Consider the following 57,671-nt stretch of genomic DNA (forward strand, 5'->3'; position numbering starts at 1 on the left):
CCAACCCCAGTAGTAACGCCAACTCCAGTGGTAACCCCAACTCCAGTAGTAACCCCAACTCCAACGCCAGAACCAACACAGACAGAGCCAGGTATTTTACTTGTTGGAAGATTTGATACAAGTGATGCGGCTGGACCAAAGTTTGCATGGAGTAATTCCACTATAAAAGCGAATTTTCAGGGGACTGGAATTAGCGTGAATTTATTATCTGAGGGTGATAATTGGTTTAATGTAATTATTGATGGTACTGTGATGACACCAATTAATGTATCTAAAACAACTACAACTCCAATTACCTTAGCATCTGGTTTAGAAAATGGTGTACATACCATTGAATTAGTAAAAAGAACAGAAGCTTCAATAGGAGCGGTTCAATTTTTAGGATTTACCATTACAGATGGAGAATTATTGGCTCCACCAGCTGCTTCTTCCAGACGTATCCTATTCATAGGTGATTCCATTACTTGTGGATATGGAAATGAAGGAGCCAGCCAAAATGAATCCTTTACGACTAAAAATGAAAATGCTTATTTAGCTTATGGTGCAGTAGCTTCCAGACTTTTAGGAGCAGATCAGATGACAATCAGCTGGTCAGGTAAAGGTGTAGCACAAAATTATGGAGGAGATACTACAGATACAATGCCTGAAATATATCAGAGGGTATTGCCTTATAATTCAAGCCTTATATGGGATTCTAATCAGTGGACGCCACAGATAGTGGTGATTAACCTTGGTACAAATGATTTTAGTACAGGGGTACCAGACAAAACAACTTTTATGACTGCTTATGGGGATTTGGTAGATAGTATTCGAAGCCAATATCCTAATGCAGATATTTATTGTGCAATAGGACCTATGTTATATGGAGATACTTTAAGTAGTGCAAGAAGTTACATTAATGGAACGGTTACAGAAAGAAAAGCATCTGGCGATTCCAAAATCCACTATATTGAGTTTCCAACTCAGGATATGTCAAACGGTTTGGGGGAAGACTGGCATCCAAGCTTAAAAACTCATCAGCTTATGGCAAATCAGCTTGTTAAACAAATTCAGTCAGATTTGAACTGGTAAGTTTCCCTACTTTTGATAGATAAGAACCAGGCAGTATGATGTGGCTATCATATCTGCCTGGTTTTGCTATTTTCGACAATAATGTTGTAAAATAAAATTGACAATAAAATAAGGACAAGTGTATAATAACTTTATATATTTGAAATAACTAGATTTATCAAGAAACTTTTACTGAAGAGGTGAGAAAACATGATTACATATGCATTTCCTGGGCAAGGCTCACAGTTTGTTGGTATGGGTGAAGAATTATTTGATTTATTCCCAGATATAGTTGAAAAGGCGGATGCTATTTTAGGTTACTCAATTAGAAGTCTCTGTCTTGAGGATCAGCTAAATGTTCTTGGGAATACGCAATTTACTCAGCCAGCATTATTTGTAGTGAATGCCTTAACTTATTTGAAGGAGATTAGAGCTGGAAATAATGAACCAGATTATGTACTTGGGCATAGTCTTGGTGAATATAATGCATTGTTTGCAGCAGGAGTTTTTGATTTTGAAACGGGTTTGAAGCTGGTAAAATTAAGAGGCCAGCTAATGTCAAAGGTCCAAGGGGGAGCGATGGCGGCTGTTTTAAATTTTCCTGAAGATAAAATAGAGCAGATGTTGGAGCAAGAAGGGGTAAGTGACAGGGTATCAATTGCTAATTACAATACACCGTCGCAGATTGTAATAGCTGGCCCGATAATAGAAATTAATAATTTGAAAGAAAAGATGGAGGCGGCGGGCGCAAAATACAGTATATTAAAAGTAAGTGGAGCATTTCACTCGAGGCACATGAAGGCCATACAAAGTCAATTTGCAGATTATATTCAAAATATGGAATTTAGAGAACCTAAAATACCCATAATAAGTAATTATACTGCAAGAGAATATGAGCCAGGTAATATACAAGAACTACTGCTGGAACAATTGGTTAAACCTGTTAAATGGACAGAGAGTATTCGATATTTAATGGGTAAAGGTAATATGGAATTTAAGCAGATAGGTCCAGGGTTTGTGATAAAAAGATTAATTGAAGCGATTCAGAAAAATTCAGAACCATTAATTGTACATAACTTTAAGAGTAATCTGGGCATAGAAGCCTTTAGAAAAGAATTTTTTACATATTGTAACTATGTTGTTGGTGGAATGGGTAATGGAATATCATCAGAGCAATTAGTTACGAAATTAGGAGAAAGCAAAATCATAGGATTTTTGGGGACATACGGAAGAGATATCGAGAAAGTAGAACGAGAATTATCTAAAATTAAAATGAAGTTATCTTCCTTTCAAACTGTGGGAATGAATCTTGTCTATAATATGTCAGAACCAGAAAAGATGCGAGATTATTTTGAATTGTTATACAAATACGATTTAAAATTAATTGAAATTTCATCTTATCTAAATATAACCCCAAATGTAGTTGAATATCGGTTAAAAGGATTATCCAAAACTAGTGATAATGCTATACATACAAAGCATCATATATTTGTCAAAGTATCTAGAATAGAAGTTGCTGAACTTTTTATGAGTCCTCCTCCAGAAAAGCTGATTCAAAAATTATTAGAAGAAAATAGAATTACAAAAGAAGAAGCAGAATTAGGAAGGAATATTTCTGTATGCAGCTGCTTATGCATTGAATCTGGAAAAGATATGGATATTGGAATGGGACAATTGCTTATTGAATCAATGAAAAAGCGAAGAGATTTGGTTCGTGAAAAATATAAGATAACAAATCAAATTTATATCGGGTTAGCTGGCGGAATAGGAACCCCTGTAATGGCTGCTAATGCATTTGAGTTAGGGGCAGAGTATATTACAACTGGTTCTATTAATCAATGTACAGTAGAAGCTGGAACAAGTGAAAAAGTTAAAAATATTTTAAGTGAAATTAATCTATTTGATACAACCTATGTGCCTTCTAAAATATTGTTTGAATGGGGTGGAAAGTGTTCTGTTGTAAAAAAGGGAACTTTCTTTCCGTATCGAGCAAATAAGCTTTATGAATTATACAGTCAATTTGATAATTTAAGTGAAATAGATGAAGACACAAAGAACCAATTAGAACGGAAATATTTCAACAAGTCATTTTTGGAAATATGTAGTGAGATATACAAAACGCAGGGAAATGCAGAAGAATTGCTAAAAGATAGAAATACAATGATTTCTGTGTTTAAATGGTATTTTGATTATGCAGTTATGGAAGCAATAAAAGGTAATTCTGAAAGTCAGACAAGTTTTCTAATATATTCAACACCAGCAATGGGAAGCTTTAACGAATGGGTTAAGGGGAGTGAATGGGAAGACTGGAGGAATAGACATGTTGATGAAATTGCAATGAAAATTATGAGTGAAGCGGAAGAAATTATTAAGAATAAATATAGAGCAGCTGATGTATAGATGCTGCTGTTTTGCGAATGAAGAAATCTTAATAATATAAGAAGGTGTAAAATCATGGTTAATATATTTGAAGAGTATGAATCAAATGTAAGATCGTATTGTCGAGTTTTTAATAATACTTTAAAATATGCTAAAAATTCAACAATTTATGCGGAAGATGGAACAAACTATATTGATTTTTTCGCAGGAGCAGGAGCTTTGAATTATGGGCATAATAATGAATTTATAAAGAGCAGAATTATTGATTACATTACATCAGATGGAATTATACATGGATTGGACATGTATACAGTAGCTAAAAAGGAATTTATAGATAGTTTTGTTGAAATGATCTTGAAGCCAAGAGATTTAAATTATAAATTTCAATTTTGTGGATCTACAGGTACAAATGCTGTCGAGGCTGCACTTAAGCTTGCTAGAAAGGTAAAGGGAAGAACAGGTATTTTTGCATTTATGGGAGGCTTCCATGGTATGTCCCTTGGGAGTCTGGCGGCTACTGGAAATAAAGAATGCCGAGAAGGAGCTGGACAGACATTACCAAATGTAACCTTTATGCCCTATCCATATGGATACATGGAAAATATCGATAGCATTGAATATATAGACAATGTTCTATTAGACAGTAATTCTGGAATCGAAAGACCTGCTGCCATTATTCTGGAAACAATACAAGCAGAAGCAGGAATCGTTGTTGCACCAGAAGAATGGTTAAGAAGGCTGGCTGCATTATGTGAAAAGCATGATATTTTATTGATTTGTGACGATATTCAGGTTGGTTGTGGAAGAACAGGAGATTTCTTTTCTTTTGAAAGAGCAGGAATTAAGCCAGACATGGTTACTCTCTCTAAGTCAATAAGTGGATATGGACTGCCAATGTCTCTGTTACTTTTAAAGCCTGAGCTGGATATATGGAAACCAGGCGAACATAACGGAACTTTTCGAGGAAATCAATTGGCTTTTGTTGGTGCAAAGGCAGCAATTGAGTACAGAGATTTATATTGTTTGGGAGAAAAAACCAGACAGAAGGCAAAAGTGATAGAAGAATTTTTACATAATGAAATAGAACAATTAGATAAAAAAATTCATATCAGGGGCTATGGCATGATATGGGGTATAGATTTTATGGAGTTTGATAATTTAGAAATAACCAAAAAAATTGTTAGCAATTGTTTTGAAAACGGATTAATTATTGAACGTGCTGGAAGAATGGATACAGTCGTAAAGATACTTCCACCATTAACAATTGAATTAAGTACATTAAATGAAGGTCTTAATATTTTAAGAAATTCTATATTGCAAGTATTATAAAACTTGAAAGAGAGGTTAAGTAATGTCGGGCAAGAATAAAAAAAAAATTATTTGCAATAGAACGATTAAGGATAAGACAGAGTATAACTTTAAACAATCCTTGTACCAGATGTTTCAGCAGAAGGTACAAAAACAGCCAGATTCTGTTGCAGTAATATATGAAACAGGAGATAAAGAAATAGTACTCACGTATAAACAAGTAGATTATCTGGTAGATCAAGTTGCAGAGATAATTTATAGCACATTGTCAGGTGTGTCTAACTATATCGGAGTTTATGTGGAAAGATCGCCATACACATTATTAGCATTATTAGCAGTCTGGAAAACAGGCAATATATATGTGCCAATTGATATGGCTTTTCCAACAGAATATATCGATTACATAATAAAAGATGCAGACATTAATTTGGTTTTAACACAGGTTCAATATGCATCTGTTTTTCAAGAAAAAAATGTTTTGGTAAAAAATATTGATTTTATTGATTTGGAGCAAATTGTAATGAATCAAGAAATACAATATCAGCATACAGATAAAAGTAGTCCGGAAAAAATTTCGTTTATTATGTATACATCAGGAACGACTGGCCATCCCAAAGGAGTGAAGCATAGACAAATACAACTGATTAATCGGTTCAACTGGGTTTGGAGCCACTATCCTTTCCGAGAAGGAGATATCTTTAGTCAGAGAACAAATGTAAACTTTATGCCCTCTATGTGGGAATTTCTAGGTGGATTGCTACGTGGAATTCCAACGGTGATTTTTGCTGATGGGGTTGTAAAGGATGCATATCAACTAGCAGATGCAATTGAAAAGCAAAAAGTGACCGTAATATTATTTGTACCATCGTTATTAAAAAGACTAATGGAAATGCCCAATGGGGTAGAAAAACTTGCTTCATTAAGATTTTGCACCACTTGTGGAGAACCGTTAACTTATGAATTATATAAAATGTTCAATGTAATGCTGCCAAATAGAATTCTGTTAAATGACTATGGCTCAACAGAGATGAATGGAGTTTTATATCTGGACAACTTAAATTATTCTGATGAAGAAGAAAAACTCCCTGACTTTAAAGTTATTTCCAATATTAACGCTTATATTTTAAATTCAGAGTTACATATATGCCAAGAAGGAGAGCCAGGCATTCTATTTATTGGGGGAGTATCACTTGCAACAGGTTATGTAAATCTGCCCCAGGAAAATAGGGACAAATTTGTTGTGATTTCCTTAAATAAAAGGAAAAAGGAAAGGCTGTATAAAACAGGAGATTTAGCAATTTACACCAAAGAAGGTGGGATACGAATTATTGGCCGTTCAGATCATCAGGTTAAAATCAGAGGAATACGAATAGAACTTACTGCTGTTGAAAGTGCAATCAATCAATGTGAATATATCAGTGAATGTTGTGTAGTTGCAAAAGAAATACAGGAGGGAGTTAAGGTTTTAATTGCATATGTGGTGCTCAAAGAGGATTCCTATATAGCGGATAATGAATTAAAAGAATGGATAAAAACGTATCTTCCAGAATACATGGTACCATCGCAAATTGTTCAACTAAATGCATTACCACACACTCCTAATGGAAAAATCAAAAGAGTAGATTTAGAGGAAATGAGTAATCAAATAAAGCTGGAGAAGGAAAAATTAAGTAGTACGGATGATTTGTTATACAATCTTACAAAGATAGCGGCTGATGTGTTAGGAAGAAATAGTACAGAACTCATCAGTACAGAGACTTTTAAAAATATCGGATTTGATTCACTTACACTGGTTGATTTCTTAAATAGAATAAATAATCTTTATCATATACATATCGCATTAAGTGAATTGTTTGATCATGCTTCTATTGAAGCAATGGCAGACCATATTGCAAATAAGCTGAAAAATGAGAGAGTTAATCCTGAAAAAAAGAAAAATACGGATGAGTACGGTAACGCCCATAAAGAGGTTGCAATTATTGGCATGTCAGGCAGATTTCCTGGTGCAGAAAATGTTGATGAATTGTGGGAGAACATGCTTCAAGGAATCGTTTCTATCAGCAAGGTGCCAGACACAAGATGGGATGCAGAGAAATATTTTGATGAAGATATAAAAGCAGAGGGAAAATCCATCAGTAAATGGGGAGGATTCTTAAAACAAATTGATTTATTTGATCCTGAATTTTTTCAGATTTTGCCTCGTGAATGTGAATTAATGGATCCCCAGCAGCGGTTATGCATGGAAGAGTGTTGGAAGGCATTGGAGGATGCAGGGTGCTCGGATAAAGAGTTATATGGGAAAAAGGTAAGTATTTTTGTAGGTGCACGACAGGGTGATTATAGAGAGGTAATTGAAAAAAACAATGTGAGTGTGGATAGCTTTGTCTCTATGGGGTGTGATTCTGCTATTTTAGCAGCAAGATTATCTTACTTTTTAAACTTAAAGGGTGCAGCAGTAACAGTGGATACAGCGTGTTCCTCCTCATTAGCAGCTATGCATTTAGCATGTAAAAGCATACAAAACGGAGAATGTGAAATGGCACTAGCATGTGGCGTTAACACGATGTCTTCCCCTTATCTATTTATTCAGTCTACCAAAATGGGGATTTTATCTCCAAGTGGAGAATTGAAAGTATTTGACAACGAAGCAAACGGAACGGTAATAAGTGAAGGGGTAGCAGTTGTTGTTTTAAAGAAACTTTCAAACGCAGTAAAAGATAAAGATAGAATATATGGCGTAATTGCTGGTTCTGGAATGAATCAAGATGGAAAAACAAATGGGATTACGGCACCAAGTGGAGAATCACAAGAAGAATTAATGAAATCTACCTATCAAGAATATAATATTGACCCGCAGACGATTTCATACATAGAATGCCATGGAACAGGAACAAAACTGGGAGATCCAATTGAAGTACAATCCATTGCAAATGTCTTTAGTGAATATCATAACAAAATAGTACTGGGAACGGTAAAGAGCAACATTGGGCATACGGTTGCCTGTTCAGGGATATCAGGAGTGATTAAAATTTTATTAGCAATGAAAAATGAAAAACTCCCTGGAATTCCTAAACTTGAAAAACTAAATCAGCATATTGATTTAGATAAAATGTCATTTCTGTTTAATAAAGAACAAATGGAATGGACATCACCAAAGGTTGCAGGAATTAATTCGTTTGGTTTTAGTGGAACTAATGTACATATGGTAATAAAAGAATATTCAGCGAATAATAAAATAAGTCAACAAGAAGCAGAGAAAGAAAATCGGTATTATCTTATTCCAGTTTCTGCTAAGAGTGAAACGGCGTTACTGAAAAAGAAAGCAGAACTATTAGAATGGATAAATAAAAATTACAATAAATATCCGATGAACGAAATTGCTTTTACCTTACAGAAGGGAAGAAGTCATTTTCAATATAGAAATGCATTTCTTGTAAAAGATTTGGAAGAACTGATTGGTTTTCTTAAAGAAGAACTTTCACCTCCTATATTAGGAATGGAAACAGCAAAAACACAGACAGAATTATTTGCCTTGGCAGAACGTTACATTTCAGGTGAGGAAATTGATTGGTTAGAATTAAATAAAGACAATCAGGCACACGTTATTTCTATGCCAACCTATCCATTTGAATATGAAAATTATTGGGTTGAGGAAATAGAAGAAAAAAGTCTAAATACAATTAAAAAATATATTGTATTTACGAAGGAGGACAGTCTTGTTTCAGACCACCTGATTAATGGAGAAAATGTAATAGCAGGAGCAGTATTGTTGGAAAAAATAAGTTCAACTGCAACAACCTGTTATAAGGAATCGTATTCTCAATTTGAAGAGGTTTATTGGAAAAAACCACTTGTGTTGGAAAACAAAAGTGTTTCTGCGTATATTACGTTTAAGAAGAATCAAATGAAGTTAGATTTTGAACTATATAGTGCAGATGATAATGCATGTATTTGTGAAGGACAGTTAATTCAATCAGATAACCTGTTAGTACATGAAAAGTTAAAGACTGACTTAATAATGAATAAGTGCAGCAATAAAATTTCTGGAAATGCATTATATCAATATTATCAGAACAGCAAAATTGATTATTTAGACACGTATAGAGTGGTACAAGAAATACATTATAACGAAAATGAATGTTTATCTGTGTTGGTGTCTTTCAATGATAGAGGGGATAAAAACCTGATAGTACCACAGATATTAGACGGTGCTTTTCATTCTATTATTGCATCAAAAATAGTAGAATGCGATACAGTCTTATATATGCCATATTCAATGGAGTGCTTCAAGGTTTATCAAAAATTTCAGCAGAAATGTATGGCTTATATTCAGTTACATAAATTAAACGAAAATAGCAAGATAGTGAAAGCAGATATTCAAATAGTTAATATGCAAGGGGAGTACATTGCTGAGGTGACAGGATTTACTGTTGCAGCTGTAAAAATGGGTCAACATAGTCCGGATACTGTGTTCTTACAACAGAATTGGGTGGATTCTAGTGTATCAGGAATTGAAAATTTACAAGAAGAATTAGAAGAAATAATGATTTTTACAAACCATGAGATAGTTAAGGATAAACTACCAGGTAAGAGAATCGTACAAATAAAGATGGGAAGTTGTTTTGAAAAATTAAGTGATTTCGTGTACCAGATTGGGAGGGATGAACAAGATTATCATAAATTAGTTTCTAGTATCTCTGGGGGAACAAAAAAGCTATTTCATATTTTGCATTTATTCTCATTTGAAAAGGCAGATACCCTAGACGAAAAACAGGAAAATGGAAATTTGTCTATTGTTAAATTAACAAAAGCATTTTTACAATTATCACAGGATAGCAAAATCAAATTAATCTTTGCATTTCCAGGAACTATTGATGAAGATTATCCTATCTATGCAGGTACGCATGGGCTAATAAAAACTATAAACCTGGAGAAACCACAGTTCCAGTATAAAGGAATTGAATTGTGCGATTATGGGGATATGAACGACAATATACGCCAACTTTGGTGTGAGTTTTTTCAGAATGCTGAACATACTCACGTTCGATACCTAGACAATCATCGGGAAATTAAGCAGTTAGTAGAGGTTCCGTATATAGAAGAAAATGCATATCGGTATAAAGGAAATTATGTGATTGCAGGCGGAATGGGTGGAATCGGAATTATAGTTGCAAAGAAAATATTAGAAAGTCCAGAAGCAAGAGTAATTTTGTTAGGACGTTCGGTATTAAATGAGGAAAAACAAAAGCTGCTTAACTGTATCAAAGAGGATTCTAATAAGATTGATTACTTTGTTGCCGATATTTCCAATTATGAACAGATGAAAGATTGTCTTGCAGACATTAGAGAGGCTTATGGTACAATTGATGGAATTATTAATTGTGCAGGGATCATTAAAGATAATCTGTTAATAACTAAATCGCTGGATGAATATAGAGAGGTTGTAAAGGTAAAAGTACAAGGAACCCTCCATTTAGATCGGGCAACAGCCGGGGATAAGCTTCAATTCTTTTGTGTTTTTTCTTCCATTACCTCTGTATTTGGAAACGTTGGGCAATGCGATTATGCATATGGAAATGGTTTTCTTGATGAATTTGTGCAAATCAGACAGAAGAAAGTAAAGGAAGGAATCCGCTATGGAAAATCAGTATCAATTAATTGGCCACTTTGGCTCAATGGTGGAATGAAAATACCTCATTCTGTTCTTGAAAGAATGCAGACGGAAAAGGGTATGACAGCAATGTCTGACATACAAGGGATTAAAGCACTTGAGACAGTTCTTAGCAAAAAACAAGCCAATCTGATTGTACTAGCAGGAGATAAAGATAAAATTATTAAATATGTTATGGGATGTAATCAATGTAAACCAGTTGAGAAGAAGCAGGAAAATAATGTGTCCAAACAGTCAGTAGAGAACTATACAATAGATTACTTAAGTGAAGTTATTCGAAAGGTAACAGGAATTAAAAAGATAGATAGAAGTACGCATTTTGAACAATTTGGAATGAATTCTCTTGTAATCATGGATATTATTGATTGTTTAGAGAAGAGATTTGGAAGATTATCAAAAACATTATTTTTTGAATATTTAAACTTAAATGATTTAGCAGCGTATTTTATTGAGAATTTTTATAATGAGCTAAGTAGAGAACTACCTTCCGAAAGAGTAATAGAAGTAGTACAGGAAGAAAAAAAGAGTATGGATCGGAAAGATATTGTGACCGATAAAAAGGATATTCCTGAAAAAGGAAAAATAGCAATTGTCGGATTAGCTGGCAGGTACCCGATGGCAGACAGCCTGGAAGAATTTTGGAGAAATCTTACAAACGGAAAAGACTGTATTACAGAAATTCCATTAGAACGATGGGATTATCACCAATACTTTAATCCCGATAAAGAACAGAAAGGAAAGGTATATACAAAATGGGGAGGTTTTGTAAACGATGTTGACAAATTTGATCCTTTGTTCTTTAATATGTCTCCAAAAGAATCGGAATTAATAGATCCTCAAGAAAGAATCTTTTTGGAAACTGCATGGGAAACTATAGAGGATGCAGGGTATACCAAAGAAAAACTGAAAGATAGTACAGTTGGAGTTTATGTCGGAGTTATGTGGGGGCAATATCAATTATATGGTGTTGACAAAGCTGTATTAGAAAAGCCTACATCAAGTTATGCTTCAGTAGCCAATAGGGTATCCTATGTCTTTGATTTTAAAGGTCCAAGTATGGCAATTGATACAATGTGTTCTTCTTCTGTTGCGGCTATAAAAACGGCATTTGAAAGCTTGCGAAATGGTGACATCGATTATGCAATCGCTGGTGGAGTAAACCTGATGGTACACCCGAATAAATACCATCTTATCTGTCAAGGGCATTTTGCATCTACAGATGGGAGATGCAGAAGCTTTGGTGCTGGTGGAGACGGATATGTACCTGGTGAAGGTGCAGGAGCTGTACTGCTAAAACCATTAGAGAAGGCAATCCGGGATGGAGATCATATTTATGGTGTTTTACTGGATGTTCATATTAATCACGGTGGTAAAACAAATGGATATACAGTTCCAAGTCCGGTGGCTCAAAGCAAATTGATTTGTGATTCTTTCAGCAGGGCAGGTATTTCACCGGAAACAGTCGGATATATGGAAGCTCATGGAACTGGAACAGCATTAGGAGATCCAATTGAAATTGATGGAATTAGAAAGGCATTTGGCAGTTTTACAGATAAAAAGCAGTTTTGTTCAATTGGTTCGGTTAAATCCAATATTGGGCACTTGGAGTCAGCGGCAGGTATAGCTGCTCTTACAAAGGTTTTACTACAAATGAAATATAAAACACTTGTGCCATCCATTCATGCAGATAGATTAAATCAAAATATTGACTTTTCAGATTCACCTGTTGTTGTGCAGCGTAAGCTGCAAAATTGGGATAAAATCAGCGGAAATAATGAAGTGTCAGCAAGAAGAGCAGGAATCAGCAGTTTTGGAGCAGGTGGAACAAATGGATTTATGTTGCTTGAAGAATATGAGGAACAAGACGAGAAATTTTCAAATTCCAGAAAAGAGCCATATATTTTTGTTTTTTCTGCAAAAACAAAGGAAAGCTTAAGAGAGTTAGCAATAAAATATCAGATGTATTTCCATGGGTGTAGTTATAATAAAAATAGGAAAACGAAGGAAGCTTTTATTAGCAGGGAAGAACTAGTAGTTCAAATTGCAGAAACTTTAAATATCGGACATGAGAAACTTAGCGATGATGATGAATTAGAATGTTTCTTTTTGTCTTATTATGATTTGCAGGTTTTCCTTAAAAAAATTACGGAAAAATTTAATTTAACGGTTGATAGCAATAGCATTTCCTTGAAGATGACTATGAATCAATTATGGAAGCTCTTGAATTCATCTGAACAAGAGATGTGTGGTGATTATGGCGAATCTGTAGATGCAGAAATGTTATTAGAACGGATAGCATATACGCTTCAAGTTGGAAGAGAGGCTATGAACGAAAGATTTGCAATTGTTGCAAGGAATTTTGGTGAATTACTATGTGGTATGGATTCATTCCTAACACAGCAGGAAAATCCCAATGTATATGCAAATGTTGTTGAAATGGTTCCAGACGAATCGTGGGATGATTTACTCCCGAAATGGTTTAAGCATGGAAAAATAAGAGAAATTGCAAGCTTCTGGGCATCAGGAATGGAAATACCGTGGGAAGAGTTTTATAAAGATAAGAAAATAAGAAAAATTTCACTGCCAACATATCCTTTTGCTAAGGAGAGCTATTGGATAGAAACCCTTCAGAACAAGAATCAATCGATGGCGGTTAAGCCTGTCTTCGTTAAGCATTTTTCTAAAAATCATAAACTGGTAAAGGATCATTATATTAATGGAAAAATTATTTTACCAGGCTCCTTGATCGTGGAAATGATAAGAGAAGCAGTTGGTTTTTACGGCTATAATCAGAATAGATACTTGATAAAGGAGTTGTTCTGGGTAAATTCCATTGTGCTCAATGAGGAAGAAACTTCTGTTTATGTTCAACTAGAACAACAAGGCAAAGAACTTAACTTTGTTGTTTTAACGCATGAAACAGGACAAGTATGTGCAAAAGGTTCTTATGAAACAGAAACTGTGAATGGAATACAGAGTAAGTTGGAAATAGATTCAATTACAAATCGTTGTAATGAGTTGGTTACAAAAGAAAAATGTTATAGCTTTTTTGAGTGTAATGGATTGGAATACGGAACGACTTATCAGACAATAGATAAAATTTATATAGGTAAGTCGGAGATAATTGCATTTCATACAGCAACGTTGTATCAGGAACAACAAAATTATGTATATCCACCAACTTCCTTAGATGGAGCTTTCCAAGCAGAAATTGGATTTTCCATTTTAAGTGAAAATGCAGTTTTAGGGCTTCCTTATAAAATTGAGAACGTTAGAGTATATGACAAGATTCCAGAAAAATTTGTGACCTATATGCAAAGAGATGGAGAAAAGACAAAAATAGTGGTTGCTGATCTAGATGGTAATTTAATATATACAATAGATGATTTTGTAGTAAAGAAAAAAAATACCAATCGTGAATTGCAAGCCACAAGAGACATTTTATTTTATAAAGAAAAGTGGATTGAACTGAATGCAGAGAAAAGCCAACATGAAGCAGAAGAATTTTATTTAATCATTGGCGATCATGAAACTACAGAGCAGCTTAGTCTGATTTGTGATAACGATTGCAGCAGAAAGCTTATAGTAAGTGACAGGTATGAAAGAGAGAAAGATTACTATCATATTAATACACTTTTAAAAGAAGACTATATGAATGTGTCTATTGATCTTAAACTAATGAATAGTAAAATTACTAAAATAATATTTGTGAAAAACGCAAACGAGCTAGATAATGCGGATAAAAATATTGAAAATATACATAGGCTATCAAAGGAAATGCTTGTTTTAGCACAGTCTGTAGCGGAAGGAGTCTTGGGAAAGACTGTAGAAATGCTCTTTGTTTTTTCAGGAGTATATGGTAATGTATATCGAAATGCAGCCGCTGGTTTTTGGAAATCAATTCAATACGAAATTGCGTGTACAAAAATTAGAATGGTATCCTTTGAAGAAGAAATTTATAAAATAAGAAAAATGCCGGAACTTCTATGGAAAGAAATAAATACAGTTAAGGATGGTTTAGAAGAAATTATCTATAGAAATGAGGTCCGGTATAAGAAGACATTTGCAGAATGTGTTTTAAATTCCTCTCTTCCACGTAGTCTGGACTGGAAGGAAAAGGGCGTCACAATTATTACTGGCGGTGCAGGCGCATTAGGACTACTTTTTGCAAAATGGATTTCCTCTAATTTTGAAGGAACAATAGTTTTAGTAGGAAGAAGTCATATTTCAAAAGAAAAGGAACGGGAAATTCTGGACTATGTGGGGAGCAATGTAGTTTATCGAAGAGCGGACATTAGTAAAAGGGATGAAGTTCAAAAATTAATACAGGACATTGAAATGCAATATGCTGCAATTACAAGAATTATTCATTGTGCAGGAAGCATTAGAGATAACCTAATTCAAAAGAAAACCAATATAGATTTGGCAACAGTATTAAATCCAAAAATCAATGGTTTGCTTAATTTAGACGAACTTACAAGAAATCATCCAATTAAAGCATTTATTATTTTTTCTTCGATGGCAGCTATTGTTGGAAATGTTGGACAGGCAGATTATGCTTTTGCAAATGGTTTTATGGATGAATTTATAAAAGAAAGAAATAAAAGGACGAAAAGCAATCATACTATTTCAATTAACTGGCCATTATGGAATGGAACTGGAATGCAGATTCCAGAGAGCTCATTACAAGTAATGAAAGAGCAGAGCGGCCTAGATGTGTTATCAGAAGAGGAAGGTATTTTGGCATTTACTAAAATCATGGAATATAGTGCAGAAAACGTGATTGTAGCAGTAGGTGATAAAGAAAAGATTGGAAAACACCTTTCTATGGACGAGATGCATAGTGAAACAACAACTTTGCAGTTAAAAGAAGCTGTAGGAGAAGATACGTTAACTCACTGGATTAAAGAGATAATAACATCTGTTACGAAGGTACCAATTAATCGAATAGGTAATGACCAAGAGTTTGAACGATTTGGTATTGATTCCGTAATGCTTATGGAATTAGAAAATAAATTAAGTAAGAAAATAGGACAACCTACACAAAATGCATTTTTAAAGTGTACAACTGTATCTGAGATTGTGCGGTTTTTGACAGAAAATCAGATTGAAATGATAAAAGTAAAAGAGTCTGTAAAGGAAGAACAAGAACAAGAACGAGGACAAGAACAAGAACGAGGACAAGATAAAATTGCAGTAGTAGGAATGAGCTGCAAGTTTCCTAAGGCAAATACAGTAGAGGAGTTTTGGAGTAATCTGAAACAAGGAAGAAATTGTATTGATAAGTTGGAAAATACAAATTATTATGGTGGATTTATTGAAGGAGTCGGCCAGTTTGATCCACTATTTTTCAATATTTCTCCTAAGCAGGCGCCTTACATGGATCCTCAAGAAAGGCTGATGTTGGAAATTGTCTGGTTTGCATTGGAAGACGCAGGTTATTCAAAAGAAAAATTATTAGAATTAAAACGTAAGGGAAAACGAACAGGTGTATTTATTGGTGCCATGTATGAGCATTATCCATTGATGGCAAATAATAAGACGGATCAGGCATTACTTTCAGGAAGTTCATATTGGTCAATTGCAAATAGAATATCCCATTTTCTTGATTTGAATGGACCTAGCCTTGCAGTGGATACGGCTTGTACATCATCAACTACAGCCCTCCATCTGGCAATTAACAGTATAAATAATGGAGAATGTGATTTGGCAATTGTGGGAGGAGTAAATTTAAATCTTCACAATAGCAAATATGAGGGACTATCACTAAATCATATGCTGGGCAGCAAGCCAAAGAGCATGAGCTTTAGCAATGGAGATGGGTATCTTCCTGGAGAAGGAGTAGGTGCAATCATTTTAAATAAAATGAATATGGCATTGAAAGAAAATGATAGGGTATATTGCTTGATAAATGGATGTGTATTAAATCATATTGGTAAAAGCAAGGCATATAAGCTGCCATCTAAGGAAGCACAAAGAGATTTAATTAAGGAAGTTTTTCATAAAACTAACGTAAAACCTGCGGAAGTATCTTATTATGAAGCAGCAGCAAATGGAACTATTGTTGGAGATGCAATAGAAATAAACGGACTAATTGAAGCATTCCAAATGTTGAAGGTAAATGAAAGTAAATGTGTAATTGGAACAGTGAAGTCAAATATTGGTCATTTAGAAGCAGCATCCGGGGTATCCCAACTTATAAAGGTTGCCTTGCAGCTATACCATAGAATGCTTGTTCCAACAATAAATGTGGAAGAATTAAATCCAGACATTCATCTAGAAGGAACGCCGTTTTCCTTGAACATGAAATATCGCGAATGGAACGAGCCGGGACAGGATACTTTGCATGCTATGATTAATGCAGTGGGTGCAGGTGGAACAAATGTGTGCGTAATGGTAGAAGAATACAATAAGGCTTTGTCAAGAAAAGTACGTGAAACAAAGCTAGGTAAAATTGTGATTCCAATTTCGGCCTTAACAAAGGAAAGTCTTCAGGCAATGTTGAAGCAATTGGTGGCCTTTCTGGAAACAACAGATAAGATAGATTTAATTGATTTTGCTTATACACTAAGTAGAAGAGAACCTATGGATGAAAGGGCAGCTATTATTTCAAATGATTATCACGAGTTAATTCAAAGGATGAAAGAACTCTTATCAGGCAGCAGCAAAAACGATAATGTTTTTGTTGGCACAGCAGATAAAAAATTGCAGAAGGATTACTGTACTGGTGATTTAAATGAAATAGCAGAGCACTGGGTGAGGGGAACTGGTCTATTGCCAGATGACCTTTACAAAGGTGGAAAATTAATTTCTATACCACACTATCCATTTGAAAACCAGACGTACTGGATCGAAACTCAGAATAGTCATTTTGAGTCAGATAGTGAAACTATAATTGAGGACAGCCAAGTTGTACCTGAGAAAGAGGATTCAGAAGACAGCCTGCATGACTTAATGAAAATAACTGCTTCATTACTAGACGTACCAATGGAAAGGTTAGATGTACATAAATCGTTTGAACAGTACGGTATGGATTCAATTATCGGAATGAAGCTGCTGGATTACATAAATACAAAATATAATAGTGCAATCACAATCAGCATGCTTTTTGAACATTATTGTATTTACCAGCTTAGTCAATTAATTATAGACACAACACTTTCTCTTGGAGAAAATAAACAGAAGGAAAGTATAGAAGAGCATGATGCAATTTATTATTTAGATAATTTTATTCTTTCTATGATCGAAGAGAATGAAATGAAAATAGAAGATGCAGTTATGCTTAGAAACGAAATTCTTATGAAACTAAGGAAGGGGGATAAACTTGCTAAATAAGCATATATATAAACAATTTTTGAATAAAGACATTAGCCGGGACGAGGCGCTAAAGCTGATTCGGAATAACGATACAATCAACACAAATAATCAATATGATTTGTCAGAAGGGCAAAAAGGAATTTATACATCGTATTTAATGTTTCCCCAAAGCTATGCTTACAATACACCAGGGGCATTTTGCTTGAATCGTGATGTTGATAGAAATATTTTGGAACGCGCAGTGAAATATTTAGTTCAAAAACATGAGATATTACGTTCTGTTTTTGTGAGTGATGAAACAGGTGTACACCGTGAAATCAGAGAACAGGCAGAAGGTTATATGGAATACATTTCTTTAGATGAAAATGAGAATATAAATAAAAGAATCATTGAGGAGAATAAAAAATATTTTGTTTTGGAAGAAGGCCCGTTGTTTCGTGTTATTGTTTTTGAACAAAAAAAAGGGGAAAAAGTATTATTTTTATGTTTTCATCATATTGTATTCGATGGAATTTCAGCTGAAATATTTTATAGGGAATTAAAAGAATGCTATTTGTTATTAAAAACAAATGAACAGCTAGATGATAACAGTGTGGATAACAGTTATCTTTCATTTGTCCAGAAGGAAAAAGAATATTTGTTAGGTGAAAATGCAAAAAAAGATAAAGAATACTGGATAAAGCAGCTGTCCCATGAGTCAAAACAATTGACAATAGCAGGAAAACAATTAGAGTCTGGCGAATATGAAAATGACGGTGCATGTTGTATGTTTGAACTAGATACAATAGTATGTCGTCAAATAAATTACTTAAATGTAGGAAAGCCTGTTTCAGCATTTACAAAAATGCTAACTGCTTATATGCTATTGTTGTCAAAGTATGGAGATGAAAAAGATATTAGAATTGGAACTCCAATTACTACAAGAACTTTGGAGTTTGAAGAATCCATTGGATATTACATTAATATGATAGTGTTAAGACAGAATATAAACGAAAATAGCACATTTAAGGAGTTGCTTCTAGCAGTACATAATGTTGTATTGAATGGGCTGGAACATAGCAAATATCCATATTATGATTTAATTCGTGCTATTGGAAAAGAAAGTAGAAAAATTATACCACAGCTTTTCCAGGGAGCATTTTATTATAACAGCTGGAATGTAAATGAGGAAAAGGACTTTTGCCAACACCAGATAAACGATATTCACCAATTAGGAGAATATGACTTAGCACTAGAAGTATTAACAAAAAATGTTGATGAAATTATTATTCGATTTAAGTATAACAAAAATATTTTTGATGAATTGTTTATAAACAAAATGATGCAGGAATATATCAATATATTGTGTGCCATGACAAACCATGTAAATGATACAATTGACATGCATATAGGAAAAAGAACAAAAGCACCAGGTATGAATTCTTTTGTACAGCTGTTTTATGAGCAGGTAAGAAGAACCCCAAAGGCAGAAGCAGTTGTTTTTGAAAAAGACAGAATGACATATGAACAGTTATACGATTCTGCCAAAAAATTATCAGAGTATTTGAAAACGCAGAATGTGTCTAAGGGATCCTATGTTGGAATTTTATTAGATCGTTCTATGAATTTAATAATCGCTTTAATAGCTGTACAAATGGCAGGAGGAGTATACATTCCATTTGATCCTAAGTATCCGAAAGACAGGTTAGGGTATATGTTCAAGCAGACAGATTTACAATATATCATTACAGACCAAGAGGAAGAAATGGTAACTGAGTTAAATATACCTGTTACTATTTGTCTGGAAAAGGTATGGCCGGATATACAACAGCTGAAAAACCAAATGGAGGACAAGTGGGAAGAAATTGAGCCAGATGATCTGGCATATATTCTATTTACTTCGGGTTCAACTGGAAATCCAAAAGGAATCATGATATCACATGGTGCACTTGCTAATTTTCTAATATCAATGGCAGAGTGTCCTGGTTGTAACAATACAGATTATATACTTGCATTAACAACCATTTGCTTTGATATTGCAGGTCTGGAAATGTACCTTATGCTAATTGCAGGTGGAACAGTAGAAATTTTAAGCGATGCTATTGCCAAAGATGGAATTCGTCTATTAGAAAAACTAGAGAATTCAAAGACTACTATATTGCAGGCAACACCAGCTACATGGCAGATGCTGCTTGCTGCTGGATGGAAGGATAAAAAAAATATTAAAGTATTATGTGGCGGAGAAGCGCTGACAAGAGAATTAGCCAATAAATTATTGGATCGGGGACTTGAGGTATGGAATATGTATGGGCCTACAGAAACAACGATCTGGTCACTGGTAAGTAAAGTCGATGCCGAAGGAATTATACACCTGGGGCAGCCTATACGCAATACAACAATATATATTATGGATGAACAGATGAAGGAAGTACCGACTGGCGAAATAGGAGAACTTTGTATTGGTGGAACAGGTGTTGCAAAAGGATATTTAAATAATACAGAAGAAACAAATAAGAAGTTTGTGTACCATTCAGGAACAAACGAAATTATTTATAAAACAGGCGATTTGGTAAAACGTATGGAAACCGGAGAAATACAATATATAGGACGTGCAGATTTTCAAGTTAAAATAAATGGATTTCGAATCGAATTAAGTGAGATTGAAGAAACTTTATTGAAAATGGAAGAAATCAGCCAGGCTGTTGTTGTACTGAAGGGAAACAAGGATAGCAAAAAGCTGGCAGCATTTTTAATTGCCCAAAAGAATTCACAAAAGCTTGATAAAGAAATCTTAATTAATCGACTGAAAGAAGAACTGCCTGATTATATGGTTCCATTACAATATGTGTATGTAGAATCATATCCGTTAACTTTAAACCAGAAGGTTGACAGAAAACAACTGGCAGGGGAAAGTTTAATAGATGAGAAAGTGGAAGAGGCGAAAGAACCACAGGAAAAAAGAGCAAGCATGACAATTTCAATGAAAGCTAAAATTCAACAATTTCTAATTGGTGAAGTGGCGAAAATAAAGGAGTTAAAAGAAGAGTTAATTGATGTGAATACAAATCTTGGTGAGTATGGATTTGATTCTATTTCATTTACCACTTTAAGTGTAACAATTAATGCTCATTACAATATAAAAATAAATCCAACTAATTTTTACAACTACCAGACAATTAGTAAGTTTACTGATTATTTAGTACAAAAATTCGCAGATGTAATAGAGCCAGAGAAAGAAAAGCAAACTGTGACAAAAGGAAAAGTGGATTTGGATGCCAGCCAAAATGGGATTGCCATTGTTGGAATTGGGGGAGTTTTGCCAGGCTCTAAAGATCTAGCTGCATTTTGGAATAATATAATTAATGAGAAAGACCTGATTACGGAAATTCCAAAGGAACGATGGGACTGGATAAAATATTGCACAAGAGAAGATGCTGATCCAAATAAGATGACATCAAAATGGGGTGGCTTTATTCCAGATGTTGATAAATTTGATGCAGAATTCTTTAATATTTCACCTAGAGAAGCAGAATTAATGGATCCACAACAGAGAATTATGATTCAGGTTGTATGGGAAGCGATTGAAAATGCAGGCTATAATCCAAAAGCATTGTCAGGGAAGGAAATAGGAGTTTTTGTTGGTGCTACCAGTACGGATTATATGGAAATGCTTCTGCGGGAGTCTGAGGTAAAAGCACATACATTAACTGGAATATCCAACTCAATCATTGCGAATAGAATATCGTTTTTGTATAACTTTACCGGACCAAGTGAAATTGTGGATACAGCATGCTCCAGCGGGTTAGTAAGCGTTCATCAGGCGGTTGAATCAATTAATTCGGGAAATTGTGAGTATGCCATTGCAGGTGGGGTGAATTTGCTATTAAGTCCATTTCCTCATATTGCATTAGGCAAATCCAGTATGCTTAGTTTAGATGGAAGATGTAAGGCTTTTGATGAAAAAGCAAATGGATATGTTAGAGGTGAAGGTGCGGTTGCATTATTTTTAAAGCCTATTGATAAAGCAATCCAGGATGGTGACCAGATTTATGCTGTTATAAAAGGTACCGCAGTAAATCATTGCGGAAAAACAAATTCATTAACGGCACCTAATCCAACTGCACAATGTGAATTGATTAAAAAGGCATTTCATAAAGCAAAAATGGATCCTTCTACGGTTGGATATATTGAGACACATGGAACAGGTACAGCATTAGGAGATCCAATAGAAATTAATGGTTTAACAATGGCATATTCTGATTTATTTGAGGAATGGGGAATATCCAGTAATGACAGCCATTGTGGTATAGGATCCATAAAAACAAACATTGGACATTTGGAAGCTGCATCTGGATTGGCTGGTTTGTTAAAAATAATTTTAGCTATTCAACATAAACAAATACCTGCTAATCTTCATTTTCAAAAAATGAATCCGTATATAACACTGGAGAATACACCATTTTATATTCTAAAGGAAAAGAAAGAGTGGGAAAATTTAGTCAGAGATGGAGAGAAGATTCCGTTAAGAGCAGGTGTAAGTGCATTTGGATTCGGCGGTACCAATGCTCATGTTCTGGTAGAGGAATATATACCAGCAGATAGATATGAAGAAAATAACAATACGAATGAAAAACATGCAGTTATTATTTCTGCACAATATAAGGAAGGAGTGCAGATAAAAGCAAAACAATTATTAGATTATATAACAGAAACAGTTAATGAGAGAGAGGAAAAACTATTATCCAGAATAGCATATACCCTTCAGACAGGAAGAGAGGCTATGAAATATCGGGCAGCCTTTCTCGTAACTTCTATAAATGAATTAAAGAATAAATTAGAAAACTATACTGTAAATGGACAAAGCGATGATTGTTCATCAAATGACAAATTAAGTAGTACAGTAAGTCGGTGGACAAATGGAGAAAATGTAGATTGGAATGAATTTTACTCAGTACCTCTTGAAAAAATAGCTTTACCTACTTATCCATTTGAAAAAAGCAGATATTGGATTTCCATGCAAAATAATAATCATACCTATCATGATTCAAAAAAACAGCCTTTAATAGATGAGGTATTATTAGCAAAAAGTTTACGAAATGGAGTAACTTTTCAGAAGTTAGTAACTGCCCAGGATTTCATTGCAAAGGATCATGTTGTAAAAGGTAATTGTGTAATGCCTGGTACCAGTTATTTAGAAATGGCATTGGAGGGAGTAAGCCACTTTGAAACATTATCTGATGTAAAACTGCAAAATGTGTATTGGCTGCAGCAGCTTATTGTTGAGCAGGATAAGCAGAAGCAGATACATATTATAATTGAACAAAAAGAAGAAGGATATTATTATCAGGTAGAAAGTGAAGCAGAAAGTAAAATACTACATGGCTCAGGTTTCATTGTTCCAATTAATGAAAAGAATAATGAAAAACCAAAGGAGATTAGCGAAATAAAGGCCAGGTGTGGGCAGTACATAAGCAAGCAGGATTTCTATCAGTGGATCCAGTGTGAGGCAGACATTTACTATGGACCATATTTTCAAGGACTACAAGAAATATATTTAAACAATGAGGAAGTTTTTGCTAAGATTCAATTATCTCAAGAGATACAGAATGAGCAACCGTTTTACTTCATACATCCTGTTATTATGGATTGTGCATTACAAGCAATGGCCAGTCTGATTGGAAATGAAAAGGGTAAAGGGAAAACAAAGATTCCATTTTCAGTAGAAGAGATTATCATAAATGGAGCCTTAAAAGAAGAATGTTACTATGTGCATGTAACGAGAGAACGAGATGGAGTTCACACAATCTGCCTGCTGGATGAAGAAGGAAATGGGCGGGTTACTCTGAAAAATCTGGTTTCTCGCGAGATACAAGAGGAACAGTATCTGTTTCTTCCAAAGTGGAGTATGATTCATCCAAAGGAAAATATTGCTGAAAGCAGAATAAACAGAAGGATACTGGTGTTATATAGTGATGAATCAGAAACTGTAAAGAATCAGATAATCAGTATAGTATCTGCTGCTGATATCATAGAGGTTAACATAAATGATGTAGCAGATTATGAAAATTATATAAAAAAGGATTCAATTGATCAAATTTTATTCTTGGGAGGCATTGTTACTCAATATAATTTATTTGGATACTTAGAGGATTTTGAAGAGATACAAAATAGAGGAATCGTTGCATTTTATCAATTAATTAAGTCGTTACACAATGTAGGCAGGGATATGGAAATATGTATCATAACAAATAATTGTTTCTGCTTAGCAGAGGAAGAAACGATTCCGTCCAGTGCGGCAATGTATAGTTTTAGTAAAACAGCAATGCTAGAAAATCCAAACTTGAAAATTCGCTTATACGATATTGAATTATCAAATGAACAGGCTCTTTTGGAAGAAATGAAAAAAATAGTGAGACGTACTGGAATGACAGAACAAATTATGATTCGTGATCATTGTTGGTATCAAAAGGAAATTTCCCCAATTCAATGGCAGAATGGGTTAGATGGAAAATCAGCGTTTCAATATGAAGGAACCTATCTGCTGGTAGGAATGGGAGGGATTAATCAAGTAATAGGCACTTACTTAGCTGCAAACTATCGTGCAAGTATTATTTATGTTAGTAAAAGTGAGCTGAATGAAGAAAGAAGCCTGCAATTAGAAAAAATACAAGAACTTGGTGGAAAAGCCTCCTATCTTAAGACGGATATTACAATTGCAAGTGAAGTTAAGTATATGATGCGAAACGTGTTGCAGAACTATGAGAAGCTAAATGGAGTTATATTAGGTGCAATGGTTTTACAGGATGTGAAAATTTCTTCTATGACAGAAGAACAGCTAAGAACAGTAATGAAGCCAAAGGTACATGGAACAATAGAGTTATTGAAAGCGTTAAAAAATGTATCACTAGATTTTTTACTGGTATTATCTTCAACAAATGCCGTGATTGGAAATGTGGGACAATCCAACTATAATGCAGCATGTGCCTGCCAGGATGCATTGGCAATGGAGTTTGGCAGAAGAACAAAGACAACTGTTAAAATAATAAATTGGAGCTATTGGGGTAGTGTAGGAGCAGTTTCCAGCAGTGAATATAATGAAAAGTTAAAGAAAATAGGATTATTTCCAATTCAGATAGAAGAAGGAATGAAAGTGATTGAGCAGGTTCTTTTAGGCAGCTGCAATCAGGTTATTATGTTTAAGGCAGCCGAGAATATTCTGCGCGAGGTAGGATTTCGTGTTGATACAGTATTAATACAATATCCTGAGAAAATTCCATCAAAAATCAATCATATTCTAGTAAAAAATGAAGTGAATGAGGAAATATTACGATTAGAAGAAGGCTTTGGAAAAATCGAAAAACTGGGAGCACAGTTAGTATTGAAATATTTTCAGAAAGCCAACTTATTTTTGAAAGCACATACAAGTGTTTCCTATAATGAAATAGAGACTAGGCTAAGAGTAGTTCCTAAATACAAAAGGCTGTTGAATGCATTATTGTCAATTCTTGAAGTGTATGAGTACGTCACCAGTTTGAATAATGTATTTGTGGCAACAAAAAAGGCTGAAATCGAATACTTTGAGGAAGAGTTTGAATCGAAATACCCGGAAATCAATTCATATGTAAAATTGATGAAAATTTGTGCTGATAAATTTGATGTCATATTATCAGGACAAGTTAGTTATGGGGACGTAATGTTTCCAGGCGGTTCCAAAGAATTGGTTGAAGGCATTTATAAAGGGAATGCCGTTATTGATTATTTTAATGATATAGTGTCACAATGGATAAAGAAATATATTTCGGAAAGAGTAGGCGAGCAGCCAGATTGTAAAGTAAATATCTTGGAAATCGGAGCAGGAACTGGTGGAACAAGTTTGGGGATATTTAAAAATGTAAATGAGTATAGAAGAAATATAAATTACTTATATAGTGATATATCTGCAAGTTTTACCAATTACGGTGAGAATAAGTACTCGAAAGATTATCCATTTATTACGTTCCAGGTTTTGGATATAGAAAAAAATCCACTGAAACAAAATTTTATAGAAGACAGTTTTGACATTGTGGTTGCAACCAATGTGTTACATGCAACAAGTGATATGCTTAACACCTTAAGTAATATTAAATTGCTGATGAAAAATGCTGGTGTAATTCTAATAAATGAAATAACGGATTTCAAAGTATTTTCTACATTAACATTTGGATTGACTGAAGGATGGTGGAATTATACAGATGAATTAAGAATTAAAGATTCACCACTACTTTCTACAACTGACTGGAAGAAAATATTATTGGAAACTGGCTTTGAGTATATATGCATGTTTCCAGATAAAGAGGATTGGGATCTGGCTTCTCAGCATATTATAGCAGCTGAAAGTAATGGTATTGTGACAGTTAATGAAAATGCTGATAAAAATGCTGATAAAAATGCTTTGCGTGCTGAACCATCTAAAAATGTATCTACAGGGAAAAGTGAACTAGTGAAAGAGGCAGCAAAAGATAAATTGACCATCCAGGTGGAAGAATCAGACCACACAGAACAATTGTATGATAAAACCATTCAGTGGCTGAAAGAAGAATTTTCAGCACTCCTTAAAACTGATATGAAAAAAATCACGCCAGAGAGCAATGTTGAAAAAATGGGAGTGGATTCGCTGCTTGTAATCGAAATACATAAAAAGTGGAGTGCTATTTTCCCTAAACTGGCATCAACAGTGCTATTTGAATATAATACGATTGATAAAATTGCAGCTTATTTGACAGACAGCTATGAAAATGAACTACAAAAATTATTCCATGTGGAGAAAAAATTGTTACCGAAAAAGAAGGAAGATGTAAATTTGGCAGAACAAGTTTCTGCCAGGGATAAGAGTATCAGCAGCATGGACATTGCTATTATTGGTGTTTCTGGAAAATACCCAATGGCAGAGGATATTTATGAGTTTTGGGATAATTTGAGAAATGGAAAGGATTGTGTCAGCATTATTCCAGAAGAACGTTGGAAATGGGTAGATTATTTTGATGAAACAAATAGTAAACAAGGCAGAAGCTATAGTAAATGGGGAGGATTTCTTCGTGACATCGATGGATTTGATGCAGAATTCTTTGAGATTACAAATGAGCAGGCAGATGAAATGGACCCACAGGAGCGATTATTATTAGAATCAACATGGAGTACATTGGAAGATGCTGGATATCCTGGAAAGAGGCTGGCTGATGCAGGTGTTAAGGTTGGAGTATTTATTGGAACAATGTATGGAGGATATGGACAACTGGCGGCAAAGGCATGGGAAAGTGGAGTTGCAACCAATGCCCAGTCGGCACACTGGATGCTATCCAACCGCATATCCTATCATTTCAATTTCAACGGACCAAGCATTGCTGTTGACACAGCATGTTCCTCTTCAATGACAGCAATTCATTATGCTTGCAAAAGTATTCAATCAGGGGAATGTGAACAGGCAGTAGCAGGTGGAATTAATTTAATACTTACACCAAGACAGCATGTTCGATTAGCAAACTTAAATAGTTTATCGCGAACAGGAAAAACACAGTCTTTTAATGCTAATGCAGATGGATTTGTTGAAGGAGAAGGTGTTGGGACGGTGCTGTTAAAGCCATTAGAACAGGCTGTGAAGGATCACGATCATATCTATGCTGTTATAAAAGGAAGTAGTGTAAACAGTAATGGTGCATCAAGTAATTTTACAACACCAAGTATTACAGAACAGGCAAATGCAATAAGATATTCACTGATGCAGCAACAAATTGATCCAGCAACCATTAACTATGTGGAAGCACATGCAACGGGAACTGTGTTAGGAGATCCAATTGAAGTAAGTGCATTAAACAGAGCGCTTGGTGAAGGCGATATGAAAAAACAGAACTGTCCTATTGGAACAGTCAAGTCAAATATTGGTCACATTGAAGCTGCATCTGGAATAGCAGCATTAACAAAAGTCTTGTTGCAAATGAAATATAAAAAGCTGGTTCCATCTATTCATTGTGAGCCAATTAGTCCATTTATTCCGTTTGAAAATAGCAGGTTCTATGTTCAGAAAGAATTATCAGAATGGGATGTGAAAAATTATTTGAAAGTTGAAAATAATTCAGGAAAGAGAAGAGCGTGTATTAATTCTAATGGAGCCGGAGGTTCTAATGCAAATTTAATTATAGATGAATTTGAAAAAGCAGCTTATTCTAAAAAAGAGCAGGAAAGAAAAGACGCAGTCATAACTTTATCAGCACAAAGTGAATGGAGTCTGAAAAATTATGTGAAGTCATTGGAACGATTTTTACAAAAACAAGAGGAAGAAGGTATTTATCTTTCCTACAGAGATATTGCGTATACATTACAAACTTGCAGAGAAGAAATGAAAACCCGTATTGCTTTTGTAATTTCAAGCTATGTGGATTTAAAAAATAAGCTTAGTGAAATTGTATTAGGAAAGCAGGCTGAAATTTATCAAGGAGATGTTGAAGAAGAAAACAGCGCTGTCAAAATTGATTTAGCTGATTTGTCCATGCAGAGAATTGCCATGGAGTGGGTAAAGGGTGGTAGAGTTGATTGGGAAAAATTGTACCAAACAGAAGACTCTGTTCAAAAAATACCTTTGCCAACATATTGCTTCCATCATACCAGACACTGGATTACAGGTAATAAACAGAGATATAATGTAAGTTTTAAAGGTGATGAACCTTACATTTTGGGACATTGTTCTTTTGGAGAATATACCATTATGGGTATGACATACGTTAGCATTCTTAATAATTACCTGCAAACTAATCAAAATGAAGAAGTGATAAAAATTCATAAAATGATGTTTTTAGAAACAGCTTCATTAGGAAAAGAGGATCTTGCTGAAATATATGTGGATGTTTCAGACACTAACACAATAGAGTGCATTGCCAGTATTGGAAATCATAAAAAAATTGTTTCGAGAGCTGAAAAAATAGATGATTTTGAGTATAATGTTCCTCAACACAAAATTCCTGATTTCACTAACGGGTTGATACATGCAGGAACAAAATTATATCAGTTAAAGCCTAATGTATATAGTCCGGATTTACAGTGCATTGATGCTGTTTTAGTAGAAGAAAATGAAGTATGGGGAAAGCTTAGTCTTTCGAATACAATGAAACAGGATAAACATGAATATCTAATTCATCCTGCACTTTTAGATGGTGCTATTTTATGCAGACTGGCACTAAAAAAAGAAAACGACTATGATAAATATATTCCATTTCTCATAAAAGAACTATATTTTTGTGGAAAGACCGGAGAAACTTGTTATTGTCATATTAAACAAATACAAGAAAGTGCTGAACTATGGGAAGGCAATATTGAAGTAATGGATGAGTCAGGAAGAATTGCTATCGAAATGAAAGGTGTTGTTTGCAAAAAAGTATTTACAGCAGATGAGGAAAGACAGGAAAACGATGGAACACCTGAAATATTAGAAAATAATACTTGTAATGGGCAGCAGGAAGATGAAATTACAGAATATGTAAAGAAAAAGATAGAAAATCTAACTGGGAAACCATTAGGCGTGAAGGATATAAGTAAAAATATTATGTCTCTTGGATGTGATTCCATAAAAATAATTTCTTTATGTCAGGAAATTCAAAGTGAAATAGGTGTGGAATTATATCCGACAGTATTTTTTGAACATCCTTCTGTAATAGCATTAGCAAGATATTTTACGAATAATTATGCAAATAGGTTCTATCATATCTGTAAGCCTATGGAAAATAAACGAACTGTTTCACTGAAAGAAGATTATCACGTAAAAGAAGATCATCCTGTAAAAGAAAATCATCTTGTAAAAGATAATGAGCCAATTGCCATAATTGGCATTAGCGGTGTATTTCCGCAATCATCGGATTTAGATGAGTTTTGGGAAAAAATAGGACAGAATCAAAATTTAGTAACAACTATTCCAGAAGAACGCTGGAACTGGAAGGATTATTATAAAAACAAGCCAGATGATGATGATAAGACAAATGTCATTTGGGGAGGATTTATAAAGGATGTTGATAAGTTTGATCCAGAGTTTTTTGGAATATCTCCTAGAGAGGCTAAACTTATGGATCCACAACAAAGGCTTTGTCTTGAGCTGGCGTGGAGTGTGATTGAGGATGCTGGTTATGATCCAAAAGAATTGGCTGGAAGTAAGACGGGAGTCTATATTGGTGTAGCCGATCACGATTACAATGATATTGGAATAAGTATGGAGAATGCCAGCCGATCTCAAATATTAACAGGAAATGCACATAATATATTAACAGGCAGAATTTCCTATTTATTTGATTTTCATGGTCCAAGCGAACCCGTAGATACTGCTTGTGCCAGTTCATTAATAGCACTTATTCATGCAGCTGAAGCAATACAAAATGGACGGTGTGATATGGCTCTTGCAGGTGGTGTACATATTATGCTGAATCCGTCCATGTATGTATCCTTTGACAGTCTTGGCATTCTAAGCAGAGATGGGAAATGCCGAACATTTGACAAGGATGCAAATGGAACCGTTCGTGGAGAAGGTGCTGGGCTTGTACTTTTAAAAAAATATAGTCAGGCAGTAGAAGATAAGGATCACATTTATGCCGTCATTAAGGGAACTGGAGTTAGTCATGGAGGTTTTTCAAATTCTATGACAGCACCAAATCCAGCACAGCAGGAAATGGCCATTTTAGATGCAATGGAAAGAGGCAACATTGATCCTGGAACAATCAGTTATATTGAAACCCATGGAACAGGTACCATACTAGGAGATCCAATTGAAATTACTTCTTTAAAAAATGCATTTACAAAAATGTATCAGAAGAAAAATCTTTCACTTCCGACAAATAAATTTTGTGGGCTAGGTGCATTAAAGACGCAGATTGGACATCTTGAAACAGCAGCTGGAATTGCAGGAATATTAAAACTGATTCTTTGCATGAAATATGGTATGCTGCCAGGAATACAGCATTTTAACGAATTAAATCCTTATATTAATTTGGAAGATACACCGTTTTACATTGTAAAAGAGCCAAAGAAGTGGGAAAGATTAATAGACCCAGAAGGAAATGAACTGCCATATTGTGCAGGAGTAAGTGCTTTTGGTTTTAGTGGCGTTAATGCTCATATTTTATTAGAAGAATATAGAGAAGAGCAAATGAAATGTGAAAAGGAATCATCTGAGTTGATTGTGCTGTCTGCAAAAAATCGTGAGAGGTTAACGGCGTATGCAAACTCCTTCTCTAGTTATATTAGAAAGAGAGCAGGAAATTGGATAGAAACCAGCGGAAAGGCTGTTACGCAGGATGAAGCTATCTTAGATGACCGTAATGATATTATTGAGTATATTATTTCGTTTATCAGTGATGTATCTGGAACATTAAAATCAGATATTGACAGAGAATTACCAATGACGGAATACGCATTGTCACCTTTACAATGGATGCAGTTGATAGATGGGGTAAATAAAAAATTTAATAAGAATCTATCAATAGAAATAATAAACAGCAATCATAGTATCAATAAGATTTTCAGGAATATGGCAGGAATAAAAGCAGACAAAAAAGTTTGTGAGAACATAGAAACCCATTTATCACAACTTCCGCCTTTATCAGAACTGGCAGAGACTCTCCGAAAGGGAAGAACTCCAATGGAAGAACGTCTGGCTGTGATTGCAGAAAATTACGATGAACTTCTACAGTGTTTGGAACAATACATAGACAAGAATTATAATTCTGATAAATTGTACTGTAAAGAAAATATTTCTATAAAAGAACAAAGAAGCAACACAGATATATTAAACCAGCTGGCATATAATTGGGTATCAGGAGAAGATATAAAGGAACAGGAAACTCTTAAGAAACAAAAACCAAAACAGAAGGTTTCACTTCCAACGTATCCATTTGAGAAAAAAAGATGCTGGGCAGATAACAGACTGAATTGTAAAGGTTCACTAGAAAAAATAGGAGATAAGGCTTTCGTTGAGCAAAAGCTTGCAGATAGTCCAAATTCAATATATAAAAAGACGTTAGTAAGCAAAGAATTTTATCTCAGAGATCATATTGTAAATGGAAAATGTTTATTGCCAGGAGTTGTTTATATTGAAATGGCAAGGCAGGCAGGAGAATGTGACAAAACGGAGAGTAAAGTTGTAAAAATCAGCAAAATCGTATGGTCTAAACCAATTCAGGTAAGTACGGCTTATAGAAATGTACAGATTGAGTTGAAAAAGAAAGAACAATCTACTTTATTTGAAATTGCCACAGCAGAAGAAGGAATTCATGCACAAGGTAAGATTGTATATGGAGAAGTCTTTGGTACGAACAAGGAAAGACTGCATTATGATGAAGAAATTCATCAATATGGTGATAACCTGAGAAAAAAAGAGTTTTATGATTTGTTTGAGAGATGTGGTTTTCAATATGGGAATACCTTTAAACCAATTGAAACGATCTACTTTAACGAGGATGAAGCAATTGGACTATTGCAGGCAGAAGGAGAGTTATTTGCAGAGTTTAATAAATATGTTTTGCACCCAGTAATTCTTGAAGGAAGTCTTCAAACAGCAGGATATTTATTAAATAAAAATAGTAACCCAACAAATCCATATGTTCCATTTGCAATTGAGGAGATAACGATATATGACTCTCTGCCACAAAGGTGCTTTGCACATGCCAGATTAGTGCAGAATAGAACCAGCGATAATCAAAAAGAGGTTGACATTACAATCTATAATATGTCAGGTAAAGTACTACTTGAAATTAAAAAATATATGGTGCGGTCGATGAGTGGAGCGGATAAGAAATATGAAAAATATGAAGCGGTACGTGAGACAACAGCCAACAGCATTTCAAGTAAAGAAAAACAAGTGGCAGATAGTGAAAGCTATATAGAAGACGAATTGCTGAATATTGTATCTAACATTTTAGGCATAGAGAAGCAGGACATTGATGTAGAAAAAGAACTTGAATATTATAACATGGATTCCATGCTGCTTACTGAATTTTCCAATAAGATTAATGCGAAGTTTAACTGTGATCTGACGCCAGCATCATTTTTTGAAATTGAACCATTAACGTTAAGAAAAATTGTAAAGTACATGAATGAAAAGTATGGTGAAATAACATGTGATTTTGAACAGGAGTATATAGAACAGGAGTATATAGAAAAGGAGTATATAGAACAGCAGGAAACAGATGCAGGGGCGGCTCTGAGTAAGCAGCAAGAACCGATTGCTATTGTGGGCATGTCAGGACGTATGCCAATGTCTGATGACTGTGAGGAATTTTGGAAAAATCTTATGAGCAATGAAAGCTTAATTTCAGAAATTCCAGAAAATCGATTCAATTGGCGGGAGTACTATGGGGATGCCATAAAAGAAGAGAATAAAACAAATAGCCGATGGGGCGGATTCATGAAACAAGTTGACAAATTTGATGCAGGATTTTTTAATATTACCCCAAAGGAAGCAAGGCTTATGGATCCACAGCAAAGAATTTTTTATGAGACAGTGTGGGAATTATTGGAGGATGCAGGTTATACAAAGAAAGATGTTTATGGAAGCAGGACTGGAGTATATCTGGGGGTATCCAATTTAGACTATTCTGATATTGTACATAAGTATAAAACAGATGCGTTAACAATGACAGGAAATAATCATCCCTTAATTGTAAATAAAATATCACACTTTTTCAATTTTACAGGACCTAGTGAGCCAGTTGATACGTTATGTTCCAGCTCCTTAGTTGCAATTCACAGGGCAGTAGAAGACATTAGAAATGGTATGTGTGACATGGCGATAGCCGGAGGAATAAATGTTATTTTAACACCAAGTCTCTATATTAGTTATGGTAATGCAAATATGTTAAGCTCAGATGGCAAGTGTAAAACATTTGATAAAAGTGCTGATGGGTTTGTAAGAGGAGAAGGAGTAGGTGCATTATTGTTAAAGCCTCTTAGCAAAGCAATTGAGGATCGGGATCATATTTATGCTACAATAAGAGGAAGTGCTGTAAACCACGGAGGTCATTCAAAATCATTAACAGCTCCAAATCCTAATGCACAGGCAGAAGTAATAAAAATGGCATTGAGGCGCAGCGGAATCGACTTTCATACAGTTAACTATATTGAACTGCATGGGACAGGCACTGCTTTGGGAGATCCAATTGAAATAAATGGATTAAAAATGGTTTATGAAGATACGAAAAGCTTAGAAAGTACTGTAAGGCTAGATAAGTGTGTATTAGGTGCAGTTAAAACTAATGTGGGGCATTTGGAATCTGCGGCAGGCATAGCTGGTGTTTTAAAAATTATTTTAGCTATGCAGCATAAAGTCATTCCGGCCAATCTAAATTTGAATACGTTGAATCCTTATGTGGATTTAGGTAACACCCCATTTTATTTGCCACTTGAAAATGAAGAATGGGAGTCTGTGACGGACAAAAATGGTATGAGAATTCCTAGAAGAGCTGGCATTAGTTCTTTTGGTGCAGGCGGTGTAAATGCTCATATTATTTTTGAGGAGTATACTCAAAACGTGAAAAGACAGTCTGAACCAGATGAAGCACCATATCCTTTTGTCCTTTCAGCAAAAGATTCAGAAAGGTTACAGACATATGTAAATAAGGTTCTGCTTTATTTGCAGGGTACTGCGTATGAATTAAAAGATATTGCATATACCTCTGTCTTTGCAAGAGAAGAAATGGAGACAAGGTTGGCAGTTGTTGCGTCAGATAGAAATGAACTAATAAGTAAGTTAAATGATTATTTAGGTGGAAGAAGAACAGAAGGCTGTTATTGTTCAGAGTATAATGAAGCAGGATACGGAAAAAATACTGGTGGAATGGATTATGGTAATAGAGACTTGAAATCCATCTGTCAGGCATGGGTAAGTGGAGATTCAATTAACTGGAATGCTGTTTTTGCCCAGACAGATTATAAAAAAGTAAGTTTTCCGAAATACCCATTTCAGAAGAACCGATATTGGGTTTCGGATAACCAGGAGCTTGTACAGAAAATACAAGATCATAAATGTGAAGATGAATTTGTATATGAAGGACAGTCAACGGAACAGGAAATCAAGTATAAAATTAAATTGTTCAAAAATGCAGATTATATTAAAGATCATGTTATAGAGGGAAATATAATCCTGCCTGGTGTTGTGTATTTAGAACTTGCTAGATTTGCGGCTCTAAAAGGCTTTAGTAAGAAGGTAAGTGGATTAGAAGAAATTACTTGGGTTCAGCCAATTATATTTACAGAGCCAGAAGTAGAAGTTTTTGTATCATTCAGCATACAAAGCGGAACAGAAAAAATCTCATTTAAAATTGAAAGTAAGACTAATGCAGGGGAAGCTTTACATTGCAAAGGCTTACTGTCATTTGAAAAATTGTTGCCGGAAATAGTTTCAGTGGACGAAATAAAAGAGCGTTGTCAGGACATGATTGATAAGAGCAGCTGCTATAAAAGATTTACGGATTTTGGATTTGAGTATGGCAGCTCATATCAAACAATACAAAATGCCTATATTGGAACAGATGAAGTATTCATTGAACTATCTGCTGATAAGAAGCAAAAGGGATTTGTTCTGAATCCATCTGTTTTGGACGGGATGCTTCAGAGCACAATGGTTGATAGTGTAAATATGGAAGCAGAAGATATTTACTTACCGTATGCAATTGAAAACATCCAGTGGACAGATGAAATTCCACAGGCTGCTTATGTCTATGCAAAAAGCATTACGCAGCAGGGAAATAGTTATAAAAATAAAGAATATCAAATATTTTTGATAACAGAAGACGGAATGGTCCATGTAAAAATTCATAAATTTGTGAAAAGAAAAAGCAATACAAAAAGAGATAATATTTTGTTGTGCCAGGAAGAGTGGTGGGAAGAGGAACAGCAGCCGGCCATCAATAGCGGTGTAAGGAATAGAATCGTTGTTTTCTCAGAAAATCCTGCATTTGAAAGCGAGTTAAAAAATGAATTAGGAATGAAGGATATCACCTTTATAAGAGAAAATGAGTATTACCCAGCTTTTCAAAAACTAAAGGAAACAGAATATATTCCAACTAAAATAGTATACGCAAAATCCATAAAAGCCGATTGCAGAGCGGAGCAGGTAGTTTTTGATTTAATGGAGCTGGTAAAAGCCGCAGCAAAAGTGTTTGGAAAAAATAAAATGGAATTTATATATTTATATGTAAAAACGGATTCTATAAATTATGCGTATCATAAAGCAATGAGTGGATTTTTAAAGTCTGTCATGCTTGAGTTTGAACACTATTCCGGAAGAACAATCGAAGTAGAATTAGAAAAGGCAGCTGTGCAGTGTGCAAAAGAATTAAAGATGCCAGACTACAATTCATTTGTTGAAATAAGATATAGTGGAAACCGAAAGGTAAAGAAGCTTAGGGAGTTTGAATTTTTACAGGATTCCAAGAAACCAGCCTTCAGAGAGAATGGAATTTATCTGATAAGTGGAGGAATGGGTGGAATTGGTATTTTATTAACAAAATATCTTCTACAGAAATATCAGGCAAATGTAATGATGGTAGGACGAAGCCAGAAGAATGCCAAAATAGAGCAGCAGCTTCAAGAACTCAATGCACTGGGAGGAACCTGCACATATAGCACCGTAGATATTACTGATAAGGAAGAAATGCAACTACTGCACAAAGAAATAGAAAACTCTTTTGGTAATTTAAATGGTGTGCTGCATTTAGCTGGTACTGTTAAGGATAGTTATCTCTTAAGAAAGACCAAAAAACAAATGGAAGAAGTTTTTGCACCTAAAATTCAAGGAACAATCTATTTGGATGAAATGACAAAGGATTATAAATTAGACTTTTTTACAATGTTTTCGTCAATTACAGGAGTGTTGGGAAATTCTGGGCAAAGTGATTATGCCTATGCAAATCATTTTATGGATGCATTTGTTTTTCTGAGAAACCAAATGCAGGAAAAGGGAAAGCGTTTTGGAAAAACGTGTTCAGTCAATTGGCCACTCTGGCGTCATGGTGGAATGAAGATTGATAAATTGATGGAAGACAGAATGAAACAAACAACTGGATTTGAAAGCATGTCAGATGTAGATGGTATAAAATATTTAGAGAGAACCTTAGAATGTCCACAGTTTATGGTTTTGGCTGGAGATAAAATAAAAATGAAAAAGCTTTTTCAAATTAAGGAATCAAATCCAGGTGTAGTGAGTGAAACAGTAATTGATTTAGAAGAAACAAAAGACACATTCAAATATGATCATTTAAAAACACTGACTATTGATTTTTTAAAGGAAGCGATAGCAGAGGTAAGCGAAATACCAATTGATAAAATTCGAGAAAAACTTGCGTTTGACCGATATGGAATTGATTCTGTAATGCTGATAAAATTAGGAAGTAAACTAGAACCAATTCTAGGAAAAGTATCCAATACCATATTTTTTGAATATCAAAATATTGAGGAACTTGCCAATTACTTAAATGAAGAACAAAATGATTTGCTTATCAATTATTTTAAGATGTCAGGTCATTTAAATGAAGAAAACAAGGAATTAAATAAGGATGTAAGGCAAGTAGATGAAAAAGTTTTATCTATCAGCCAGACTGTAAAGGTGGAACCCCAAAATATCGAATTAGTTAATAGGCAAGATATTGCTATTATTGGTATGAGTGGAAAGTTTCCGATGGCAGACAACATAAGCGAGTTTTGGGAGAAGTTAAGAGAAGGAATTAATTGTATTTCTGAAATTCCTGAATCCCGATGGAATGGAGACAAACTATTTTCTGCTAATAAAGAAGATGTTGGTAAAAGCTATAGTAAGTGGGGAGGATTCATAACAGGAGTTGATGAGTTTGATCCAATGTTTTTTCACATAGCACCAGCAGAAGCTGAATTAATGGATCCCCAGGAAAGACTATTTGTTCAGGAAGTTTGGAAAACATTAGAGAATGCAGGAAGTACTAGAAGTGAGCTTGGAACAGACGTAGGGGTTTTTGTAGGTGTTATGTATAAGCATTATCCATGGATTGCAAAAGGAACGGAAATGGAAAACTTACTTTCTTGCACATCCTATTGGGAAATTGCAAATAGGGTCTCTTACTTATTTGATTTTCAAGGTCCTAGTTATGCCATTGACACAGCTTGTTCCTCTTCCCTCACAGCAGTCCATTTAGCTTGTGAAAGTATTAAGAGGGGTGAATGTAAAACAGCAATCGCTGGTGGAGTTAACCTCAATCTTACACAAATGAAATATGTTGGATTAAGTCAAACTAAAATGATTGGAAGCTATGATAGAAGTATGAGTCTTGGAAAAGGGGATGGCTATGTGCCGGGAGAAGGTGTTGGTGCTGTCCTGTTAAAGCCACTTAGTGAAGCAATAAAAGATAACGATCATATTTATGGAGTAATAAAAAGTACATTATCGAATCACGGAGGAAGAACAAATGGTTTTGCTGTTCCAAATCCAGTTGTGCAGGCAGAATTAGTGACAAAAACAATACAAAATGCAGGACTTAAAGAATCAGATATTAATTATATAGAAGTTGCAGCAAATGGTTCAGAACTAGGGGATATGGTAGAAGTAAATGCTTTAAAACGTGCATTTGCAAAGAAAGTGTCGAAAAAGTCAATACCAATTGGAACAGTTAAGGGAAATGTTGGTCACTTAGAAGCGGCATCAGGAATGTCACAGCTTATAAAAGTATTGCTCCAAATGGAAAAGAAAGCTATTGTTCCTATTATAAGTGCAGAATCATCTCGGGATGATATGAATTTAAATAATTCACCTTTCTATTTGGAAGATCAGTTTGTGCCATGGAAGATAGAAGAAAATCAGAAAAGGCGTGCATTAATCAGTTCGTATGGTGCAGGTGGAGCCAATACCAGCATCATTGTAGAAGAGTATGAAAATACAGTGGGTAATACAGAACCAGATGTTTGGCCAGACTTTTTCGCATTTTCAGCAAATAGTAAAGACGCATTACATTCCCTATTAGTAGAAATGAGAGATTTTATTTTGACTCATGAAGAGCAATTTAATTTCAAGGATATGTCGTATACATTATTGGCGGGAAGAGAAGCACTAGAAGAACGCATTGGAATTGTTGCAAATAGTAAAGAAGATTTAATTGAAAAGTTAAATTCCTGTATGAATGGTGAAAAACAAGCGGGCATATTTGAAGGATATGTTGTAGAAGGCACAGAAGAAACTGCTTTGACGCAAAATGAAAGCATTTTATCAAAGCTGCAATTGGCAGTTTTATGGACAAATGGTGCTGCTGTCAATGTAAAAGCAATGGAATCATATAAGAATTGCAAAAAAATTGCATTACCATCCTATCCTTTTGCAAAAGAAAAATATTGGCTGCAAGAAAAAACGGATGCTATTACAGAAATTAAGGAAAGACAGATTGATGAAAACTATTTTGAACAAGGAACTTCTATTGAAGATACGTTAAAAACAGTGTTATCAAGCTTAACAAAAGTACCTGTGGATAAAATAAATGTTGATACACCTTTGCATAAATACGGTTTTGACTCTTTAACAGGAATGCGGTTTATGAATCAGATAAAAAGTATTTATGGAATAAAGCTTCAAGTAAATGACATTTTTAAAAATTTTACAATACGTAAAATGGAGGTTTTCTTAAGCAGCAGAGTAAAACATCAAAGTTCCGAAAGTAATATGGTGGTACAATTAGAGCAGAGATTAAAGGGAAAAGAAAAGGAGTTTATTGTAAAAGAATTATTGATTCATGTAAAGAATAAAACTGTTACTCCAGAGGAAGCGATGAGAATACAGAATCGTGTATTATTATCTCAATGATTGTAAACCGTTCCTTTTGCTCGTTGTTTTTACAAAAATAAAGACTTCGCACATAATAACCAAATATTGTGTGCGAAGTAAATGCACAATATGAGAGGTGAATTTTATGAATGAGAACTTTTACAGTATGGTTGCTGACGGACAGCTTTCTATTGAAGAAGCTCTGGAAAGAATGAAAACCATAGCTGAAACGGATCAAACAGAGGAAAGACTTATGGAACTATCCAGCGGACAAAAAGGGTTGTGGACTATTTATAATATTGTTCGAGAAAACTATGCCTATAATATTCCAATCGCTTTTACTATATCAAAGACCGTTGATTTAGCTAAGTTAAAGGATTCTTTTAATAAGCTGGCAGAGAAGAATCCTCAACTTAGAACCGTTATTCTGATGAAGGGGGGAAAAGTAGTTCAGAAGATCCAAGATGAATATTCACTAAATTATAGTCAGATCGATATTACAGGTATGAGCAAAGAAGAGACCAATAAGCTGCTTTTTGAGAAAGCACATGTGCCTTTTCATTTGGAAGAAGAAGAGTTGTTTCGCATTTATGTTTTTACTGGACAAGAAGAGAGTATAGTTTTACTTAATATCCATCATATTATATTTGATGGCATTTCATCAGATATTCTTCTTCGAGAATTAGAAGAAATTTATTTTGACCAATATGAAGAAAATGAGTACAAAGCGTCTTACGGTAAATTTATTAACTGGCAGAAACAAATGATGTCAGGTAAAGAAGGGGAAGAGCATAAAAAATACTGGTTAAGCATGTTATCAGGAAAAAAATGCAGCCTAAAATTACCTTACGACTATGAAAAACCAAGTATACCTCAGTTTAGTGGAAGTCATTATTCTATGAGTCTTGGGGAAGATGAATTAATGAGACTACGCCATATAGCAGAGCAGACAGGTGTAACTTTGTCAACAGTTATGTTAAGTGCGTATAGTATTTTATTAAACTTTTTGGTAAAGGAAAAGAATATATCAATTGTTATGCCAGTAGCGGGCCGGCCAGATATTCAATTTGAAAGTACAATTGGATATTTTATGAACTTGGTTATTATTTTGAGTCAGATAGAACCAGAAAGTACGTTTGAAGAACTTGTAAAAAATACGCAGGATATCATATTTGAAGTAATCCAGCACAGTGATTATCCATATCAGACCATTTTGCAGGATTTGAGGAAAGAAACCAATGGCATAGTAGAAGCCAATAATGTAGCTTTTTACTATCAAAACTGGATAACACCAACTGAAAGAAAGCAAAAATTGATTCAAAATATTTTTGGAGAGATTCGTCAAGAAGGTGAGTTTGATTTGGCACTGGAGCTGATTGAAAATACCAATGAAATGCAAATCTACTTGAAATACAATACAAGTTTATTTGATGAATCTTCTATTAAAAAAATAGCTGCTCAATATCTTGATGTTTTAAAAGCAGTTAGTCAGAATGTGAATATAGCGGTTGGAGATATTTTAAGAGATGATCAGAGTATACATAATTTAAATGTAAAAAGAGACTATGACTTAACAATTAGTACGTTTGATTTATTTGAAAAGACAGTAAAAGAATTTCCAGATAAGATTGCTGTCAAATTTAACGAAGAAGAATATACCTATGCAAAATTGTACAAAGAGAGTATACAATTGGGAAATTATCTGAAAGAACAAGGCGTTCAAACGGGACACGTTGTGGGAATATATATGAAGCGTTCCATAGAAATGCTAATAGGACTTCTTGGAATTATGGCATCTGGAGCAACCTATGTTCCTTGTGATCCGTTATATCCGGCAGAAAGAATTCAGATGATGATAGAAGATAGTAATCTGGAAATGTTATTGACAGAAACTGAGTTATGTGAAAAACTGACCTTCGGTAAAAAAGTTGTATGTTATGATCTAATGAAAAATGAGTGGAAGAACCAGCCAGAGATAATGTATAGACAACCTATATCAGATGAAATCGCTTATATGATTTTTACATCTGGTTCAACAGGAAGACCAAAGGGTGTAAAAGTATTACATAAAGGCTTGACAAATTTCCTATTATCTATGATGGAAAAACCGGGATTTACCTCAAATGATAGTTTGTTAGCGATTACAACCATCTGCTTTGACATTTCTTATTTGGAATTATATCTGCCTATTGTGTGTGGTGGTACGGTTGAAATTGTTTCTGATGATATATGCAGAGATGGAATTAAATTAAAAGAAAAACTTGAAAAAAGCCAATTTACTGTAATGCAGGCAACACCTGCTACATGGCAGATGTTATTGCAGGCAGAGTGGAGCAAAAAACTCCCAATCAAAATTTTATGTGGGGGAGAAGCATTATCAAAAGCCTTAGCAGACAAGCTTCTTATTCGATGTGATGAATTGTGGAATATGTATGGTCCTACAGAAACGACGATATGGTCAACGGTAAAAAAAATAGAGAGTAACGAAAAAATAACAATTGGTTATCCAATAGCCAATACGTGGCTATACATTTTAGATGAAGAACAAAAAGTCTGTTCAATTGGAACTTCTGGTGAATTATGTATTGGTGGAGCTGGACTTTCAGCAGGATATGTAAACCGGCCAAAGGAAACACAGGAAAATTTTATTCTGTATAAGGAAAATGGGGTGGAAACAGCTCTTTACCGTACAGGTGATATGGCAGTATTTTTGCCGAATGGTGAAGTAGAGTGTCTGGGCAGAAAAGATTTCCAAATTAAAATAAGAGGATTTCGTGTTGAACTAGAAGAAATTGAAAATGCAATTAAAAAAATCGAGGATGTTATGGACGCTGTTGTAGTGCAAAAGGAACTTCCCGAAGAAAAAAGTATATTAGCGGCGTATTTGATTATGAAAAAGGGGAAAAGGCCAGATAGTAAAAAATATATAGAATTTTTAAAAAGCAAACTGCCACATTATATGGTTCCAGCTAAATATATTGAAATAGAACAGTTTCCAAAAACACTAAATGACAAAATTGACCGTAAGACTTTATCCAACTGGGATATTGCAGTTGAAAAGCAAAAAAATAATAGTATGGAATTGGACGAGAGCAACAGTACTGATATAAAAGAGATATTAATTCAGGATGTAATCGAACTAATTAGAGAAAGCATTGATTTAGAACTGGGTGAATTAGACTGTGAAACCAATATAGGAGAATTAGGTTTTGACTCTATTTCATTTACAACTTTAGTAGTGGCACTGAATAGTAAATATGGGCTAAAATTAAATGCAACTATTTTTTATGAATATTTAACAGTGGGTGCTTTATGCAGATACCTGGCTGAAAGCTTCTCAGAAGATATATGTAGAGATGAGCGGTTTAAGGTGAAAAATTGCAGTACGAAAAAAGAAATGATGGATAGCAAAACAGAAGAAAGAAGAAAGATAGCAATTATAGGTATTGCTGGTATGCTTCCAGGAGCAGATAATTTAAATGATTTTTGGAATGTGTTAAAGGAAGAGAAGGATATGATATCTGCGATCCCAAAGGAACGCTGGGATTTCTCCGAACTGAACAGTAATCAGGAACAATCATTTAACTTTGGAAGCTTTCTTGAAAATATATATGATTTTGATCCACTATTTTTTGGACTTTCACCTCGAGAAGTAGAGATTATGGATCCACAGCAGCGGTTATTTCTAAAGTCAGTGTGGGAAGCTATTGAGGATGCAGGATATAAAGTCTCTGATTATTCAGGTAGTAGAATGGGAGTATATGTAGGATGCACAGGAACTGATTTTATGGATGTGCTGAAAGCAAGCAAGGAAGAGATTAAGGCACATAGTATTTCAGGGGTTTCCAGTACGATTATTCCCAATCGTGTATCCTATTTATTAAATTTTCATGGACCAAGTGTTGTAGTAAATTCTGCCTGCTCCAGTTCTTTAGTTGCGGTGCATCACGCGGTTTCTGCTTTGCAGAGCGGAGAATGTGACACAGCAATTGCTGGTGGAGTAAATCTAATGCTAAGTCCATTTACTCAACTGGCATTAGGAAAAACAGGAATGCTAAGTCCAGATGGAAGATGCAAAACCTTTGATGAGTCTGCAAATGGGTATGTCAGGGGAGAAGGTGTTGCCGCTATATTATTAAAACCCCTTGAAGAGGCAGAAAAAGATAAGGATCATATATATGGAGTGGTGCTGGCAAGTTCAGAAAATCATGGTGGTAAATCTACATCATTAACAGCACCAAATGTAACCGCAGAGGCTGAACTTATAATAGATGCAGTTAGGAAGAGTAAGGTAAATCCATTATCAATCAGCTATATTGAATGTCATGGAACAGGTACCGCACTTGGTGATCCAATCGAAATCAATGGGTTAAATAAAGCATTTCAAACAGTATTTGAGGAACAGAATATTCAATTTGATGGAAAAGCCTATTGCGGTGTTGGCTCAATTAAATCAAGTATAGGACATTTAGAAGCTTGTGCAGGTATTGCCAGTTTAGTTAAAGTATTATTGGCAATGAAAAATAAACAAGTACCATCCAATATCCACTTGAAGAAAGTGAATAAAATGATTGAGACAGAAAACAGTCCATTTTTTGTTGTAAAGGATTCCTATGAGTGGAAAAACCAAATAGATGAAAATAAAAATGTACTTCCCTATCGTGCTGGAGTTAGTTCTTTTGGATTCGGAGGAGTAAATGCACATGTTGTTTTAGAAGAATACAGAACAACCAAGTTAAGAGAAGAGCTCCTCTCCACAGAAAAGCCGTATCTTATTGTTTTATCTGCCAAGACAACAAACAGCCTGAAAAAGTCAGCTGAGAAACTAAAACAGTTTTTAATAAACAATGAAGATGTCAAAATAGAAAATCTTGCCTATACGTTAATTGTTGGTCGAGAAGAATATAATGAAAGATTGGCACTTACAGCAGTGACTGTCAGAGAAGTAATAAATAAACTGGAACGTTTCCTTTTAGGACAGGCAGATACAAACATATACATAGGTAATACCCAAGGTTATAAAAAGAATCCTGACGATGACAAGCAGATTATAGGTATGGATTTAGCTGCAATAGCTGGAGAATGGGTTGCTGGCACAAAATATAACTTGAGAAAATTGTTTTCTGAAAAATATGCCCGCATTTCTTTGCCTACATATGCATTTGATAATAAAGAATATAAAATAGAAATAGACTTTACAAAACAGCTATCTAATGCAAATGTAAAGAATGTCAGCATGGGTGAAATGATAGATTGCTTAGTACCAACGCATAACTTCGGAAGTGATTATGCATTTAAAAAGATCTTTACTGGAAAAGAAAGGGTTGTAGCAGACCATGTTGTAGAGGACAGTCCAATTTTACCTGGAACAGCATATCTTGAAATGGTTGCAGAAGGAATCAGTAAGGTAACTACAAGAGGATTCACAATAGAAAAGGTGAACTGGATTGCTCCCTTACCTATTGTAAATGAAACAGAAATTTTTCTGATGTTTAAAAATTACAAAGAAGAAAGAGTAAAATTTGAAATTACTAGTTGTTCTATGACTGGTACGGTGCATGCGGTTGGTTTTGTGCAGCTGCAAGACACGATTGTTTCAAATGGAAAATTACTTGCTATTGAAAGTCTTAAAAAGCTGTATGATAGACAATTAAATGGGAAAGAATACTATTCCCATATTAAAGAAGCTGGAATTGATTACAGAGAATATTTTCAAGGAATCCAAGAAATCTGGTTTAACAGAGAAAGTGCTTTAAGCAGAATTGAATTGCCGGCAGAATACCAGGCAGAAACAGAAAAATATGTGCTACATCCTGTTTTAGCAGATTTGGCGTTACAGACTATGGCAGTATTAATTGAAAATGAAAATGGGCCTAAAATACCGTTTATGGTTAACAAGGTTGAGTACAGGAATAAGATGTCTGAAAAAGGCTATGCCTACGCTGTTCATAATGCAAACGATAGTTTTACCATTGAACTGTGTAATGAGTATAATGAGGTATGTGTCCGTTTATCAGAAGTAACCAACAGAGAAATACAAGCGAAAAAGCAGCAAAAATATTACGCTCCTATATGGATAAAAGATAATTCATATGAGTACATTCAGACAAGAACAAAACGGGTCGAAAAAAATACAGTGATTATTACAAATGCTGTTCATTGTGCCTGGATTGATCAATTTATTAATGGATTCCAGTCTGGGATTACAATACTAACAGGAATGATAAACAAGAAACAAAGTGAGAATTGCTGGGTCATCGATGTACGAGAGAAAGATAGTATTGAAAATGTATTAACTGCGTTTTCTCAGAAAGAACAAATAAAGCAAATTTATTTTATTCCACAAAGCCTAGAAACAGATAGCATAGCAGAAAGCGAAGACAATAGTGTCCTATTACTGCATAGGATAATTAAGCTATTAGACAAGTTAAACTATAAAGAGATTGATTTGATGGCAGTAACACAAAATAATTTTGATATTGTTGGAACCGAAAATGGTAATTCTTATACCGCATCTGTATTTGGATTAGCATCTGTAGCAGCAGTAGAATATCCAGGCTGGAATATAAAATATATCGATGTAGATTTTAACGAGGCTATAGATGATAATGCAGTAAACCGCTTATTACAATGGCAAGATACAGAAATAGCAAATAATTGTTTTTATGCAATACGAAACCAGGAATGGTATAAACGAATCATTGCACCAGTGAATATAAATAATGCCAATAGTCAAAAATGCTTTAGAAATAACGGAGTATATTTCATTATTGGAGGACTTGGAGGAATTGGTTTTAGTCTTAGTGAGTATTTGATAAAAAAGGTAAATGCTAAAATAGTATTAATTGGAAGAAGTGCTTTGGAACAAGAAAAACAGAATAAGCTGAATCAACTAAGAAGGCTTGGCAGTGAGGTTTTATATATCCAGGCAGATGTGTCTGAATATGAGCAATTGCAGCAGGCAAAAGGTATTGCACTTGAGAAATTTGGAGTAATACATGGGGTAATTCATTCGGCACTTCTTTTAGAGGATCAGCCTTTGAACCAGCTGACAGAAGAAGCTTTCAAACATGTACTTAGTGTTAAAACAAGTGGAACAGTAAACGTATTTGAAGTATTTAAAAAAGACAGATTAGACTTTATGTTATTCTTTTCTTCTATTAATGCATTCATTCAAAGCTACTCACAAGCAAATTACTCTGCTGGTTGTGTGTTTCAGGATGCATATGTTCAAGCACATAGGAGAGAAATGAGTTATCCAGTAAATATTATTAATTGGAGTTACTGGGATGAGGTTGGAATCGTTTCGAAAGAAAGATATAAGCAGCACTTTAATCGTCTGGGAATTAAAGGGATTCATACAATAGAAGGAATAAAAGATATAGAGAATATTCTAGAAAGCAGCTGTAGTCAAGTTATTGTTATAAAGACAAATAAAAATATTCTCCAGAAAATGAGTTATGAGGATTCTGTTTGTTTGGAAGCAGCAGTGAAAAATATATTAACTGCTAAAATAGAAAGCATTCATACAAATGAGGATCAAAAAGAGACTTTATATCAGGAAATGGAATACATTCAGCAAATCGAAGAGTATGCGGTTATGCTTTTACGACAGACCGTGGGTGAAATTGGAGTTGAAACGGATTACTTATATAGTCCGGAACAGTTATTTGAACAGCTTCAAATTACCAATCAATACAAAGGATTGTTTGATGTCATTCTTACTATATTAGAGCAATATGGTTACGCAAAGAAGAAAAATAATTTAATACAGTTTTTCAAGTATGACGGGTTTGAGAGCCAAATTTCAAAAATAAAAAATGAAATAAGTATACATAGAACAGAGCTGATGCCATACATCAATCTGTTAGATATCTGCTTTCACTCATATATCAATATACTGACAGGAAAAAAAGATCATATGGAGGTATTATTCCCAGGTGGCTCTAAGGAACTTGTTGAACCGATTTATAAAGGAAACAGATTGGTAGATTTTTATAATAATCAGGTGGCAGAAATTGTCTATGAGCTTACAAAATCTTTTGTTCAAAAGAATAAGGAACTGAAAGTAAAAATCGTGGAAATCGGTGCGGGAACTGGTGGAACAAGTGCAGCAGTATTTCGAAGGCTAGAAGAATTGAAGGATAATGTGATCTATTATTATACGGATATTTCAGCTGGATTTACAGTATTTGGTGAGAAAAATTATGGTAGTCAAAATCCATATGCAGTATTTAAGGTGTTAAATATTGAAAAATCAATCAAAGAACAAGGTTTTGAGCAGAATAGTATTGATATTTGCTTTGCATCCAATGCAATTCATGCAACAAAATGTATCAGAGAAACCTTGCAGAATATAAAACTTTTATTAAAACATAATGGTGTATTTCTGTTAAATGAGCTTACAGAAAGGCAGGTTTTTTCAACATTAACTTTCGGGTTGACAACAGGATGGTGGCTATTTGAGGATGGCAGCGAACGAATCTCAGGGTCCCCTCTTTTAAGTGTTGAAATGTGGAAAAAGCAGTTATATCAAAATGGTTTTTATGAAGTGGAAAATGTGGCCGTAATAGAGGATGAAAGTCACAGTAAGAATCAAAGTATAATTATGGGTAGAAGCAATGGTGTTGCCCAAATACAAACCTGTCTGCCAACAGCTCAAAAGACAGATAGTAAATTGGTTCCTCAAATTGAAAAACAATCAGAAGAACCAATCAAGGAAAAAGTATATCAGTACTTATTAACGTTATTTGCGCAGACGCTCAAAGTAGAAGAAAATCTGATAAAGGGCTCTGTACCATATGAATCTTATGGTATTGACTCTATGCTGATTATAGAATTAAATAAAGAATTTGAACAGCAGTTTGGTGAATTTCCAAGTACAGTACTATTCGAGTATAATACTCTGAATAAATTAACTGATTATTTTATCGAAAATTATGAAACCCAGCTTGTAGTAATGTTAGGGGAGAATACGTCCCCATTGATACCTGAGACTGAAATAAAAACAGAATTACAAGAGAACTTTTCGATGGAATCAGAAGTGGCTGTTGAAGATATAAATAGAATTTCAGAAATAGCAATCATAGGGCTGGCAGGAAAGTATCCTGAGGCAGATACATTACATGAATTCTGGGAAAACTTATGTTTGGGAAAAGACATGGTGAAAAAAGTTCCGGAAGACCGATGGAATCACGATGAGTTTTATGTAGAGAACGGAGAAAAACTTGGTGAAAGCTATACCCAGGTAGGAACATTTTTAAGAAATGTATATGGATTTGATTCAGAGTTTTTTGAGATAAAAGATGAGATGGCTCAGAATATTGATCCTCAAGAAAGATTATTTATGGAGACGGTGTGGCATCTTCTAGAGGATGCAGGATATCCGTTTAGAAGCTTATCTGAAAAAGGTGACATAGTTGGTGTTTATGTGGGAACTATGTATGGGGACTATGGAACCCTTGCTGCGGCCAATAGTACAAAAGATAATTATAATAATGCACAATCTTCTTACTGGCTGATTGCCAATAGAATATCCAGTTATTATGATTTTCGTGGACCAAGTATTGCTGTTGACACAGCGTGTTCCTCTTCCTTAACTTCCATACATCTGGCTTGCCAAAGCATTATAACGGGAGAATGTGATACAGCAGTCGCAGGCGGCATAAACATTATGTTGGATGCAAGACATTACCTCAAACTGAATTCTGTACATAACCTGTCACCTACCGGACAAACAAAGAGCTTTGGAAATGGAGCAGATGGTTTTGTAGTAGGAGAAGGGGTAGGTGCAGTATTACTAAAACCACTAGATAAGGCAATTATAGATAATGATAAGATATATGGCGTCATTAAGGGGACTGCTGCAAATTCAAATGGAAATACAAGCAGCTTTATGTCTCCAAGCCCAAGTATGCAGGCGGAATTAATTGACAGAGTTATTAAAAAAGCTGGAGTACATCCAAGAACCATAAATTATATTGAGGCACATGGTACAGGAACAAATTTTGGAGATCCAATAGAAATTAGAGGACTGGAAAAAGCATTTTCCCCATATACAACGGAGACTGACTTTTGTGCCATTGGAACAGTTAAAAGTAACATTGGGCACTTAGAAGCTGCGGCTGGAGTTTCAGCGTTAACAAAGGTTTTATTACAGATTCAACATGGAAAATTACTTCCTATTCACAATTATAAGGAAATGAGTCCGTATATAAAATTAAACAAGTCGCCATTCTATCTTCAAACAACTCTTTCGGATTGGAAGTGTGTGGAGCTGGACGGCAAACGATTTCCTAGAAGGGCAGGAATTAGTTCTTTTGGAGCAGGCGGTTCAAATACGCATATTATTGTTGAGGAGTTTATGGGAGAAGAAAAAAGGAATGTAAATAGAAATGCAATGCAGGCGGTGATTGTAGTATCAGCAAAGAAAAAGGCTCAATTATATCAATATGTTCAGATGCTATTAGACTTTCTACAGGAAAATGAAACAGTAGATATTTACGACTTTGCTTATACATTGCAAGTAGCCAGATTTCATATGAAGGAACGTATGGCATTTGTAGCGGACAGCAGAGAAGATATAATTTGTAAATTTAACAGTTTCCTAGAAAAGGATGAAAACGAATATATTTTTGCCGGAGCAGCAGCAACAGATGAAATGGAAGAAATGTCGTTACATCAAATTAATTTAGAAAAATATGAGGAAGTTCTTGAAGTTGTGAAACTATGGGTAAGTGGTAAAAATATTAAGTGGCGCAGCCTCTATCAGAATAATTATAATTTACTGACACTGCCGAATTATCCATTTGAACATAAAGAGTTACAATTTTTGAGCAAGGAAAAAAGTATGTTTCAATATTTCTATTCCTATGAGGAAGCTTACCTACAGGATCACATATCCTTTGGTGAGGAAGTTTTGCTGGGGGTTACACATTTGTGTCTTGCAATTGAAGCGATTGAAAAAACTTATGGCAAATTAGAAGGATTGTGCATACATCAATTCTTACTGCTAGAACCCGTCGTTGTAAAAGAAAAAGAACGAGTTGAAATAAGAATTGAATTATCACAAAGCAATGAAAAATTATTTTTCAAAAGCTTATATAGAAAGGATAGTGAACTACAACTAAAAGAAGCAGCTCAGGGTGAGTTTGGATTTTCGAAAATCCAGGCAGCAGGCAGTAATGAAGTAGAATCTTTTCTAAAAAACTGTGAAAAGCAATATAGTAAAACAGAAATCTACTACAATAAATGGCCTGGTGTATATGGGAACTCATTACAGACTGTTGAGAATGCATATGTTCTGGGGAATGAAGTTTTAGGGAAATTACAAGTAGCAGAAACACTTTTACAGGATGGACATAGCTACAAAGTTCATCCAGCTATTCTAGATGGAGCAATGGTTTCCAGATGTGCCCTGATTGAGGAAGAAGAACGAGTACCACTAATACCCCTTATGATAAAAAATGTTACGGTATATAAAGAAACTTCTAAAAACTGCTACAGTCAAGTACGAAGAATTAAAGTAAATGAGGAAATGTGGGAACTAGATATCAAAGTGTTCAATATGTCGGGAGAATTGCTTATTGAAATGGAAGGGTTGATTTTAAAAAGAGTACGAGGTGTTGAGATGTCATCGGAAGTAGAGTTAATGAGCAGCAGCTTAAATCTGGAAAATAAAGAACCAGATAAAAAAGGCACGTTTAAGCATATGCTACAAATGTATGTTTTGAACAAACTTTCACATGTCATTCAAGTGGAGCCGAAAAAAATCGATACAAAAAAGAACTTTATGGATATGGGTATTCAATCTATGGATTTTGTACACATGGCTCAGGAAATAGAGGTTGATATAAAAGATGAATTGTATCCAACAGTATTCTTTGAGTATTCAAATGTCATGGAAATTACAGATTATTTTCTTGAAAATCATAGAAGTCAATTTGAAACATTATTTAGTACGAAACAATTAGATAGTGAAAAGAAAGTAATATCCAAGTCAGCAGAAGTTTCTATGAATAAAAATAGAGTAAACATGAATCATTTAAACTTAGAGAAAAAGAAAGAAAAAGAAAAGTGTCCTGTGGCTATTGTTGGTCTTTCAGCAATAATGCCTAATAGTGAAAGTCTTGTGGATTTTTTTGAAAAAATCTCATTACAGCAGGAGTTAATTACGGAAATACCTGCTGATCGCTGGAAATGGCAGGACTACTATAAAGGTGACTCTGACGATACATCCAAGACAAATGTTATCCGCGGAGGATTCATGAAGGAAGTGGATAAATTCGACCATAGTTTTTTTGGAATATCACCAAGAGAAGCTGCACTTATGGATCCACAGCAGAGAATTGCTTTAGAACTTGCATGGAAAACAATTGAGGATGCAGGGTATTCTCCACTTGATTTTTCTGGCAGCAAAACAGGAGTTTTTATTGGTGTTGCCGGGCACGATTATAGTAACGTATTAAATGAGAGCTATGTAGAAAGTGAATCCCAGGCATTGACAGGTAATACCCATAATATCCTTGCAGGAAGAATCTCCTTTCTATTAAATCTCCTGGGACCAAGCGAACCTATAGATACCGCCTGTTCCAGTGCCTTAGTTGCAATTCACAGGGCTATTCAGAATATAGAGGATGGAACATGTGAAATGGCATTAGCAGGAGGCATTAACTTAATAGCTCATCCAGCTTTGTTTGTTTCTTTTGATAACGTAGGAATATTAAGTAAAAATGGAACATGCAGGGCATTTGATAAGGATGCAGATGGTACCGTTCGTGGTGAAGGTGCAGGCTTATTATTACTTAAGCCACTTGATAGGGCGATTGAAGATAAGGATCATATTTATGCCGTAGTAAAGGGTAGTGCTGTAAATCATGGAGGACATGCCAGTTCATTAACAGCACCTAATCAAAAACAACAAACACAAGTTATTATAGATGCAATAAACAAGGCAGAAGTAGTTCCAGAAACGATCACTTATATTGAGGCACATGGAACAGGGACTTCACTGGGAGATCCAATCGAGATTGACGGACTTAAATTAGCATATAAGAAACTATGGAATAACTATAATAATAGAAAATATGAGGAGCCTTATTGTGCAATTGGTTCTGTAAAAAATAATATTGGACACTTAGAAACGGCATCAGGTATTGCCAGCATTGTTAAAGTTATATTCAGCATGAAATACCAGACAATAGTAGGAAATGCTAATTTTACAACGCTGAATCCTTATATTAAAATTGCAAACACTCCATTTTACATTTCAGAGACTACAAAAAAATGGAATCATATTATGGATGAGCAGGGAAATGAGGTGCCTTATCGTGCCGGAATTAGTGCATTCGGTTTTAGTGGTGTTAATGCACATATGATATTAGAGGAGTACAAGGAACATAGGAAGGAAGATGGAAATAATGTTGGTAGTCAATTAATTCCTTTATCCGCAAAGGGAAGTGAGGAACTAAGACAATATGTTCAGCTTCTTCAAAATACAATGATATCCAGTTGTGTAACGAGGAGTATAACAGAGGACAGGATTTGCATAGATAAGTTGGTAAAAACAATCATTTCAGAAGTTCTTTTTATGGATCAGACTTTATTAAAAGATGATATGTCATTAATGGAATGTGGTTTTGATTTTACAACAATAAGCTTACTAGTGGACCAAGTGAATACTAAATATGAAGAACTGATACAGTATCAAGACATAACAGTATTAAATACCATTGCACAGGTAGTTGATTTAATCTGTCAAAGGCGAGGAACCGAAGATAAGATTCCGAATCAGACCATGAATGAGACAACTAAAATTTCACTACAAGAACTAGCATATACATTACAAAAAAGCCGTTCCTATATGCCAATAAGAGTTGCATTTGTAGCAGAAAGTATTGAGGAATTAAAAATACAATTAGATGGATTTTTGAATGGCGTAAAAACAGTTCCAGGTATGTACTATTATGAAAATAGGACTATGGATGACCAATATGAAGAAAATTCAGAAGAGATTTTTATGTATGTGAAAAATAAATGCCTTGATAAGATTGCGGAATGCTGGTGTAAGGGATGTGAAATCCACCAGTGGGAAATGCTTCATGAAGGTAAGGTAAATAAAATATCACTGCCAGGATATCCTTTCAAAAAAATACGTCATTGGGTAAGAAAACTAGAAGATGAAACGAACAAGAACATTGGCAAGAGAGAAGCATTGACAGAAGCACTGACAGAATTGCTTGACAAGAATATTTCAGATCTAAATGGACTAAAATTTGAAAAACGGATGGACAAGGATAATCTGTTTGTAAACGAACATCGGCTAAATGGTATAAAAACCCTGCCTGGAGTAGTATATCTGGAAATGGCAAGAATGGCTGGAAGTATAGTAAATACAAAAGAAGATGTAATTGGGTTAAACAATGTCATTTGGAGCAGCCCTATTCAGGTACTAAGTGATAGCCAAAATGTTTTAATTCAGGTAAAACATCAAAATACATCTGAATTTATTATTGGAACAGATGAGTCAACTAGAAATGCACAAGGTGAAATAGAATATGGTTTATCGCAAGAAAGTACAGAAAAGATAAATATCAATGAAATAAAAAATAACTGCACGTATCAGATGTTTGACAAGGAGTTTTATCAGTATTTTGAAAAAGCAGGTTTTCAGTATGGAGATAGTTTTAAATCCATCAAGGAAATTCAGTTTAGTGATACCGTCGCAATCTCAAAAATTGAACTATCAAAGAAATTTGAGGATGGTACAAATGAATACGTATTAAATCCACTTGTTTTAGAGGGAGCATTACAGACAGCCGGGCATTTGATTAATCTTAGTAATAAGAATCAACAGCCAAGCATACCATTTGCAATCGAAGCAGTCAAAATTTATAGTAGATTAGATTCAACCTGTTATGCTGTTGCATCCTTTATGGAAAATATGGATCATGAAACCGTAAAGCATATGAAAATTCTGCTGGTGGACGAAACAGGCAGAGTGCTGGTAGAGATAAGTAATTATATGACTCGGGAAATTAGTTTGAAAAATAAATTTGAGACAGCAGTTTATCAGCCAGTTTGGAATGAAAAAAGCATAGTTCCTGCAATGGAGAATGTTGGAGTACTGACAGTCTTAGCAGATGATAATGAGATTATCGAAAAAATTAAAAAAATCACAGATATTCCAGTTATTTCTGTTAAGCAGGGCACAAGTTTTGAGAAACTAAGTGATATGGAATATTGTATAAATGGAATGAATGATGCCTGTTGTCAACAATTATTACGTGAAATAAAGCGGATAAGTGCGGAAAATGTTATGATTATCAATTTATGGAACAGTACAGCAGAGTATTCGGATGAAAAAGAAGAAGTAGACAAGCAGTTAGCAGCTGGTTTGTTTCATGTTTTATCTTTTAATAAAGCATTCAATATGGAAAAGAATCTAAACAATGTTACATACCTTTATCTGTATCCTATGAACAATGCTATTTCTATGGCAATGAGTGGTTTTCTTAAAACAATGAATAGAGAAAATGCTAAAGTATTCTATAAAATGGCCGGATTTGCAGATGCCTCAGAAGCCTTGGTTATGGCTGTGGAGGAAATTAATGGTGTACAAGAGGATGTTGAGGTACTCTACAAGGAAAAGAAAAGATATGTAAAAGAGATGAAAGAATTATCTATTTCACAGGCAGAATCTGAGAAAACCTTCAAAACAGAAGGAGTATATTGGATTACTGGTGGAATGGGAGGTGCCGGATTTGCAACTGCACTTCATTTAGCACGTAACTATAAAGCTAAACTTATCTTATCTGGAAGGACTGCTTTAAATGAATCTATAAAAAACAGAGTCAGCAAATTATGTGCAGAAGGTGGAGAAGCCATTTATCTTCAAGGGGATATCTCAAAATATGATGATGTGGTAAATATTTTGGAGCAGGTACATCTAAGGTATCAGGTGCTGAATGGCATTATTCATTGTGCTGGATGTATAAAGGATGAACTGGCAATTCATAAAAACAAAGAGGAAATCTGGAATGTTTTAAATGCAAAGGTACTAGGAACAATTAATTTAGATAGAGCAACTCAATTTGAAAAAATGGATTTTCTCATGTTGTTTTCCTCAATTACTGCTGTACTTGGCAACGTTGGACAATGCGATTATGCCTATGCAAATAGTTTTTTGGATAGTTTTTCATCCTATCGAAATACTTTAAGAGAAACTGGAAAGCGAAATGGAACTACTATTTCAATAAACTGGCCATTGTTGGAGGATGGAACAATTGGTGTTACAAAGCAAGCAAAAGAATATATGGAACAAATGCTCCACTTAAAAGGAATGTCATCTGAAAATGTTTGCAATATGATGGAAGAAGTAATTCTACTGTCGGTGCCACAAGTAATGGTTCTACATGGAATAAAAAGCAGGTTCTATCAGTTATTTGAAAACAAAAAGAGAATACAGACAGATAAAGAAAATACTGGAAATACTGTTGAAAATCAAAAAGAATTATATGATAAGCTTATGTCGGATTTAATAAAGATGGTAGCAAAAATATCATATATGGAAGAAAAAGATATACTAATCGATGCCATATTGGATGATTATGGATTTGATTCTATTGTAATCACTGAATTTACAAGCGATTTACGTAAACAGTATAACATGAATGTAACGCCAGCTATCTTTTTTGAATTAGAGAAAACCACTCTTCGGAACTTATGTCAGTATTTAGTAAAGGCATTTGAAGAGGAATTATATCGGGAATATAGCATAGATGAAAAAAGCATGTCAAAACCAGAAGAGAAACCGATTATGGAACTCGTGGAAGATAAAAAAGATGAAAGCTTTTTCCCAGTATTTCAGAAAAAGGAAATGATATTTGAAGAGCAAAGGCATATGAATCGTTTAAATCAAGAAGAGTACGAACCTATTGCTATCATTGGATTAGCTGGAATGTTGCCGCAATCAGCCGATCTCTCTGAATTTTGGGAGCACATGATGCTTAATGAAAATCTGCTAACAGTTGTGCCAAAGGAGCGATGGAACTGGGAAGAACATTACGGTGATCCACATGCAGAAGGCAAAACTCTTTGTAAGTGGGGTGGGTTTATAAAAGACGTGGCTGATTTTGATGCCAGATTTTTCAACATGTCTCCTAGAGAAGCTATTTTACTGGACCCACAGCAGAGAATTTTCCTTGAAACCGCTTGGAAAAGCGTTGAGAATGCAGGATATAAGCCATCTCAAATTTCAAAAACCCAGACGGGTGTTTTCGTTGGGGTAACAAACTCCGAGTATACAGAAAGATACTCGAAAGCAGATATTAAATTAGACGGGCATGCAATTAGTTCAAATGCACATTTTTTGATTGCAAACAGAGTTTCTTATTATATGGATTTAAAAGGTCCAAGTGAAACAATTGATACGGCATGTTCAAGTTCAGCAGTTGCCATTCATAGAGCAGCACGCGCGTTACAGGACAGAGAATGTGATTTGGCATTGGCAGGTGGTGTTAATGTGCTGGCATCTCCAAATAGCAACATTGGTTTTGATGCTTCTGGTATGCTTAGTCATGATGGTAAAATAAAAACATTTGATGAAAGCGCAGATGGATTTGTTCGTGGGGAAGGCGTTGGAATTATTGTGTTAAAGAGATTAGCTGATGCGATAAGGGATAAAGACAACATACAGTCAGTGATTATCAGCAGTGCAATTAATCATAGTGGTAATTCAAAATCATTTACGTCACCAAATCCAAATGGAGAAGCAGCTGTAATTACCAAAGCTGTGCAGCAATGCAAAATAAATCCAGAAGATATCAGCTATATTGAATTACAAGGAACGGGATCTTTACTAGGAGACAGTGTAGAAGTACAAGGACTTCGTAAAGCCTATCGTAACTTGGGCGTGAAGATGAGTGGGGAAGCCAAATGTGGATTAGGCTCTGTAAAGCCAAATATTGGACATTTGGAATCCGCTTCTGGAATTGCCAGTCTATTTAAAGTGATTTTGGCAATGAAAAATAATGTAATACCAGCCAGTATAAATTTATCCAATATGAATCCATATTTAGATTTAGAACACTCAAATTTTTATTATATAGCAGAAAATCAAGAGTGGAAAAATGAAGTTGATGTGTTAGGAAATAGGAAACCAAGATATGCAGGGGTGAATGT

The 57,671-nt window shown here is 34.7% G+C and carries 6 protein-coding genes (1 of these 6 running past the window's edge); all 6 read left to right on the forward strand.

Annotated elements, in window-relative coordinates:
- A partial coding sequence (locus tag BM305_RS14990) for an SGNH/GDSL hydrolase family protein (protein WP_143099192.1) occupies positions 1-1,071 on the forward strand: 1,071 nt, incomplete at its 5' end.
- A gap of 189 nt (positions 1,072-1,260) precedes the next feature.
- Positions 1,261-3,450 (forward strand): ACP S-malonyltransferase, encoded by a 2,190-nt coding sequence (gene fabD / locus BM305_RS14995; RefSeq protein ID WP_092562536.1) that lies wholly within the window; start codon positions 1,261-1,263, stop codon positions 3,448-3,450.
- A 54-nt stretch (positions 3,451-3,504) separates the two neighbouring features.
- Positions 3,505-4,758, forward strand: a complete 1,254-nt coding sequence (gene ectB, locus BM305_RS15000) for a diaminobutyrate--2-oxoglutarate transaminase (RefSeq protein WP_092562539.1) — start codon at positions 3,505-3,507, stop codon at positions 4,756-4,758.
- A 22-nt stretch (positions 4,759-4,780) separates the two neighbouring features.
- On the forward strand, positions 4,781-17,743 hold the full coding sequence (locus BM305_RS15005) for an SDR family NAD(P)-dependent oxidoreductase (protein WP_092562542.1): 12,963 nt from the start codon (positions 4,781-4,783) through the stop codon (positions 17,741-17,743).
- On the forward strand, positions 17,733-39,530 hold the full coding sequence (locus BM305_RS15010) for a non-ribosomal peptide synthetase (protein WP_092562545.1): 21,798 nt from the start codon (positions 17,733-17,735) through the stop codon (positions 39,528-39,530). Before BM305_RS15005 ends, BM305_RS15010 begins: the two co-directional genes overlap by 11 nt.
- Before the next feature lie 106 nt (positions 39,531-39,636).
- Positions 39,637-57,671: the 5' portion of a non-ribosomal peptide synthetase gene (locus tag BM305_RS15015; protein ID WP_092562548.1), read on the forward strand. 1,033 nt of this gene lie beyond the right edge of the window; the window shows 18,035 of its 19,068 coding nt (coding positions 1-18,035); its start codon is at positions 39,637-39,639; its stop codon lies off the right edge, out of view.

This window comes from Anaeromicropila populeti (assembly GCF_900112775.1).
GTDB lineage: Bacteria > Bacillota > Clostridia > Lachnospirales > Lachnospiraceae > Anaeromicropila_A > Anaeromicropila_A populeti.

Coding starts and splice junctions, on each gene's coding strand:
- BM305_RS15005 (WP_092562542.1), top strand. CDS start 4,781: ATGTCGGGCAAGAATAAAAAAAAAATTATTTGCAATAGAACGATTAAG.
- ectB (WP_092562539.1), top strand. CDS start 3,505: ATGGTTAATATATTTGAAGAGTATGAATCAAATGTAAGATCGTATTGT.
- fabD (WP_092562536.1), top strand. CDS start 1,261: ATGATTACATATGCATTTCCTGGGCAAGGCTCACAGTTTGTTGGTATG.